Here is a 57,671-nt window from a genome sequence, read left to right as displayed (position 1 = left end):
TGCGACATCATTAAAGGCGTGTTTGGCACTGTGAGACACATTTCCTTTTAAAAATTTTATTAACAGGTCCAGTTGCATAGATAACGAGCTACCAATAAGAGGTTCAAGTTGACCTGCAATATCGGGATTAAAGCCTGCAATTAGCTGCTTTAAGTGCATCAGTATCTTATAGTCACCTTCAATCGGCAGATTGCCACCTGCATCACGCATTAGATTAAGCAACTCGGCGATATTATCAACTTTGATCGTACAATCAGGCTGTATATTACCAATGGCTGCATACTGTTGCCACGCTTGTGAACGCTCATCTTGAGCATCATTAGGCGTCTCATACAGGTCGTATGCGCTGTATTTGACTGGCTCAAAGCGGATATGGTCATCATGAAAATGAATGTCGACATTGAATTTAGGTGTCATCATGGTTAAGCGAAGCACCTTACCTGTCAAATCGGTTAAGCCTGCTTTGGTCGTTTGGTCGCTCAAAATAGCAACATTTATTAGCTTTTCTACTGCAGTTAAAAGTAAAACGGTAATCATAGTGTTTTGCCTAAGTTACTATTTACAATACCTCATGCTCATCACAATACCTCATGCTCAGCTTATGAAGACTCGATTTAGACTGGTGCTTTTTACCCAGAAAAACGTAACTTTAATCAAATATGCTGAGCTAAAGCAACAGTCTATGCTAAGAGTTGAGAGTGAGGTAAATAGTTGGTTATTTTTTAAAGCCACGATGTACAGCTACGATGCCAGCGGTTAGGTTATGATAATCGCAGTTTACAAAGCCGGCATCTTCCATCATGGTTTTTAGTGTTTGCTGATCTGGATGCATACGAATAGACTCAGCCAAATACTGATAGCTTTCGGCATCATTTGCCACCAGTTTGCCCATAAGTGGTAGTGCAGTAAACGAATAAATATCATAGGCCTTTGATAGTGGCTCAAACACAGGCTTTGAGAATTCTAAAATTAATAAACGACCACCTGGCTTTAATACTCGGTACATTGCACGTAAGGCAGCATCTTTATCAGTTACGTTGCGTAGTCCAAAGCTAATGGTCAATAGATCAAAGCTATTGTCTTCAAATGGTGCTAAGGTTTCAGCGTTGGCAAGTACAAAATCGACATTGTTACAACCAGCATTAATTAGGCGCTCACGACCCACATCCAACATGGCTGCATTAATATCTGATAATACTACTTTACCACTGCTGCCGACCTCACGGCTAAAGACTTTGGCCAAGTCGCCAGTACCGCCAGCAATATCTAATACATGTTGTCCAGTGCGCACACCAGATAAACTGATGGCATAACGTTTCCATAAGCGGTGAATACCAAACGACATTAGATCATTCATAATGTCATACTTTTTGGCAACTGAGGTAAAGACATCAGCAACTTTGGCTTGTTTTTCTGCTTTTTTCACTTTTTTAAAGCCAAAGTGGGTTTCCTCTAAGCCATCTGTATCTGGTGTGTGCGGATTGTGAATATCATCTTTTGGGTTAAAGCGGGGCAGAGTGTTTGCTGTTATTGAGCTGACAGTGTGAGTATTTGTAGCGCTTTGAGACGATTGCGCACTGCTTTGAAAAGGCAGAGTCGCTTGTTGACCTTGTGGTGTGCCCACAGGTAGTTCAGAGACATTGCTAAACTGGTCGTTGAGTACCGTTTTTTTGCCACTAGTAGAGTCTAAATTAAGCTGAGCTGAGTTGCCTTGTAGCGCTTGTTGCACTTTGGCATTGGTTTGTTGCTGCTCATCAAGGGTTTTTTCAACAAGCTGAGTTTGTATATCGCTAGTATTGGCTTGCGGTGTGTGGCTGGCTTGACTGCTATGCTCTGTTTGCTTGGTATCATGCGCTGAAGTAACTGATTGGCTCATAAATAAATCCTTGGTTAACTACTTTAATTTTATCGATATCTTGAATTCAATATGGCTTGTATTAGTCGGCCATTTGGATTTGTTATTCTATTTTTGGTGTACATCAGCGATAATTTGTAGCTCACGCTCACAAAATGGATCAATAAAGCTGGCGACACTTTTTAGCGGCTTCATAGCAGCAAATCCTGCGTCAATAAAGTCATATAAAGGTTGTAAGTTATGTTTGTAAGCCTGTCTTTTGGCCAATTTAAATGCTTTTTGCAAAATAAAAGAGTTTAAATATTTGTCACTACGGTAACAAACTTGCTTTAAGTCTTCAATTTGTTGACGACGGGCGCTCTCATCATTAACTGCTAGGTATGCAGCATGCATATTATCAGCAGTCACTGGCAAATCATTGGCAACTAACCACTCGGCTAATTTGAGGTCGAGCTTGGTTGAGGTGATAGCGGTTTCAACGCCTAGCGTTCCTGTTTCTAGTGCTGCTGAAGGGGCAAGCTTTTCAAGTTTGCGTGCTTTGGGTACAATTCTTTCAAGCTGGCTGACAATTTGATTAAGCGTATCGCCACCGTATAGATGATTTAAAAAGTATTCTGCCATTGGCTTGTTTTTGGGTTCTGAAAACAAGGTGGCATGGGTTTGACGAATACGGTCTTTTTGCCAAGCTTGGACTTGTTGTAGCTTTTGTGCCAACTCTGGATTGTTATGATGAGGTAGTTGCCAAAATTGTTGTAGCTCAACACCAAGCTTAGATAATGCGGACATAGGTAAACTCCTAGATTTTTTTAAGTGATACTAATTCTGAATAATAACCTACGCTTGTTAAGTCGATTATAGTAGTGCGTGTATTTTTTTACCTGTATTTATAGTGGTACGTGCATTCGCAGGCATATCTTATATTAAAATTTAGTATTACAAAATATGGTATTACAAAATATGGTATTAAAGGTAAAAATGGAAAGTTAGAATGAGATGGGGTCGTATAGTCTTTATCTGTGGAATAAGATTAGACTGCATTTTTGTCTTGCTAAGCGTCTATTTTTCCCCTTAATCTATGACTACTTACCCCTATATGACTACTTACCCCTGAGTGTATAACTGCTAATTATATTACTATAAGTTAACGTCAGAAGATATCAAATCTATAACTTGAGTCTTTTCACGCAATCATACAAGTAAAATACAAAACAATCAAAATACAATCGTAATAAAAACTTGATAACTTAAACAGTGAACATCAAACCATAACAACTAAAACCAAAGCATAAAAGTAAGGATGAATATAATGTCAAAAAAAGATGACAATGCCAATTTTCATAACAATGAGTTATTTATCGAAGCAGATCCGTTAAGCACCTTTCATATGGATGAAGATCAACTACGGTTTGAATTGGTTAAAGCCCAGTATGCATTACGTGAAACTCGACAACAAGGACAAGCCACTGGCCTATTGGTCTTAGTCAATGGTATGGAGTTGTCTGGTAAAGGAGCAGCAGTTACCCAACTTCGTCAATGGGTAGATCCAAGGCTGCTCAACATTGAAGCTTGTACTGGCACACAGCCAAGTGAGTATGAGCCCATTTGGCAAACTCATGTTGGCAAACTGCCACGACATGGCAATATCACTGCTTACTTTGGCAACTGGTATGCTGACTTAATCCAAGAAACGTTGCAACGGATGCAGCAGGGTAAGAAAAATAAAGATAAGAACAAAGATCTACAAGAACCACCAGAATGGGAGATATACCTGCGTACTCAGTTGAATATCTTGACAGAGTTTGAAGCAGATTTGGCCAATAATCATACTAAGTTATTAAAATGTTGGTTTCATATCGATGAAGACACCTTGAAGTTGCGTCTAAAAGACGACAAACAAGATCCATATTGGCTCTATAATATGGATTGGCATGACAAAAAAATGGTAAAAAAGTTTAATGAAATTGCCAAAGTTATTCTAAGTCAGCAACAAAACTGGGTTATTATAGATGGTAGTGAAGCTGATGATAAAAAAGCTAAAAAGAAAGCCTATAAAGATCAAGGTTATAATCAGCAAGCCAGTGTTGAGTTTTGCCATGAGGTATTACATGCGGCACAAGCGGCGTTAATAAGTAGTCAGCAACATGACAGCAACCATCCACTAATGGCTAATGTGTCACGCAATATGAATGCTGCCTTTTCATGGGCAGATGTACCAGATAAATTAACGGACATAGATGACCCTGATTTGACCAAGTCTGACTATCATAAGTCATTGGCCAAAAAGCAGGCTAGATTAGCCGAGCTACTGCGAGCTAGGGGTGCTGGTTGTGTTGGTGAGCATCATCATGTTATTTTTGCTTTTGAGGGAATGGATGCTGCTGGTAAAGGTGGTGCTATTAAGCGTTTAGTGTCGCCACTAGATCCTCGAGAATATCAAATTTATAATATTTCAGCACCGAGTCAAATAGAGCTACAATACCCTTATTTGTGGCGCTTTTGGAAGCGGATGCCAGAGCTTACGCCTAGCAGAAAAGAAGAGCGATTAAGCCGTATAGCAATCTTCGACAGGACTTGGTATGGACGGGTATTGGTTGAGCGTATTGAAGGCTTTGCCAGTGATGATGCTTGGCAACGTGCTTATGATGAGATCAATCGTATGGAGCGCGATTTGGCGGACAAAGGCACTATTATTATCAAATATTGGTTAGCAATTGATAAGCAGGAACAGCTTGAGCGTTTTGAAGATAGGAAAGAGACACCGCACAAGCAATTTAAATTAACTGAAGATGACTGGCGTAATCGTGACAAATGGCAAGATTATGTACAAGCTGCCGCTGATATGTTAGCACGCACCAATACCAAGTATGCGCCTTGGCATGTGGTAGCGACCAATGATAAGCGCACCGCTCGTTTGGCAGTATTAGATCATGCGATTGCGCAATTAGAAAAAGTTATCAGCTGTTAGCGATTATATAAATTAATATATAAATCAAAAACAGGTAAGCAATTCAAATAAGCACTTGGTCAAAAACAACAGTTTCAAGTTTTGACAGAGAAGGGTATAATGTATATATATAAGCAATTAAAAAAACATATCCTCAGTTCGTACCATGATAATAGTTAAGTGGTTTAATTAGTAATAGCAAGTGTTTATCCATTGAAGCCCCGACTATTCGGGGTTTTACATTTTAACATCCGATTGGCTCAGAAAATATCATGCTTCCAAAGTCAACTACACCAAGCAATACTTATTTTAAAGGTTCAAGCAGAGCGAATTTGTTTTTTGGTTTGTTTCTTGCCGTCATAACCGCATACTTTGTTTGGTGGGGCTTAGATTATACCAATCACCAACAAACTTCTTTGTTTATTGTCGCTACCGTATTTGGCATTTTTATGGCCTTTAATATTGGTGGTAACGATGTAGCCAACTCCTTTGGTACTTCTGTCGGTGCTGGCACGTTAACGATTCCACAAGCGCTGGCAGTAGCGGCAATTTTTGAGGTGTCTGGTGCGGTTATTGCTGGTGGTGAGGTAACAGATACTATTCGTAAAGGCATTGTGGATCTTGATGGGTTACCCATTGAACCAAATCAATTTATCTACGTCATGTTATCTGCGCTAATTGCCGCCGCTTTTTGGCTATTATTCGCCACCAAAAAAGGTTTGCCTGTATCGACCACGCACTCCATTATTGGTGGTGTGGTTGGTAGCTCTATTGTGATGGGAATCCAAATTGGTGGTACAGAGCTGGCATTTTCAACCGTCCAATGGGATCAAATCGGTCAAATTGCGCTGTCTTGGGTGTTATCTCCGTTGCTTGGCGGTTTGTTAGCCTATGCCTTGTATAAACAAATTAAAATTAATATTTTATATTACAATGATCGTGCCGAAGAGCGTATCAAGGAGTTAAAAGCTGCTAGAAAGGTGCTAAAAAAACAGCATAAAGAGTGGGTTAATGAGTTAGCCGACTCATTGCAGGTGTCATATACCTCAAAAATGGTCCGTGACCAAGAAATTTATAAAGATGAGGACACAGAGCGTGATGATTTAGAAACTGAATACTACCGCGAACTATATGACATTGAGCGTGAAAGAAGCAGTATTGATACTCTAAAAGCACTGCGCCAGTGGGTACCTTTGATTGCCGCATTTGGTGGGGTAGTCATGACTGCTATGGTGGTGTTTAAAGGACTTAAAAATGTTGATTTTAGTCTAACTACCTTACATGGCTTTTTGCTGATGATTATGGTCGGTGCGCTCATTTGGTTGACTACCTTTATTTATACTAAGAGCATCAAGGGTAAGCAAAAAGAAGATTTAACTCGTGCTACATTTATCTTATTTAGTTGGATGCAGGTATTTACTGCAGCTGGATTTGCCTTTAGTCATGGCGCCAATGATATTGCCAACGCAGTTGGTCCGTTTGCGGCCATTATGGATGTGATTCGGACCAATGCCATTGCCAGTGAAGCCGCTGTACCAACACCTGTGATGGTGACCTTTGGTGTGGCGTTAATTGTCGGCCTGTGGTTTATTGGTAAAGAAGTGATTCAAACTGTGGGCACTAATTTGGCTCAAATGCATCCTGCCTCTGGCTTTTCTGCTGAACTATCAGCAGCTGCAGTAGTAATGGGCGCTTCTATGCTTGGATTACCAGTATCTAGTACCCATGTTTTAGTTGGTGCAGTATTGGGTATTGGTATGGTTAATAAAAATACTAATTGGGGGCTGATGAAACCAATTGGACTGGCTTGGGTGGTTACGCTACCAGCAGCGGCAGTGATGTCAATGCTTAGTTATTTGGCTTTGAGCAATTTGTTTTAATTCATGTGTTTTAAGGCTAATTTTGAGCTCTCAAAGATTGCTTCGGAGCCTGTACTTATCAGCTAAAGCTAGGATATTAAGTTAAAGTTTGGATGCTCCAATATAAAACAAATCAATTTTAAACAGCCCCTAGTAACGATTAACAGGCTTATTTAGGAAAAAAAGAATTCATTGTAGATTGTGAACGCAGGTTTTCATTAGAGGTTATCAAGGCAAAACAAACTATTAAAAAAGGCCATTGTTATTCAATGGCCTTTTTGGTTAGCACTATTTTGGTTAGCACTATTTTGGTTAGCACTTTGTTGATACGCGTCTTGCTAACAGTATTATTGGACATTTTTGCCATGCTGTTTTTGCTGGATGCTTTTAGCAAGTTTGTAGCACTCATTGATATGGTCGTTAGCAATTTTTTTGAAAATCATGTAGCCCATGGTAGCTGCTACTAATTGGCCACCCAAAGGAATGAATTTAGTCACCTGTTTAGCCACAATTTTTCCACCGTAACCTTGGACTGTTTTTTTTACTACGCCACGAGTTGCCATCAATCCTGCAAAGTCAATAGCACGATTTTTTACCTCGCTCCAATGAACTTCTTTAGCATTAATATCAATGGCAGATTCACGATCAGATATTAGGCCAAAGCGCTCGCTAATTTCAGGTAATAGTAGCGTTAGCATCCCAGCATCAAGGGCAACATCAGCAAAAGGTATTGGGATAATGGCTGCCCCAGCTGAGTATTTTGCGCGTTTTTTGACTAATGCTTGGCATTGCTTTTTTACTTTTTCAAGGTCTAACTCTGGATCAATGCTATCTGGTAGCTTTTCTGCAGCAGGAAGGGTAATCATAAAAATATCCTTATGGTTTGAGTTTTTTGTAATTTAAGAGTTACAGATTAAAGCTTATTTAATGCTGTCAATATATGATTTTTTTGGTAAAAAAACCACTATACTTTGTTAACAGTTATTAGGGCGTGTTTTCAATCTGTATTATTATACCTTTTCTGAAAAATAACCTATCATTATCAAATTCGCCAAACCTACTACTTGTAACGTTTGCACTCGTTTTCTTCGATATCTTAATTTTCAGATTTGGTATTACTTTAAATAAGCTAAAAGCTACTCTTGAATAAGCTAAAAGCTACTCTTAAATAAGATAAAAACACTTATAAATAAGTTGAAAATATAGGACTTACGCACGAGTAGATATGATGGCAGCTGGTAATCATTTATGAATCCTCTGAAAGTAGAGCCAAACGCTCTATAAATAATAACCAGTCGCTTTTTAAGCCTTGAAATTGTATTTTTGCATAAGTCCTAAAATAGTTAACTCTTGGTGTTTAGTATCAAAACCTATACTATGCACTGCCTGGATAACGCTTAAACAAAGCAAATAAAAAAACACATTAAAAAGTTAAAAACAAATGTCATAAAATTTTAACCCTAACCCTAACTTTTAGTTCCTATACCATGAGCAAAACTATGATGTTAACGCTATCACCACGTTTTACTGGCAAGCTGCCTGATGACTTACCTCAAGGTTTAACAACTTTGTATCAACAATCGCCAACTCTGACACGGCTATTGCTTGCAAGAGGTGTCACCAGTATAGATGATCTAGATTACTCATTATCTTCTTTGTTAGCGGCTGATGGATTACGTGATATCGATCCTGCGGTGCAGTTGTTAAATGATGCTATTCAACAGCAACAACGTATCTTAATTGTCGGTGACTTTGATTGTGATGGTGCGACTAGTACCGCTTTGATGATGCGAGTGTTAACAAAAATGGGTGCTCAGGTAGATTTTGTGGTGCCAGACCGCTTTAAATATGGCTATGGACTTACGCCAGAGATAGTGCAACTGGGAATTGATGAATATAGCCCTGATCTGATCGTGACGGTAGATAACGGCATCTCTAGTCATGCTGGGGTAGATAAAGCCAATGAACATGGCATCAAGGTAATTATTACAGATCATCATTTGACTACCAAAGCCACACCTGCTGCCGCTGCTGTGGTCAACCCCAATCAGTTGGATTGTCAGTTTGCTAGTAAAGCATTGGTAGGGGTCGGTGTGGCGTTTTATTTGCTTGGACGCTTGTCAAAGTATCGGCGTGAGCAAGGGCTTAAAAGTGTACAAGTAAGCCGTTATTTGGATTTGGTAGCCTTAGGTACGATTGCAGATGTTGGTGTATTAGATCACAATAATCGCACCTTGGTCAGTCATGGCTTGGCTGCCATTCGTCAAGGGCGCTGCTGTGCAGGGATTTTAGCACTGCTAGAGCTAGCAGGACGTGATTATCAAAAAGTAGGCGTGCAAGATTTTGGCTTTGTCCTTGGGCCTAGAATTAATGCAGCTGGACGTATGGATAATATGCGTATTGGTATTGAATGTCTATTAACCGATAATCCCGAAAAAGCGAAGCAGTTGGCTTTTGAGCTTGATAAATTAAACAAAGAGCGGCGTTTTGTAGAAGGTGGAATGCGCGAGCAAGCTGATGCTATTTTGGTGCAGTTGCATGCTCAGCAAGAACAACCTAAAGCTAGCCTTACAGCAGAGGTAGTGAAAGAAGATGAGGTCACGGATACAGTGAGTAAGCAGGCACAATCACGTAGCTTGGTTTTGTACCAAGATGATTGGCATCAAGGCGTCATCGGTATCCTTGCTGGAAGACTCAAAGAAAGTCATTATCGTCCTGCTATTATTTTTGCACCAGCAGATATAAACAAATTGGGAGATGAAGATGCAATTAAAGGATCGGCACGCTCCATCCCAGGAATTCATATTCGAGATGCTATTGAGCATATTGCTCAAAATCAGTCAGAGTTGATTACTCATTTTGGTGGGCATGCCATGGCCGCTGGATTAACAATACAAAAGCGCCATTTTGAAGCGTTTAATCAGGCTTTTGAGGCACTCATGCAGCAGCAAGATGCCAGTATCTTTGAAGAAGAGCGCTTTACCGATGGTCCATTAATGGCGCAAGATTTTAGTCTTCATTTTGTGGATGCACTGATTAACCATCATATCTGGGGGCAAGGCTTTGTGCCACCTCAGTTTGATGGCTTATTTAGCGTACAAAGCTTTAGAGTTTTAAAAGATAAGCATTTAAAGCTGTCGCTGGCTTATCCAGGTGTGATGTACCCCATTGACGCCATTTGGTTTAATTACGATGTAGACAAATGGGATTATCGTGCTAGTGAGGTACATATTTTGTTTGAGCTGGACATCAATGAATGGAATGGCAATCAAAGCATTCAGTTGATGGTGAAAGATTTGGCGGTGACAGTGCTTACTTAACTAAGCGAATAGACGGCAAATGCCAGTCAAAACGTAATGCTAAGATACGAACGCCAAAAATGACGGCTAAAGTAATCAAGTCATTGACGCCCGTTTCAACCCCATAAGATCTCAATAATAAATAAATGCACGAGCCGATGATACTGGCTGTGATATAAATCTCTTTTTGCAGTACTAAAGGGATTTCATTACAAATAATATCACGCACCATACCGCCCACAATTGCGGTACATACCGCCATCAAAATGGCCACCACAGGGGGAGCACCATGATTTAGCGCTACCTCTAACCCAATGACACTAAAAGCAGCTAGACCAATAGCATCAAACAGCTTTAGAGCAGTATCAATCTTATGATACAGATGAAAAAAGATTTGTAAAATTAATGAGGTGATGGTGATTACTAATAAGTAATTTAAATCTAGCATCCAAAATAAAGGATGCCTATCAATGACAATATCTCGAATAGTACCACCACCGATGGCATTGACCATAGAGACTAAGATGCAGCCAGTGACATCAAACCCTTTGTGTTGTGCAAGTAATGTACCAGCAATCGAACAGGCAACCACACCAACCATATCAAATAGGTAGATCAGATTTTCCGTACTCGCAAGGTAGCTTAGCATTTATTTTAAAACCCTTAGACCAGGCTTATTTTCAGGCTTTGACTTTGTTGGCTTATTGCTCTTAGCTCGTTTGTTGGGAGAAGTCTCAGCAGTGTCTTCTGGTACAAAGTTATCATATTCATTGGGGTCGAAAGGCATTGCGATGGCTTGATTTTCTTTGGCAAAAATAGCGATAACCGCCTGCATTGGTATCCACAGCTCTTTGGAAACACCACCAAAACGGGCATTAAAACTGATATAGTTATTGTCTATCGACATATTGCCAGTAGCACGACTAGCGATATTAAGTACGATTTGTCCATTTTGTACATACTCAGTTGGTATGACTAAGTTGTCTTGAGTAGCGTCGACCAACAAATAAGGGGTCAGCGCATTGTCCTCTAACCACTCATAAAAGGCACGAATCATATAGGGACGGGTGGGGGTTAATTGTAAATCTTCCATGCAAACCTCACTGTTAGGATATTACTAGATAGTTGTGATGATGTGTGTTGTTTATGTCTGTTGTTTATGTGTGCTGCTTAAAAGTCAGGCCAAAATTCAGCTAGCCCGTTACTCTATGGTTTGGATAAAGCTGTGACGCTCAAATAAGCGCTGCTGATAGTCTATTAGCGGGCGGCACAAATGGCTTGGTAATTCAATTTGCATCTCATCTAGTCGATAGAGCATTGCCCCCAATAGAACATCACACCAACCAAAGTCATCTGACATAAAATAGCTAGACTGCCCAAACACAGGTGATAGAGTAATCAAGGCATCAGACAGGCGTTGTCTAGCAATCTTAGCTTGGCTAGGATTAATACTGTCTTTGTGAGTTAATAATATACGCCCTAATTTAAGCCAATCATTTTGGATACGCCAAGCTAGCTGTCTTTGTAGCGCTTTTTGTTTTGGCGATTCGGGCAGTAGTTTGTGCCCATGATACCTATCTTCTAGATATTCAAAAATGACATTGAGCTCATACAAACTAAAGTCACGGTGTACTAAGACTGGTAGGGTGTTGTAAGGATTTAATTGCCGTAAATCCTCTGGTCGCTCACTATCTAGCAGAGACAGATAATAATTAATATTTTTTTCAGCCAATAACAACCTGATAACGTGGCTATCGTAGCCATCGTCGGCATACAGGACAAGCTGGCTTTCAGGAATATCTTTAGGATCAATCATAGACGGCAAGACAAAGAAAATAGACTAGCATCCTAACCAAAGTACCCACGTTAATCAATAGTTTAATGTTTAACATCCTTTTTTTAACAAATAAAAAAGGCGATAGATAGACTATCACCTTTTTATTATTTTTATGATTGTTTTGTTATTATCGTCTATTTGCTCTAATTTATTTGACGTCTTTCCAGAATTCTTTGTTCAATAGATATACAGGAATTAATAAAATTAGTAAGAAGATAATGACAAAGAAGCCGTAACGCTGACGATCTTCACGTACAGGTTCAGCCATCCATGCCATAAAGTTAACTAGGTCACCTACACGACTGCGATATTCTTCTTCACCCAGTTCATTTTGTAGGTTAAGTAACACATGTGGCATGGCCGCATTTTGTAGTACTAGGTTATTAGCACCCCAAGGACGACTTGGATCTTCATAGAAGCTTAACAAATAGGTGTAAACCCAGTCATCACTACGTAGGCGGGTCTCTAATGACAAGTCTGGTGGTGCAGCACCAAACCAGTCAGCTTGAACTTCAGGATCTATACCAGCATCAATGTGATCTCCGATTTGATCTGAAGTGACCAGCAAATACTTCTCTACGAGCTCAGGTGGAATCTCTAAGTCCTGAGCTATGCGTGAATGACGTACATACTTAGCGGTGTGACAGCCAGCACAGTAGTTCATAAACATGGTAGCACCACGTTGTAATGAACCCTTGTTGGCAAAATCAATAGGCGCTGTACTACACGCCAAATGCTCTTCAACACCTTCAGCATTGGTGAACGTACCACAACCTGAACCTCCTGCTGCTTGGGCAGAAGTGGTGGCCGCAAGTGTTAAAGCAACACCAAATCCGATTCCGGTCAATGATTTAGTTAACGCACTCATTAGTGACCTCCAGTAACGCGTTCAGGTGGCTGCTTACAAGTCTCAATTGATGTGTAAATTGGCATCAACAAGAAGTATAAGAAGTATAAGATGGTAAATATACGGCCTAAGATAGTGTTAACCGGAGTAGAAGGTGCGACACCTAAATAACCGAGGAATATAAAGCTTACAACAAAGATAGCCAATGCAATCTTAGACAAAATACCTTTATAACGGATTGATTTTACAGGTGAACGATCTAACCAAGGTAATAAAAATAGCATGGCAATAGCACCACCCATAGCGATAACACCACCTAGCTTATCAGGCACCGCACGTAAGATAGCATAGAAGGGGGTGTAGTACCAAACAGGGGCAATATGCTCAGGTGTCTTCAATGAGTTAGCTGCTTCAAAGTTTGGCTTTTCTAGGAAGAAGCCACCACCTTCAGGGAAGAAGAAGACCACAGCAAAGAAGATAATGAAGAAGACCACAATACCTACCATGTCATGCACAGTGTAGTATGGGTGGAATGGAACACCATCTAATGGTACGCCATTTTTGTCTTTTAGTTTCTTGATATCAACGCCATCAGGGTTGTTTGATCCTACATGGTGTAGGGCAACTAAGTGAATAAATACTAAGCCAACCAATACCAAAGGAATGGCAACAACGTGTAGAGCGAAGAAGCGGTTTAGGGTGATACCAGAAATTAGATAGTCACCACGAACCCATTCAGCAAGACCGTCACCAATTACAGGAATGGCCGCAGGTAAGTTCAAAATAACCTGAGCACCCCAAAATGACATGTTACCCCAAGGCAGTAGGTAACCAAAGAAACCTTCGGCCATCAGACACAGGTAGATACCCATACCAATGAGCCAAATTAGCTCACGAGGCTTTTTATATGAGCCGTAGAGCATACCGCGGAACATGTGCAGGTAGACCACCACGAAGAAGGCAGAAGCACCAGTAGAGTGCATATAGCGAATTAGCCAGCCACCTTTGACATCACGCATGATGTATTCAACAGAGGCGAAAGCACCTTCAGCACTTGGGTTAAACATCATGGTTAGCCAAATACCAGTCACTAACTGGTTGACCAATACGATCATGGATAACACACCAAAGAAGTACCAAAAGTTAAAGTTCTTTGGTGCATAGTACTTTGACATATGATATTCATAGGTCTCAGTCGCAGGGAAGCGGGCATCGACCCAACTCATCATTCTTTTACCAAAACTCATGATTATGCCTCCCCGACAGTTAAGATAGGACCATCAATACTATGCTCTGGTACTGGCAAGTTGGTAGGAGCAGGTACGCCCTTATAAACACGACCAGCTAAGTCATATAGCGATCCGTGGCAGGGGCAGAAAAATCCACCGTACCAGTTTGCACCACCTAAGTCAGCAGCACCGACCTCAGGACGATAGTTAGGTGCACATCCTAAATGGGTGCAAACCCCTTCAACGACCAAGATACTTGGTTCGCGTGAACGGGTTTCATTTTTGGCATACTCAGGTTGTATTGATTCTGCTGATTCTGGGTCACTTAACTGGGGTTTTACTTTTTCCAAGTTAGCAACCATCTCATCCGTACGTTTGACCACAAAGATTGGCTTACCACGGTATTTCACGACAATCATCATGCCATCTTCGATAGCACTAATGTCTTGAGTTACAGCAGCACCTGCAGCTTCTGCTTTCGCACTTGGATACCAAGAACGAACAAAAGGTGTTGCCACCGAAGCAACCCCTACTGCGCCAATGGCGGCAGTAGAAGCGATCAGAACTCTACGGCGTTTTATGTTGACGCCTTCGGCATGGCTCATTAAAAACTTCCTCCAGATAAATGTCATGAAACAAGACACGGCACTTAATATACAAGTATCCGCTGTTGTTTCATACTGGTATGTAAAACCCAATGCAATAAGAAGACAATAACATTAAATTCCATTGTGTTATTTGTCATTAATAATATGATGTTGGGTTACATTGGCTTTGCCTAATATTACTAATTGTGTCTATTCTAAGCTATTTTAGTAATAAAATAAATTCGCTTGTGTAAAAATAAAAAAACCCTTGAGTCAACAAGGGTTTTTTCAGATAAAACATGCAAATAAGATGTGTCTCGTTACATAAATTAACGTTTCGAGAATTGTGGACGCTTACGCGCTTTGCGTAGGCCCAATTTCTTACGTTCAACTTGACGTGAATCACGTGTAACAAAACCAGCTTCTTTTAACGCAGGCTTTAAGGTTTCGTCAGATTCGATTAATGCACGAGTGATACCGTGGCGAATTGCACCAGCTTGACCATTAATACCACCACCTTTAACAGTAGCGTAGATATCATAGGTTTCTGCGGCATCTAATAATTCTAGTGGCTGACGAACAACCATGCGTGATGTTTCACGACCAAAGTACTCATCTAGTGGCTTGCCGTTTACAACGATATTACCAGTACCTTTTGATAAAAAGACGCGGGCAGTTGACGTTTTACGACGACCAGTTCCGTAATTGCGTTCCATAACTTACTCCTGATTATGCGATTAAATGTCTAGTTCTTGAGGCTGCTGGGCGGCATGTGGATGCTCAGTACCCGCATACAACTTCAACTTCTTGATGGTAGCATAACCAAGAGGGCCTTTAGGTAACATACCTTTTACGGCTTTTAAAAGTACTTCTTCTGGTTTATGAGCGATCAGCTTGGTAAAGTTTGTTTCTTTAATGCCGCCAGGATAGCCACTGTGACGATAGTATTTTTTGTCTTGGGCTTTCTTACCAGTAACTTTTACTTTGTCTGCATTGATAACAACGATGTAATCGCCAGTGTCAACGTGTGGCGTAAAAGAAGGCTTATGCTTACCGCGCAAACGGTGAGCGATTTGAGTGGCAAGACGACCTAAAGTTTTACCTTCAGCATCGACGATATACCAGTCGTGAGTAACCTCAGCGGGCTTTGCACTTTGTGTTTTCATGATTAAACCTTAAGTTGTCGAGTGAAGCAGTTGTCATGGAAATTATGAGTTTCTACTTCACTGTCGTTGAGAGTGTTGGGGGAAACGGGGCTCTCAAAAAACAGACGCACATTGTATGCATTACGCAGACAAAATGCAACCAGTGAATGTAAATATTGTCATTTTTTATGGCTATCGATTGTTACAAACTACGTGGTTTGGATTTTTTATTAAGGGTGTAGGGCGACAATCACAGTTAATATGAAGCCGTAACCAATACCAAAAATCGAAAGTAAGGGTGTTTTTAGAGCGATATTTGAATCAGGCTGGCAAAAATTTGTCCAATTTTGGTCGATTTTAATACCTTATATGGCTGCATTAAGTCAGATAAAGTCTCTTTCAGTTCTCGTCTGTCTTCTATATATAATAGTGTGTTTGAGTCAACCAGTTGTTGCTGAATCAATATGTTTAATAAAGACACCCACAGCATTGAGTCATAAGGAGGGTCTAAAAATATTAGATGATAAGGGGGCTGGGTGTGGCTGGTTTGTTCACAGTTAGGTTGGATATTGTTAATAGGGTTGAGTTCGGTTGTGAGTACGTGTTGTGCATCACCGACATATATCCGAAATTGATCAGTCGTAAGTTTTAGCTTGTGTGCCGTTTGGGCAATTTGCTGTGCTTGTTGAGCTAGTAGCTCGATAAAAGTAACCTGCTGTGCGCCGCGTGAGAGTGCTTCAAAGCCAAGTACGCCACTGCCTGCACATAAATCTAATACATGGGCTTCGTGCAGATCAAACTGTAACCAGTTAAATAAGGTCTCTCTGAGCCTGTCAGGACTTGGACGTAAGCCTTCAGCATCAATAAAAGATACCCATTGGCGTTTGAATTGGCCACCTATAATGCGTACTTGGCTGATGGCAGCTTTGGCTTTGGTCGGAGCTCTTTTTTGTTTGGTCGGTTTTTGTCTATGCTTGGCACTCATGTTGTCGCTCACGTGGTGGTCTATACAGTCTCTGATATAAATTGAGTTGACGATGCTGAATTAACGATATTAAATTGACTATTCAGCAAATTGACTATTCAGCAAATTGACTATTCAGCGTCAGGTTTATTATTTGTAGCTTCTTGCGCCTCAGCTTGTTTTTCAAGTGCCTCTTGTGCGTCACGCTCGGCATCTAATTTTGCTTTTTCAGCGGCCTTTTTGGTTTTTATTTCAGCAAGCTCCTCTGGAGTTGGAGGTAAAATCGGGTTGTTTGGACGCTGTAATATCCAATAATCAAATAGCGCACGTCCGATAGGAGCCGCTGTGGTACTTCCGCCACCACCATTTTCGACCAAGATAGCAATAGCAATTTGTGGGTCATCTACTGGCGCAAAGCCAGTAAACCAAGCATGGTCCCAATGACGCTTATCCAAAGCTGCTTTATTATAGCTTTTGCCTTGTGGGATGGACTTAACTTGCGCAGTACCCGTTTTACCCGCCATACGATAGCGTGGAGTATAGATACGGCGGGCGGTACCTCGTTTGACTGTTTGCTCCATCGCATTGTGCATTTTTAACCAGTCGGCCTCGGTACCATTAAACTCAATTTCGCCAGTGGGCTTATCAATCGGATGTACTTCAGCAGCACCCTCAGAACGTTTGAGCATGTGCGGTGTAATTTCTTTACCCAAACTTGCAGTCATGGCGGTGGCATTGGCAACTTGTAATGGGGTTGCCAAAAAATAACCCTGACCAATACTGACAGAAATGGTTTCACCTGGCAGCCAGTCTTTGTTATAAGTGTCTTTTTTCCATTGCGGGGAGGGCATAATACCTGATTTTTCGTTGGGCAAATCAATGCCGGTATCTTTACCAAAACCAAACTTCACCATCCAGTCATGCAGGCGCTGAATACCAAGCTGATATGATAGCTTGTAGTAATAGGTATCCACTGACATCACAATGGATTTGGTCAAATCAACCGTACCATGCCCTCCTTTTTTCCAATCACGAAAGCGGTGGCTATCACCTGGCAGGCTGAAGTAACCAGGATCATATATAGTATCATTCCACCCCATAATGCCATAATGAATGCCAGCTAAGCCCTCAAATGGCTTAATGGTAGAGGCGGGGGGATACATACCTTGTAGCGCACGATTATATAAAGGCTGGTCTGGATCATCACGTAAAGCGCCATAATCTTTAAAAGAAATACCTGAGATAAAAGGGTTTGGATCAAAACTTGGGTTGCTAACAAAAGCTAACACATCACCATTAGTAGGATCTATGGCGACAATAGCACCGCGGCGGCCATTGAGTTGATCTTGTGCTACTTTTTGTAGTCCATAATCTAAGCTAAGATAAATATCATTCCCTGGAACTGGTGGGGTGCTTTCTAGTTTGCGTAATATCTCTCCATGAACATTTGTTTCTACTGCCTGATACCCTGGTTTACCCAATAATAAGTCTTCATAGTATTTTTCAATACCAATTTTGCCAATTAAATCAGTACCTGCATAGCGCTCTTTATCGATTTGCTTGGTCTCCTTATCATTAATGCGTCCTACATAACCAATAACGTGAGCGAACAGCTCGTCATAAGGATAGCTGCGAGTGAGTTTGCTTTGTATGCTTACACCCTTAAAAAAAGGTTTGCGCTCACTAAACTGCGCCATCTGTTCATCTGTAATATCAATTTTTATGGTTACTGGGTCGTTTTTATTTTTATCAATACGCGCTAAGATATCGATGATCTCTTCATCTGATAAGTTAAAAATAGGTGCTAATAGAGCCAGCGTTCGTTTAGGGTCTTTGACTTCATCAGGGCTTAGCATGGCAGTAAATACTGGCTTGTTATCTGCTAGCAAAACTCCGTTTCTATCATAGATATACCCGCGTGAGGGTGGGTCTGAAATTAGCTTAACTCGATTATTCTCAGCTTGGGTAATATACTTTTCATGCGAATAGACCTGCAAGTACCAGTAGCGCACCATAAGCATAGCCAAGCCTAGAAGGATAAACAGACCAGCAAATAAGATGCGGTGGATAAATACACGGTTTTCTTCGCGAGTGTCGCTAGAGATTGGTTGTTTCATGAAAGCGGTTTCATTAAATCGATTAATTACAAGGCGTGAAAAGGTAGTTTGCAGGTGCAAAGAAATATTGACAGTTACCGTTGATGAAGATCATTTGGCGAGTCACGGCTTGCAAATTATAGCACAACCACAGAAGCTTGCGACCAGTCATAAAAATGAAAACTCGTTGCTTAAGATCTGTTGAACTTTTACCATATGTGCTTGATAGCAGCCTAGGCTTAAAGAAAAACTTTATTTTTTTGTACCTATTTCTACACGAACTTTACACAAAAAAAATAGACTAGATGTTTACTACGAATTAACAGACACTAATATAAATTTTGGATTATGGGTTGCAGTCGTTATAGTGAACAGGCTATCATCAATAACATAAAAGGATTTAGTCACGCTAAATCAACCCCTTATCGGATTAAAATTAACCCCTTATCGGATTAATAGGTTAGGCTATACATTAATAGGTATTAGGTTATACATTAATAGGTATTAGGCTACACTTTGTAGATAAATCGGGTTAAAATTTGGCTTTCTAAAATGATAAAAACATGGAAATAGGTTGCGACAATCAGCCTAAGTATAAGTGATACACCCAACATGCTATCTTCAATCTGGCAATACTTAACAGAACATCCTGAATTTTTTGCGATGATGACCATCCCTTTTGTAACCGCATTTGTTACTTGGGCACATGTGTGGATGGCGCTAAAAATGTTATTTTACCCCATCAAATTTTGGGGCATCAAGATTCCAAATCTACCCTATGACTGGCAAGGATTAGGCTGGCAGGGTATCGTGCCACGCAAAGCGGGCAAAATTTCCGGAGTCATTGTTGATCAAACTCTCTCTAAGCTGGGTTCACTTGATGAATTCTTTAAGGCGATGGAGCCTGAAGAAATGGCTGACTTTATCACTCAAACGGTGGATGAAAATCTTGAGCAGTTGATTGATGAAATTATGAATGAGCGCTCAGCATCGTTGTGGAGCAATCTACCCTATGCAGTTAAGCGCCGTATCTATGCCTATGCACATCAGCAGTTGCCAGAGATTATGCGTGAGCTGGTCGTTGACTTGACCCATAATGTTGAAAACTTGGTCGATATGCGCGAGATGATTGTGCGGACTATGGAGAATGATCGCCGTTTGATGGTCAATATGTTTTTAAAGGTAGGTCAAAAAGAGATCAACTTTATCTGGCATATTAGTGCGTTGATCGGATTTATCTTTGGTATTATCCAAATGTTTATCTATTTATTGGTGCCACAGCATTGGACAGTGCCATTTTTTGCCGCCATCTGGGGATTTTTAACCAACTGGATTGCCATTTGGATGGTATTTAATCCAGTAGACCCGCATCCCATTAGGTATTTGCGTCTATTTAAGCGTGTCAAAGGCTTCCCCTTTATTGTGCCTGTATTACCACGTATTGATACCTATAATTGGCAAGGTGGCTTTATGAAACGTCAGCCTGAAGTCTCTGAGGTATTTGCTGGCATTGTGGTCGAAGAGCTAGTCACTCTTGAGAATATTATGAATGAGATGATGTATGGAAAAAAGGCAGCTGAAACACGAGTATTGATGAAGCGTCATCTCTATGCTTTATTAGAGTCACCTGTGGTAAGTACCACCTTGAGAGTTGGCTTAGGTCGCCGTGAATTTGGTCAATTAAAAAATACTATAATTGATAAGTCTATTGATGCCACTATGGTACCAATTCGAGATCCTGAGCTGAATGAAAGTCGCGCCAGTAAGATTTATGGGCTATTTTGTGAGCGTATTAAGGCGTTAACCTCACATGAGTTTCAAAACTTATTGCGTCCAGCCTTCAGAGAAGATGAGACTACCCTGATTATTTTAGGCGGGGTTACCGGCTTTTTGGCAGGTTGGCTACATCTTATCTTGGTATTCTTTCCAGTGAGTGGATAACTGATTAGTTAATAATTTTGCTGCGATCTTTGACACAGTGAATGGTGGTAGTTTAAGACCTCTCTTCTGATAGATTGAGTTAACATATGTGCTGACTATTGGTGTATTGAACATGCTATAATGCCGCCTTAGTGAATATACTAAATGATGCAGTAGGTGTCACAGATAGCATTGTCACTAAAAATGGAAAAGCCACTCGCCAAAAATGAGTGGCTTTGTTCGTCATAATACAAGGTTAATCTAAACATATTTTTAATCTGGATTTAACCGATTGCTGTTTGACTGTATTTTTATTGATCAACACCTCATCACATTAAGTCAAAACCAAGCGAATGTCATTTTAAGCATGTGTTATTTATTCGTTTAAACAAGTTTTATTTATTCGTTTAAGCAAATGTTATTTATTAGTGATTTGTCTATTAAATATTAAGTATTGAAAATTAAACACTGAATACGAGTTTACGCTAAATGATAGTTTGATTATGCTAAATTAGACTTTTAATAAGCAATAGCGACGTAGTTTTAGGGCGAGCAAATATGGTAATCACAGAGCTAGGATATTTTGCATTAGTTGCATCATTGATATTGGCTTTATTGCAAGTTGTACTACCAAGCTTTGGTATTACACGCGAACAACCGCATCTGCAACGTTTGGCGCCAAGTTTGGCTTGGGCACAATTCGTTGCCGTCTTTGTGTCATTCCTGACCTTAATGGCTGGCTTCTACTATAATGACTTCAGCTTGGTCTATGTGGCCCAACATTCAAATTCATTACTGCCTTGGTACTATAAATTATCTGCAACTTGGGGTGGTCATGAAGGCTCATTGCTATTATGGGTGACTATCCTAGCGGCTTGGTCTGCCTTGGTGGCATGGTTTAGCCGTGGATTGCCGTTAAATATGAGAGCACGTGTCTTGGTTATCCTAGCGGCAGTGCAGTTTATGATGCTCGCCATGTTAATTTTCACCTCATCACCTTTTGATCGCACCTTACCCAATATTCCAGTTGATGGCGCAGATCTTAACCCCTTATTGCAAGACCCTGGACTTATCTTCCATCCGCCGATGCTATATATGGGCTATGTCGGCATGTCGGTACCTTTTGCCTTTTGTATGGCTGCGTTATGGGCAGGGCGACTTGATGCGGTTTGGACACGTTGGTCACGTCCCTGGGCGCTGGCGGCGTGGGGCTTTTTAACGCTTGGTATCGCCCTTGGTGCTTGGTGGGCATATTATGAGCTTGGATGGGGTGGCTGGTGGTTCTGGGACCCAGTAGAAAATGCGTCATTAATGCCATGGCTTGCTTGTACCGCTTTGATTCACTCATTGGCAGTGACTGAGAAGCGAGGGGTATTCAAGGCTTGGACCATTATGCTGTCCATCTTTGCCTTTGCACTAAGCTTGTTAGGAACTTTCTTGGTACGTTCTGGGGTGATTACCTCGGTGCACTCGTTTGCAGCCGACCCGACTCGTGGACTTGCGATTTTGGTAATTTTAGGTATTGTCATTGGTACTGGATTAATCATGTTTGCGGTACGAGGCTGGCGCTTGACCGTAGAGAGCCATTATGGCTTAAAGTCACGTGAAACCTTATTGGTGATTAATAATATTTTAATTTTAGTTGCAACTTTAGTTGTGCTACTTGGAACTTTGTACCCCATTATTGCTGACTCCTTTAATCTAGGTCAGGTCTCTGTGGGCCCTCCCTACTTTAATGCTTTATTTGTACCATTAACCTGGCTGCTATTATTGGCATTAGGCATGGGGTCAAACTTGCGCTGGAAACAAGATAAGCGTCCGCTATTGGGCGTGGTCAGCACCATATTTGTAAGTAGTGCGTTATTGGCAGCTATTGTCACTTACGTCTTTACCCAAAGCTTAAATTTACAGATAGTTGTAACAGCAGCCTTATGTCTGTGGGTGCTTGGCTGGATGCTATATGATATTAAAGACAAAACCCGTAATGCATCTTCTTTAGGCGCAGGCTTACGCCGTCTAAAAGCCCACTATTGGGGCATGCACATTGCGCACTTGGGTATCTTAATTTTGGCCATAGGTATTGGTGTTACCAGTGCATTGAGCGTCGAGCGTGACGTGGCAATGCAAGAAGGTGATACGGTAGAAGTTAGTGGTTATGACTTTAATTTAGTTGAATTTGATGAAGTGCGTGGCAAAAACTATGATGCTGTGCAGGCTGAGATTCAAGTTACTAAACAGGGTAAATACGTCACTACTTTATATCCACAAAAACGCAATTATGTGGTAAGTAGTATGCCAATGACTGAAGCAGGTATTACCTCTGGCGCCATGCGTGACCTGTATGTGGCGTTAGGTGAGCCGATTGATGACAAAAATCCTGAAGGAAGTTGGGCGGTTCGTATTTATGTTAAGCCTATGATTGCTTGGCTATGGACAGGTGCTTTATTGATGGCATTAGGCGCCCTAGTTAGTATGTTAGATCGCCGTTATCGTTTGAAAAAGAATTAATGTGTTTGTGAGAGTGTCGATCTTTACCAATCAAATTAAGCCAAATGCTATGATTTGTTCAAATGCTATGGTTTGTTGTAGGTAATTGCCGCCCTAGATTGTTTATTGAGGAAAAAAAGATGTCAGACCCAATTATGAATAAATCACAATTTAAAGTCTGGTTTTTAATTCCACTGATTGTGTTTGCTGGCATGATAATTATGTTCTTTACCAGACTGGGCAAACCAACGGATGTGGTTATTGATAACGCCTTAAATAGACCGGTGCCCACGTTTGAGTTGCCACTATTATCAGATACGTCAAAAAACCTGACTAATGCAGATCTTCCAAATCAGCCGTATTTAATGAATGTCTGGGGCTCTTGGTGTCCAACCTGTATTGTGGAGCATCCATTTTTGATGGAGCTGCACAATCGTGGTGTGCCTATGGTCGGTGTGAACTACAAAGATGAACTGGATAATGCTCACAACTATTTGGCAGATGGCGGTAACCCATTTTTATTTAGCTTTCGTGATTACTCAGGCAGCTTTGCCATTGACTTAGGTCTAACTGGCGCACCTGAGAGCTTTATTGTCGATTCTGGTGGTAATATTCGTCAGCATATCATTGGTGAAATCAGTGAAGAAAACTGGCAAGCGCGCATTGAGCCTTGTATGTCGTTATTAAATGAGCTGGGCAACCAACAGGTAGATTTAAGTAGCACTGAAACGAGCAATCGTATTGCTGAGGTTTGTAAATGATGACCCAAATTTATGCTATTTTAAAAACGATCAAAACCAGTGTGATTTATGTGACTGCTAGTTTGTTACTGTGCTTGTCATTGTTAGGTCTTAGCTTACCAGCGCAAGCGGCCATTGAGGTTTACGAATTTGAAAACCCACGTCAAGAAGCGCAATATAAGGGGTTGATTGAGGAGTTTCGGTGTCCAAAATGTCAAAATCAAAATCTAGCAGGCTCAGACTCACAAATTGCACAAGACTTAAAACGTAAAACCTATGAAATGGTGATTGCGGGTCAATCTGATGCTCAGATTCGTGAGTATATGTATGAGCGTTACGGTGATTTTATAAGCTATAAGCCTCCAGTACGTCCTTCAACTTGGATCTTATGGTATTTCCCACCTGTATTTTTATTATTGGTAGTGGCGGGTTGGCTATGGCGTACCAAAAGCAGACAACGCATGGCAGTTATCACCCCAGATCAGTTTTTAAATGAAACAGATCAAGCCAAGCAGTCTAAGCCAAAGGTTGCTGAGATAGGTGCGAACTTATCAGATGAAGAAGCCGCTAAGTTAAAAGCGTTGTTAAAAGAACATGGTGGCACAGAAGACGTTGATGCTAAGGTCTCTAAAAGCTTACTAAAAAAAGATGACTAAAGAGCAGGGCGGTTGATTGCTTGTCGCTGTTTAAAAATTGGTTTATATCTCAACTTGTAAGGAGTTAATTCATGCCAACGTTAGTGATTTTTGTCGCGCTGGCAATAATTTTAGCAATTTTATTAGCAGTGATTGTTTTACTGCCATGGTTGCGAGCAGATAAGTCTGCGCAAAACAATCAACTCATCGCGCTAAATGTTGAGGTATTTAAAGAGCGACTAGCAGAGCTGACTGCTGATTATAGCAGTGGTAAAATGAGTGAAATTGAGTTCAATACTCAAAAAACTGAGCTTGAACGACAACTGTTACTCGCTAGTGAAGACAAAAATAAAGTGGTGCTAAATGAGAGTGAGCAAAATAATGACCTCTCAAAGGTCGCTGTATCGAAAGCTCAGCGTGAGTTGCAAGTAACCCGTAGTGGCAAAGCACGATTGACAATTTTGGTGTGTGTGCCAGTACTGATTGTACTGGGCTATTTTTTGTCAGCAGATCGCAGTAGTACCGTACAGTTTTGGCAAGCACAGGATAAGGTTGGGCAAGTAGCAGATGATTTGCTTACTGGTAAAATTGATGCACCGCCTGAGTGGGCGGCTGAAGATACCGCAGGATTAATGGCAGCAATTCAAGCCAACGTCCATCACCATGCACACGATGCCCAGCGTTGGATGCGCTTGGCAGATATCTATCTTGCGTTTGAAGCGATAGATCCAGCATTAGAAGCACAAGCTCGTGCGTATCGCTTGACACCAGAAGATGAAGATGTGGCAGTTGGTTATGCTCAAACTCGTTTTTTTGCCAGTGGCGGTGTATTAGATAGCAGTAGCCGCCGTGCGCTGCAAACTGCTTTACAGCAGAACCCTGAGCATCAAGGCGCACAAATGCTAATGGCAATGGGTGAGGCACGTGCTGGTAATTATGACTTGGCCCAAGCCTGGATAGTACGATTAAAAGAGAGTATCTCGCAACGAGATGGAGATCACTCAGCGGCTTTAAATAGCTTAGATGAGCTAAGTGCAAACATTAGACAGCAAGCTGCTGATGCTGCTCAGTCAACACAAGTATCAAATCAAGCAGACGGAGAGTCATCAGTGGTGACTAGCGAGCCTGCGATTAGTACCAGAACTATAATGGTTCGTATTAGTATAGATGATAAGTTGGCAGCAGAGGTAGGCAACAAGGATACTTTGTTTGTTAGTATTCAAGAGCAAGCTGGTGGTGCACCATTGGCAGTGAAGCGTTTACAAGCTGCCGACCTTGTCAATACAGAGCAAGGACTACAAGTTTCGCTCAATGATGATGATGCGATGATGCCCACCCATACCTTATCTTCAGCAATGAATGACCAAAAGTCCTTGGTGGCAAAAGCTCGTATTAGCAAATCAGGTGAGGCGATGTCAGCGTCTGGAGATTTAATTGCAGTTGATACCACGGTTGATTATTTAGATACGGATCAGCCAGTAATTGAGTTAAATATGGTCATTAGCCAAAAACTGCCATAATAGGATATATTAGCTTTTTCCTGTCTTGAGATGTTAGAGTCTATTGAATACTTACCACATGTGCTTAATAGCACTCTAGGTTTAAAGAAAAATTTTATTTTCATGCACCTATTTTTACACGAAAAAACAGGCGAAATTTTTCTTACGAAGATGACGGTTCAACAGATCCTATTGCCAAGCTTTTTTTGACTAATAAGTTTTCGATATAGTGGTATTTATTATTAAAATAGCTTGAGCTTTTTTTCAGCACAATGTAAGGTAATTAGGTTTAAAAAAAGTCAGAAGCCGGCTTTTATATAACAATAGCTAAGATGGATTTGAGCTTAGCAAGTGTCAAAGCCATGGATTGCTGTAAGTGCTTTGCCACTGTAATCATCTGCTAGTGTATTAACATGGCAGGTTTGTGGTTGAACTATAAATAATGATTACTAGGGTTAGAAAATACGGGTGCTTAAATTCAAAGATGATAATTGCTCATCTATACTTTGCTCATCTATACTTTGCTCATCTATACAACACAAGAGGATAACGATTATGATGCGTATTATTTTGCTAGGACCACCAGGGGCTGGTAAAGGCACACAAGCACAATTTATCTCTAAAGAGTTTGATATTCCACAGATTTCTACTGGTGATATGCTACGTGCTGCCATCAAAGAAGGTACTGAGCTGGGTAAAAAAGCAGAGGGTATCATGAAGTCAGGTGGTCTGGTATCAGATGATTTGATCATTAATCTAGTAAAAGAGCGCATCGCTAAGTCAGATTGCGCCAATGGCTGTATCTTTGATGGCTTTCCACGCACTATACCGCAAGCTGAAGCTTTGGTAGAAGCTGGTGTACACATTGATCATGTGGTTGAAATTCGTGTTCCAGATGATGAGATTGTGTCACGCCTATCTGGTCGCCGTCAGCACCCTGGCTCTGGCCGTGTGTATCACCTAAAATACAATCCGCCAAAGCAAGAAGGCGTTGATGATGTCACTGGTGAACCACTTATCCAGCGTGAGGATGACAAAGAAGAGACCATCCGTGATCGCCTAGCGACCTATCATGCGCAAACTTCTGCTTTGGTTGGTTTTTACCAAACTAAAGAAAAAGAAGACGCAGATGCAGCAAAATATCATCAGTTCGATGGTACGCTAAATATTGATGTGGTTAAAGAAAACATCTTAACTGCATTAAAAGGCTAATAACTGCTTTAAGCTTGTATAAATTTAGCAATAAAAAAACCGCATTCTAAACAGAGTGCGGTTTTTTTGACTGTTTTTAATATAACTGTTTGTAAGCTAAGTGTCTGGTATTTAAGTGTCTAATATTTACTAAGCGCTTATTTACTAAGCGCTTATTTACTAAGTGCTTATTTACTAAGTGCTTAGCAAAAGCGCTTGGCAGACGAACATATTAAATCAAACAGTCTGTTTAGCGGTTAGCTTAAGCCTCGCCTTCTTGCTGCTGCTGGCTTTGTGCATAAGCTTGATCAAAGTTAACTGGCGCTAATAGTAGCTGTGGGAAGCTACCGCGAGTTACGATGTCACTGATTACTTCACGAGCATAAGGGAATAAGATATTTGGGCAATAGGCGCCTAAAATCTGACCCATTTGATCTTCAGGAATATCTTTCACTAAGAAGATACCCGCTTGATGTACTTCAGCGATAAATGCTGGCGCACCTGCGTTTTGTGCATTGACAGTGACGGTTAAAACCACTTGATAGTGATCGTCATCTAGTTTTTCAGCATTGGTTGCAAGATTAATATCTAGCTCTGGTTGCCATTCTTTGGTAAATACTGAAGCACCTGGTACTTCAAGTGACATGTCTTTAACATAAATGCGCTCAAGGGCAAGTTGTGGTTGTGCTTGTTCAGCCATTAGGATTATCCTTAATTGAAATTATTGATGATGGTGAGTGAGTTGTTTGAAATATTTATAGAGTCATCAGCTCGATAAATCTTTTGTCGTTAAGTGGGTGTTGCTAAAATGATTATTGTATTGCTATAAATTGAGCAAAACACTAAGATTAAAAAAAGATTAGGTGTTTAGCATCTCATCAAGCTTACCACTTTGATTTAAGGCATTAAGCTCGTCAAAGCCACCGACAAAGGTATCACCAATAAATATCTGTGGTACAGTGCGATAATTATTGGTTTTTTTCATTAATGCCAGACGCTCATCTGAGCTAATATCGTGCATACCAATTTCGTTATACTCGATGCCTTTGTTTTTTAATAACTGTTTGGCATTTAGGCAATAGGGGCAAATGGGTGTGGTATAAACGGTAACAGGTGCTGTCATGAATGATCCTTATTGTTATCGGTCTGTGAGTGACTTAATAAGTCAATGGTTGAGCAACTGTCAGCAGCAGTGTGTTGCGCTGTATGCTTTAAATCATTGATTGTTAAGTCTTTAATTGTTAATTATTAAGTTGCTAACTGTTAAGTTATGAATTATCAAGGTTGTTAGAGGGGTAATAAGTCAGTCAAGGATTTGTAGATTTATAGTTTAGTCAGAACTTAACTAGATTAGGGTTTAACCAGATTGCAGTTTAATTCTATTAAAGTCTAATCAGGTCAAAGTCTAACTAAGTCAAAGTCTAATCAGGTCACAGCTTAGCGAGATTTAGCCTTACCTGTGACAGTTTTACCTTTTTTGGTAACACCACCAACCAAAGGCATACCCGCTGCTTGCCAACCACCAATACCACCATCTAAACGGAATACATTGGGCTTGCCGATAAGCTGTACAGCAGCCCCCGCTTGAATACCCATGTCACAAACGATGACCACAGGTACATCAATGGCACGAATTTCTTCAAGATGATCTTTTAACTGAGTAAAAGGGATGTTACGGCTGCCTTGAATGTAGCCGGTTTCAAATTTCTTTTTGGCTCGGATATCAATGATTTGGGCGTTTTGTGAGTTAACCAAAATTCCTAAGGCGTTAGGTGCTATCTTTTTACCACTGCGTTTGTTTTCTAAGGTAAAAAACAAAATAATCAATAGTAATAAAATACCAAACAACACGGGATGGTTGCCCATAAACTCAAGCCAACGATCTAGTGACAAAACACTTCTCCAGTAAAAAATTTAGATTGTAATTATTATAACGTGATACAGCAAGGATTGCATTAACCTCACACCAATTAACGCCATTTGCCCACATTTATACTATTTATACTATGTATACTTATTATACTATGTATACTTATTATACTAATATACTATGTGAGCGATGGTCGTCTATTTAGTTTTTGTTCGATGCATCAGTATGCTTGCTTGATACTTAATATGTGGGGGTGTCGGCTTCAGCTTGCAAGGTGACCAGGCTTTCAACTCGTCTTTGTTGTACACTACCATCTGCAACCGCCTGCCATAAGGCACATCCTTTGCTGTTATGGGTGTGTTTGCAGTCTCTAAACTTACAATGACCTGCTAGCGGTGCCAGCTCTATGAATCCAGATAAGATGTCATCTGGTGTTAAGTGCCAAATGCCATATTCACGTATGCCTGGCGTGTCAACAATACCACCTTGGGTCAGATCGTCAGGCACAAATGGCAATAGGCGACTGGTGGTGGTCGTATGCTGCCCAAGCTTAGAGTTGGTCGAAATAACATTAACGCTCTGAGCAGAGTTTGGCAGCAAGGCGTTGACCAGCGTGCTTTTGCCCACGCCAGATTGACCAGCGAAGATAACCAATTTGTTTTTAATTTTTTGCTGCAAATCACCCAATCCAAGCTTGGAGACTTGTGCCAGCTTGGTTAGCGCTTCTGGATCAATTTGCTTGGCGCTAAGCTGACTGTCTTTTAGTGCCTTGTCTTTTTGTTGGCTAACACTGAGCTGACTGATAGCTTCTGCATCGTCTGTCTCTTGGTGCAACAAGCTTTCAGGGCAGGGCGCAGCAGTTAATACAGTGTCATAGCCCAAAGCTTGATATTCGGCAAGCAAATCTTGGGTAAAGGCGTACGCTTCGATACTCAGCAGGTCAGCTTTATTTAACACCAATAACGGCTGCACATCGGCATGGTGGCAGACCACCAAATAACGATCTATTAATCCAGGTGCAGCCGCTGGCAGTGGTGCAAATACGATGGCTAAGATATCGACATTAGCGGCGACAGGCTTTAGCTTGTGATAGCGATCAGGGCGTGAAATAAGTGAGCTACGCGGCTGCACTGATTCAATACGGCCAAAGCCAGTATTGGGATCTGCCACCCAGCGTACATGGTCACCCGTGGCCAGCATAGGTAAGTTGGTACGCACATGACAGCGCCAGATATCGCCCAGTTTAATTTGTTGCCAAAACGGCTCAGGCTCACCTTCTGCGACTTGCGGTGGCTCGGGAATAATGTCAGGAAGGGAGGTTACTTGCACTTCAAGTTGTTTGCCATAATGGGCCATGACCACCCCATCCATCAAGCTACCGTCAATCGAGTCTTGCTGCTCGGCTTGCTGCTTATCAATGCGTCGTAGTTGTTGTTTGGTGAGTTTACGTTGTCGTATCAGCGCCATAAAGATTGGTTACCTATCAGTTTGCTTGTTGGTTTAATTGCTTGAGTAATTGGTTGTTTAGTTATCAATTTATCTATCTATTTATTCATTCATACATGCATCTTGCTTATCTATTTATGCTGTTAGAGTTGATCAGCGATAATGGCTATAAAAGTCTGATAATAAGTACAAGAGCTTGATAATAGTTATAAGAGTTTAACGCTATAATCAGTTTAAAACTTAAAATTAAGTGTATAGCATATCGCTTTTATGTTGCTTAAACAATGAAGTAGCTAAATCACAAACTTTAAACTGCTGAAATTTGATACTATACTCCAGTTATTGCAGTTATTGCAGTTATTGCAGTTATTGCAGTTATTAATAGGTTTATTATTATTGTTAGCTTTTTAACTGTTTAGATTCTTAACTTCTGATGTGTTATCTAGGAAAAAAAATGAGTGATCATCCCAACAAAATTAAAATCAAAAACCAAGGTAAAAAAGGGCTTATCTGGATAGACCTAGAAATGACCGGTCTTGACACCATGAATGACGATATTATCGAAATTGCGACTATTGTCACCGATGAAGATTTAAACGTGCTGGCTGAAGGTCCAGTGTTTGCCATTAAAGTGTCGGATCAAAAACTCAATGGCATGGATGACTGGAACACCAAGCAACATGGTCAATCAGGGCTTATCGATAGAGTACGTCGCAGTAGCGTTACCTTAGAGCAGGCCGAAAAAGAAACCCTTGAGTTTTTGCGTAAATGGGTTGATGAGGGCAAATCCCCCATGTGTGGTAATTCAATTTGCCAAGACCGTCGCTTTTTAGCCAGACAAATGCCAGAGCTGGAGCGTTTTTTCCATTATCGCAACTTAGATGTGTCCTCTATCAAAGAGCTGTGCTACCGCTGGCGTCCAGATATTTTAAAAGGGGTGGAGAAGTCAGGCACGCATTTGGCAATGGATGATATCCGTGATTCTATCCGTGAGTTAAAGCATTATCGTCAGCATTTCTTTAAGTTGTTGGATTAATTCACTGACCGCCTAATCTACCAGAATAGGCCAGTTTTAACTTGATTGGTTAGTGTACAAAATTAACCAGTTGTAAGCGCTCATTTGGCCATTGACCAGATTGGGCGCTTTTATTTGTTTGTGTGTTTTTCTGCTTATTTTTTTGAGTGTGCGCCTGATTTTGTAAGTTCAGCTGCTCGAATGAATCAACAGTGGTAAAGGCTATAACCGCCTCTACCCGCTGGCGAGCGCTGTCACGATTATTCACTCGCCAATCACCTAGCACGTAGCGGTAGCGATTGTGATACTGACTATTATTTGAGTTGTCTGAGCTGTTGGAGCACGTTTTTTTTCTGCTAAATTTAGAGAGTAGCTTTGTTTTTTTGTTGGTATGAAGAGGAGAGTGATCGTCACTCACCTGATGAATATCTGGTCGGTGCGTATGACCATGCAAGAGATGATCGACATGCTGTAAGGCTTTGTTAACCGCCATGTCATTGACGTCCATAATCGCCATCGGTTTATGCGCTTTGTCCTCTGTACTGTGATGACGTACTTTATTAGCAAAGTTTAAGCGCTTGGTTAATGGCTGTTTTAAAAAGAGCCATTGAACAGCACGATTGCGGGTCACTCGCCGAAAGCGTTGATAGGAGAGGTCATCGGTACACAGCGCATCACCATGCTCAAAGCGAAAGCGGGTGTCACCTAAAGTAAGGATAAAAGGCTCGTGGATTAATCGTCCACCAAAGCAGTCACAAAAATCTTGACCGATTAAAAAATCACGATTGCCATGCATCACCAATGTCTGACAGCCTGCGTGTTTTAATTGAGTTAATTTGTCAATAATAGGGGTGAGCCAATGGGTTGATTTGTCGGTATCAGATAAAGACAAATAGGCATCATCGCCGACCCAAGCATCAAACCAGTCGCCTAGAATATACAGCTCAATCAGGTTAGGCAATGCCAATAGGTCATCGAGCAAGGCCAAAAAAGCCTGCACTAAGGCAGGCTCATCAGCAGACAAATGCAAATCACTAATCAGCACCCGACGAATATCATGGGGTCGGGTGGTGAGTAAGTGATTGTAGTCTGTGATCAATGTTGCTATGACTGAATCTGCATTTGTCATGAATTATACGCTCGATATAAGCTCAAAATAACAGGTATTTACTTATTCGCTGATAACTTTTGCAGAGTTGATAATAACGGGCTCTTTTGGTACATCAGCATGCATGCCATAACGGCCTGTTGGTACGCCTTCAATCTTTTTGACCACATCCATACCGCTGGTTACTTTACCAAATACAGTGTAGCCCCAGCCTTGCATGTTTTTGCCAGAATGGTTTAAAAAGTCGTTGTCCTTAACGTTAATGAAGAACTGGCTAGTCGCTGAATGTGGATCTTGCGTACGTGCCATAGCAATGGTACCTTCGTCATTTTTTAGACCATTGTCTGCTTCGTTTTGGATAGGCGCATTGGTATCTTTCTCTTTCATGTTTGCATCCATACCGCCACCTTGGATCATGAAGTTTGGAATCACACGGTGGAAGATGGTGCCGTCATAATGACCCGCTTTAACGTATGATACGAAGTTGTCAACGGTTTTTGGCGCTTTTTCAGCGTTTAATTCGATGGTGATGTCACCCATAGAGGTGTTAAGTTGTACTACTGGCATATCGCTCATTTGTGTATCCTTAGTTTTGGTTGTACTGGTATTGGTAGTCACATTGGTACTACTATTTTGGGTTGTTGTTGCGTTAGAACATCCCATTAAAAATAATGGCAATATTAAACTGCCATAACCGAAAGCTTTTAGTGCTGTCACAGTAAATCCTTATTTGCTTAAGTTGCTTAAGTTGCTTAATCTATTTTTTGGTTTATATAGTCGTTAACTTGTTTAATAGCTTGTTTGGCTCAATATAGTATAGGCACAGATATAACACTGTTAAATTATGCGCTAGTCTAACCTCTTTTTTTTAGGTTGTCATCCTTCAAGCTGTTACAGGGTTTGGTTATCTTATTAAGGTTTGGTTATCTTATTAAGGTTTGGTTATCTTATTAAATAGGAAAACCCATGTCGCTATATATTATAGTAACATGGGCTATTATTAAAACTAGGGATATGTGTTAAAACTAGGGATATGCATGAGCATATCGTCTACATTTTTAATAAACGGTTAAGCGGTGACTAAGATAGAACCGTTATTGGGCCATGATTATCGCAATGGTCGCCATGTGGATAATGTAAATGACCGTCCACGATATAGCAAATGTGATCACCATGAGGTACAGCTTCATGACCACAGCCTGGACCATGAACGTGATCAGCATCGTGTCCAGAGCACTGATGTTCAGGGGTACAAGCGTCAGGGTTTTTATCAGTGACCTCTAAACGATGTTCGTCAACATGTTCACCATGTGGGTAATGTAAATGGCCATCATGTACATAGCAAATGTGGTCGCCATGTTGGATAGCGGTATGCCCACAGTTTTTGCCGTGTTGATGATCATGATTTTGATGTTGAGGATGATTGCATGTGCTCATAATGACTCCTTAATGTTAGAACATTTTGATATAAAAGATAAATTTAGTGGTTACAGCAAACCGTATTAACTAAATTAGTGACTGGCGTATTTCCAAAAAGTAAGCCAGCTGTTACAAATGCTTAGCATGAGTGACCAGGTTGTCAATGAGATGACGGACATGCTCATCTTGCAAGCTATAATAGATATGCTGTGCCTCTCGGCGCTTATTGATCAGTCCTGCCTCATGCAATTGCTTTAAACGGTTAGATAAGGTAGACATCTTATCACCAGTAATCTTTGCAATTTCACTCACGCAGACTTCTTCAGCGTCTTTCAATAGGAGAACCATCTGTAAACGTTGCGAGTCTGCCAGCGCCTTTAACATGAGGGTGACTTGTTTGTGTTGAGCATCACTGAGCTCAACGGTCGTAAGCTTAGGAGGATGATGGTCATCGCTATGGCAAGTCGGTATTTGGTCAATATTCATAGGAATACGATATCTATCATAAATATGAGAATATGAGTAATTTTGTTGGGCTTTATTATTTCATGGATTAATGAAATAGTAAAGCTTATAATAGAAAAAAATTAAAATATAAAGATTAATGAGCTTTGAAACCGAAGCTACAAAATAAATTATCTAAATAGATGAGCGATTGCGCTTAGGTTTGTTAGAATAGGGCATTTATTATTTTGATAAGTATTTAACTACCTTTTTATAATAGTTATTGATTTTATAATAGTTATTGATTTTGTAATAGTTATTGGTGTGTTATCAGAGTTTTTAATAATCAGGAGTAGGGTTTTATGAGCAACACAGTAAATAAAGACGCTTTAGACAAAGACAATCACGAAAAAAATGATTTTATTCGTCATATTATTCGTGAAGATTTAGCACAAGATAAGTATGAGCAAATCGTGACCCGTTTTCCGCCAGAGCCAAACGGTTACTTGCATTTGGGTCATGTAAAGTCGATTTGCCTAAACTTTGGTATTGCCAAAGAGTTTGACGGTATTTGTAACTTACGTTTTGATGACACCAACCCTACCGCTGAAAAACAAGACTATATTGATAATATTAAAAATGATGTTGAATGGCTTGGATTTAAGTGGGCGGATAAGCCGTATTATGCGTCAGGTTACTTTGATCAGTTGTACAAATGGGCAATCCAACTGATTGAGCAAGGCGATGCCTATGTTGATTTACAGACGCCAGAGCAAATCCGTGAGACCCGTGGTTCGTTCAATGAGCCAGGTACGCCATCACCACAGCGTGACGCCAGTGTTGAGGACAACTTACAACGCTTTGATGACATGAAAAATGGCAAATACGAAGAAGGTGAGGCGGTATTGCGTGCCAAAATCGATATGGCCAGTCCAAATATGAACATGCGTGATCCAGTGATTTATCGCGTGATGAAGCAGTCGCATCACCAAACCGGCGATAAGTGGTGCATCTATCCGATGTATGACTATGCGCATCCGCTATCTGATGCGATTGAAGGTATTACGCACTCATTATGTACGCTTGAGTTTGAAGATCACCGTCCGTTTTATGATTGGGCAGTGGAGAAGGTAGGTTTTGATTTACCACCACATCAGTACGAGTTCAGCCGCTTAAATGTGGACTACACCATGACCAGTAAGCGCAAGCTAAAGCAGTTGGTCGATGAAGGTATTGTTACCGGTTGGGATGATCCACGTATGCCAACCATTGCCGGTATGCGTCGTCGTGGCTATACGCCAGAAGGCTTGCGTGACTTCTGTGATCGGGTGGGTGTGACCAAGGCGGATAGTGTGGTAGACCATCGTTTGCTTGAGTTTAGTATTCGTCAATCGCTTGAGAACACCACTGCACGTGGCATGGCGGTATTAAAGCCATTAAAAGTGACCATTACTAACTTTGATGAAGCAGTCAGTGAGTGGGAAAGTCTAAAAGCTGACAGTGTCAACGCCCGCTGGGATGAAGCGAACAAAACGTTGTGGTTAACTCAGCCAAAACACCCAAATATTGATATGGGTGAGCGTGAGATTCCATTTACTGAGATCATTTATATTGACCAAGGGGACTATGAGCTTGAGCCGCCAAAAGGCTATAAGCGTCTGTCGCCTGAGAAGACAGAAATTCGCTTGCGTAACACCTATGTATTGGCAGTGACCGAGCATGTGCTGGATGATGCCGGCAACGTGGTTGAGCTAAAAGCCACCATTGACAAAACCACTTTGGGTAAAAATCCTGAAGATCGTAAGGTTAAAGGCGTTATCCATTGGGTGTCGGCAAGCCAAGGTGTTGCAGCGACAGTACGCTTGTATCAGCACTTATTTAATGTCGAAAATCCAGGCGCTGCTGATGACTTCCACGATGTGTTAAATCCAAACTCATTGACTGAACTTAATGCAGTGGTTGAACCGTCATTGGCCAATGCAGAAGCGGGCAGCCGTTTCCAGTTTGAGCGTGAGGGTTATTTTGTTGCTGATGCTGAAGAACACAGCAGCGATAAGCCGGTATTTAACCAGATTGTTAGCTTGCGTGATAACTATAAGCCTGAGTAAAACGAGTAAATTAATAGGTTAAGTGAATAAAATAGATTGATGATTTAAAATACAGGCGGTGGCTTATGCAGGGTTTGACTCCCTTCCTTTTCTAAAGGAAGGGCTGGGGATGGATTTTTAATAAGTATCGCAAAATCCCCCTAAACCCCCCTTTGAGAAAGGGGGACTTGCCCTCTGTTTTAGTACGTTGCCAGCTATTCATGCTGAGGGTAATAGATTAAGTCTTATCTCAGTTAACTTAACAAACTAAACTCAATAAAAAAGGTGCTCAATTAATTGGGCACCTTTTTTTGTTGGCTAAGGTTAGTAAATAAAAGCGGATATTAAGAAACCAAATGCTCCGTGCCATATTGCTTACGCTTATTGGCAAAGAAACGATCGAGTCTGTCCATTGCATCCTCTAAATCCAATAAGTTGGGTAAAAATACCACACGGAAATGATCTGGCTTATCCCAGTTAAAGCCAGAGCCTTGTACCATCAGTACTTTTTCTTCCATCAATAAATCCATCATAAACTGCATGTCATCTTCAATCGGATAAATATCGAGATCTATCTTAGGGAAGCAATAAAAAGCCCCTTGCGGCAGAGTACAAGAAATACCTGGAATGGCATTTAAACGCTCAACTGCAAGCATCCGCTGCTTATACAAGCGACCTGTTTCAGCGGTCAGATCTTGCATACTTTGGTAGCCACCCATGGCCGTCTGAATGGCGTGCTGGGCAGGCACGTTGGCACATAAACGCATCGAGGCGAGCATGTCTAAGCCTTCAATAAAGTCGCTGGCGTGTTCTTTATTGCCTGATATCATTAACCAACCAGCACGGAAACCAGCGATACGGTGCGACTTAGATAAGCCATTGTAGGTCAGAATCAACACATCCTGTGCAAGTGTAGACATGGGTGTGTGCTCAGCATCATCGTACAAGATACGGTCATAAATCTCATCAGCCATGATTACTAAATTGTGCTCACGAGCCAAATCTATAATCTGCAATAACAGCTCGTCTGTGTACAATGCACCAGTTGGGTTGTTAGGGTTGATAACCACAATGCCACGTGTTTTGTCAGTAATCTTGGCACGGATATCTTCAATGTCAGGCTGCCAGTTATCCTCTTCGTTACAGCGATAATGCACCGCCGTACCACCTGCAAGGTTAGCCGCTGCCGTCCATAATGGATAATCTGGCATAGGGATTAACACCTCATCTCCATCATTCATCAGCGCCTGCATCGTCATTACAATCAGCTCAGAGACCCCATTACCTAGATACACATCACGTACGTCTACGGCTGATAACAGCCCTTTAGATTGATAGTACTGCAATACCGCTTTACGGGCAGAGAAGATACCTTGTGAATCAGAATAACCAGTCGCATTATGTAGGTTGAGCGCCACATCTTGCAAAATCTCATGAGGGGCATCTAGGTTAAAGGGCGCTGGGTTGCCGACGTTTAGCTTTAAAATGCGCTGTCCCTGCGACTCCATTTGATTGGCTGTTTTTAAGAGCGGTCCACGGATGTCATAGCAGACATTTTGGAGCTTGGTGGACTTTTTTAACGGAGCTTTGTTCGATGTTGGCGTTGGGGTAGTCATGATGCTATTACTCGCACTATAAGAGAAAGTATTTGATGTTTTAGAGTGTGCACTAAATGGCGCTGCGTCTGAAGTTTGGTCAGACGTTTTGGCAGTGGGTGACTGTTGGGTTGGCGTACCATCAGGCTCACCACGCAACAAATAGCCTTCTGAACAGCCTAAGATGGTGGCTAATGTCGGCAATTTTGATGAAACGATACCATTGATGCCACGCTCCCAATTAGAGATGGCACCACGGCTGACTTTAGAGCCAGCCTCTGTCATTGCACTGGCCAGTTGTTCGGCGGTCAGTCCTTTTGCTTTGCGTAGTTTGCTGAGGCGTGCGCCTTGGGCTTTAAATTCTGATGCATCACTCATAACGGCTACCACTCGGTCAGAGGGTTTATTTGGCGATGGAACTATTTTGTGGACGATGTTAAAATATCCTAATGCAAGATATTATTGCATTTCCTAAAACTTTTCAACAGTTATTTTTGCAAGATATACTTGCATTATGAAATATTATCTATCTCAAAACTTACAGCTTAAGCGTTTAAATATTGCAAGTTAAAGTGAAAGTTAGTTTCATTTAAGTTATTTAAGTAACTAAGTAAGGTAATAAGATAATAAAGTAGGTCAAAAAATAAGGAGTTAGTTATGCAAGACTCACAATTAAGCCAACAGCAAATTGCACAGCTCACCGAAGCTGATTGGCGTCAGCGTCTAACCGATGAAGAATATCGAGTACTGCGTGAAAAAGGCACCGAGCGCCCCTTTACCGGCATTCATAACGATATGAGCGAAGAGGGTATCTATCGCTGCAAAGGCTGTGGTGCCAAACTATTTGATTCAGATAATAAGTTTGATGCTGGCTGTGGTTGGCCAAGCTTTGATGCCACCATTGATGATAATGCAGTGGAGGAGCATTTGGATACCTCGTATGGAATGCGCCGTATTGAGGTGACCTGCCGTAATTGTGGTGGGCACTTAGGTCATGTGTTTCCCGATGGGCCACAAGAGACGACAGGGATGCGCTATTGCATCAACTCGGTGGCGATAGATCTGGAAGATAGAAAGCCGAACGCTAAATAGCTGGATTTCAAATAGCTTAAATAGCTTAAATAGCTTAAATAGCTTAAAGTTAAAAATAGCCTAAGCAAACGAAAACATAGCACAATAATAAATAAAATCCAGTGCAATAAATCTAGTAAAATCAATAAAACTAATTAAGTAAAGGGAACTGCGCTTTATGCATACAATTTATGACTTTCACGCCCACGACTTAAATGGCAATCCGGTTGATTTTGCTGACTTTAAAGGTAAGGTGTTATTGATTGTGAATACCGCCAGCAAGTGTGGTTTCACCCCTCAATTTGAGGGGCTTGAAGCTTTGCACAAAAAGTATAACGAGCTGGGCTTGGTAGTGATTGGCTTTCCTTGCAATCAGTTTGGTGCGCAAGAGCCTGGTGATGCGGAGCAAATCGGCGCATTTTGTAAAAAAAATTATGGCGTAAGTTTTTTGATGATGCAAAAAATAGACGTCAATGGCAAAAATGCACACCCAATATATACGTGGCTGAAAAAACAAGAAGGTGGGTTTTTAACTGATGGGATTAAATGGAATTTCACTAAGTTTTTACTCGGTCGTGATGGTCAGGTTATAAAGCGTTATGCGCCTTTGGTAAAGCCAGAAGCGCTAGAGGCGGATATTGAGCAAGCAACAGCAGCTTGGTAATGTCCAACCATGTAACGGTGGGAAACGATAATCATGGTAATGTTTGCGAGGGTAATTTAACTATTAACTCAATGCATCCGTGCAAAAATGGTGATGGTATGCTGTCTTTAGCTGGTTTTGTTAAAGGGTAATAATACCTTTTCTAAAAAATAACCTATCTTTGTCAAACTCGTTGAACCTACTATATGTAGCGTTTGCACTCGTTTTCCTCGATAGCTTAATTTTTAGATTTGGTATAAGATCAGTTTACATAAATGGACGGAATAACTCAGGACTTTGTCTTAGTAATTGCTGTGTTTGCTTTACCTGCATAAAGCCAATAGCAAAAATAATCAATTGTAGGTTGTGAATACAGGTTCTTACACCAGTGGGAAATTCAAAAACGCGCTTAAGCTAACGACATAGATTAATCTAGCATACCCATTTCAGCTAACGTTTGTTGAATCATCTGCTCAGAGATTTGACTTTGTTGTAAGGCAATACGTTCTGTTAATAGTCCCATCTTATTAGCTAATGATCTGCCTGTCGGTGAGCTGTATAACTCAATCAAAGTATTTAGCTCATCAGTGGACAACACTTGTGCATAGGTAGAGGCTAGTTGAGATTCGTAGTCATAGTTGTCCATTTTTTTTGATAGTCTGTCAAAAAACTCATCAGGCATATCAATCATATTACTACGCATAGACTCTATGACGAATTTATTGGCTTGCTTGAAACCTTGTTTGGAGCCATCCATATTAATAAGTTTGCGAGCAAGGGCAACTTTTTGGCTGTCTTGTGCTTGAAAAGCTACGGCAGCATGACCTGCTTGAGTGATGGCTAAGCCAGATATGATAAGCGTGGCTGATAAGAATACATGTTGGCAAGTTTTAGTTAAAAATGACATTTTTTACTCCTTGTTAAGTTCATTTATCAGATAGCAATGAGGTTTTAATTTTAAAGGATCTAAAGTTTATAAAGAATATCGTAGCTTAAACTCAATTTTTGATTAAAATCAGCTTGTATGTAATCTTTATTAGTTATTAGCCTCAAAGCGTTATCACAGGCTTCTTTTTCACCCATCTTATTTTTTAGATGCATAACAGACCAGTAAGCTTCATTATTATCTAGTGATTTTAGCTTTTTAAGCAAGCTTAATCCACTTTCAGATAGTTGATAATTGTCATAATTAAGACTGGCAAACATACTTTTCGTATAATCATATCTTATATAAGCAAAGAAATTTTGAATCTTACCGTACTCTACGAATTTTAAATAACGTTCTTTTGGCAAAAAACCAGCTTGTTTTTTAGTTATGATTATATTAACTAATGACATAATTATCTACTTGTTTTAACAGCACTTCAACTTTGAACCTAAGCAATCCCACAATACGGACTTTCATTAACCAAACCCTACCGCTAGCATCTTCAAGTAAACGCTGAAAAACAATTAAACCAAAAATGACCTGTAAAAAAGATAAAGGTGATGTTTGTGTTTTTTTGCCATCTATCAATATATATACATATTCTCCAAAAGAACCTAAAATAATAACTAAATCAACTTTATTTGATATGTCACACGGCAGTGTTTTACCTCTAAAGAGATCTCTGAATTTTATTGGAAATCGATAGTAATAATCTTCCAACGGTATATCAAGAGCCAAAGGAAAATCGGAAGTCTGAAGGCTATTCAGCGTATCTTTAGTTATTATATAAAGTAAAGCACCAGAGATAATAGTAATAATCAAACCGTATAGATAATGTTGCGTGAATATGAAAATATAGAATAGCAACAACAAAGTTGTTAAAACAGAAAAAATGCTACTGGATTATTAGCTTTATCTTTAGTCTTTTTAAAAAACACTATCAATTCAGGTAAAAACTCGGCAAATAACCACATTTAATCTCCTAGTAATATAGATTATTCGCTATCAGAGTCATTACCAAGAGAGTATAAAAGGTAATTTTAATCATATAAAATCAATAATAGCTGGGCGAAGACAGGTAATAACGCCTAGGTTTCAGCAATTTGTAATGGTAGAATTAAAGCATCTATTTTATTATGTAAAGCCCATCGTATAATGATTAAAACAAAGCAAAACACACCACTATAATATAAATCTACACTATACAGATACGTCATATAAATTGGCAAAGCAATAGATAAAAATGTTGATAAATAAAAATTAGGTGCTACTGGCATGCCACATAAAGGGCAATAATAGTATTCAATTCTTTTAAAATCCAAAGGGTTTATGATATTTGCATCACAGCTCGGGCATTTTCTTTTTATCATATTTATTAACCATGACAGCCAGTAAATATCAAATATATCTACTGGCTGCTTACCAAATATATCAAAAATTAAAAGTGTTTTTATGTCAACTATTTACCCTTGTTCTTTCCCCAAGAAGAGGTACTATATGCAAGTCCAGCACTTCTAATATAATGCTGCCCTAAAGGGCTAGTTACTACTCTACCAGCAAGATTTAATGCAATTGGAACCCAAGCCCCCTCTGTCCTTTCCATTTCTTGATTAGATATAGCTTTAACTTGTAAGTCTTCGCTATCATCAAACGCATAGCTTAAATCAGCAGATGGTTGAACTGCTAGATTTGAGGTAGTTTGAATATTTTCTGAAGCCATTGCTGACACACTTAAGCCCAAACCAAGTGTTGTTGCAGTAGCGATTTTAGTTAATTTTTTTCATTACACTTTCCTTGTGACTTAAGTTGTCAATGAGTGTTGCCCTTATACACTGGCTGGGCAACTGGTTAATTTTAAGATGGATAGTTAGTCCATCTGCCAGCATTCAAATAAATCTGAAATTTATCTAGTCTGTTGTTTATATTTCCAATAGATACAGATTTAGTTGATTCTATAAGCTCTAAGCATATCTGTTAAAACAATACAACTGGGCCATAGATGGTTTCATTACTATCGGTTGACATAATTTCCATAACATCATCGATCTCAACATTTATTATCTTGTTAATTAGTGGCTTTAACTGTTCCTTGTAAATATTGGATTGCTGAAAAATCTTAAACGCATCTTGCTTAGCATTTTGCAAATTAGGTGATTGAAACTCTATCGTAATTACAAAACCATTCGTAGGTTGATTATTCTCATCAACAACATCTAAGTCGGCAGTCACTGTAATCATTGCATAAAATCTAGGCATAACATTAACCTTAAACTTAACAGTAAAAATTATTAGCTTCAATTGGCGTAGCTTTTAAGATATTGTCTATATGCTTAATAAGCTATACTAAATAATATAACGTATGTAGCATAGCCCTTAGCTCTACTTAGATTCGAATCGTACAATAAAGTAAGTAACAATAGCAACACACAGATATAAGATTAAACTTATTACAAGGTGTATGGGTTGATTATAAATTTGATAATTACTGATTAAAAAGCCTATTAAAGAAACTAGAATCAACAGTGCTATCGTCCTAACGTTCTGACTATAACGACGAACGATAGTAGCAATAACTGCAGATAAGATAACAACTAAATACCAAATATAAATATTGTGTACCATAAAAAACTATTTGATATTTGAGTTTAGGAAGCCACTAGCTCCCGCTAAATATAAACTATCACTCTTTGGAGAAATACTCCCTCAAACCCATAAGTGAAAAGACTGCAAAAAAAACAATAAGTGATGTTTGAAAATTTATTAATAATGTAGCTTTATTTATAGATTGATAGCTTAACCAATCGGAAAAAGTCCAAGCCATAAAAGATACAATACTTATGAGTAATGATATCTTTAAAATTGCTTTAAAACCACGTTTATCAGTAGTTACAAACCAACCAGCAATGGCAGCTAGAATATCACCCATAAAATCCTCTTCAATATTAATACCCAAATCTCAACTCTTCCCCTCTCACCATTGATATTAAAGGAATTAATAATCTAGATTAAAAAAAGCGCACTTTCCTAATACTTGAACTATCAATGGCTTACAAAGAGCTGAGAATGGGCTTTTGAAATACGTAGTAAAACAATAGATAAACAAGTAATACTGATTGATTTTAATTGAATGCCTTAAGAATGATCCAGCGATAACATTAAAAAGATAGGTTGATTAAGCTATCTCCTCCATCCTTGCGAGACTCTCCCAAACTTTGTGCAATTGCTTCATAGTCCATAGTAAAGGAGAATGAGCAATGACAAAAGGCGCTGAACTAAAAAACTAGCTGAACAAATGGGCAAACAAAAAAGTTACGGCATTAACTTCATTTAGCCTGCGGCAGGAGTACCTTCATTCAATTGCCTTGTATCTCAACTTGTTGACTGCAACTACTTAAGATACCAGTTAATTAAGATACAAGGGAGTAACCTCTCGTAATATCCGATATAGGATGGTTTGGCGGTAACAACACTCAGCAAGTTTGATACAGTTTGGTATAAAATAGAAATAGAAGAAGGTAGTATGGGTGCAATGAAATGGTATCATAGATTACTAATGATAAGTAAATGAGGAAATTATGCGGATTCGTAAGTTGTTTAAGTTTGAAAATGCGCATATTGTGCGCAATTGTAGTTCGGATAGATGTAAGCGCTCAATTCATGGGCACAGCTATCAGATTGAGTTGATTTTGCAGGCGGATCGCTTAGATCATGGGCAGATGGTTTATGATTTTGGGCTATTAAAGTCATCGATTAAGGATATTATTGATAGTTTTGATCATGCGATTTGCTTTTGGAATAAGGATGATCCGGAATATATCGCTATGTGCAAAAAATTTAGCGCACGTTGGATTAGTTTGCCAGTATCGCCGTCGGCTGAGCAGTTTTCACGGGTGATTTTCTTTTGGGCACAGCAAATTTTGAATCAGACTAAGATGGTAAATGGTGAGGCAGATGTCAGTGTCTATTCGGTGATTGCGCATGAGACAGCAACCGGTTATGCGCAGTGCTTTGCAGAGGATGTTGCCAATGAGCAGATGGGTAAGTTGGCGCTGGAGGATTTTGAGTTTAGTGAGCAGGTGAAGCAAGAGTGGCATGATCCTAAGATGTATGACAAGTTGATTGCTGGTGAGTGTTTTGTTAATCCAGAGGTAGAGCTGCAGGTAAAAGATTAGTCTCAGCTGTATTTGAGATAATACAGGAATCAACCAGATGATCTATAAAATCGCTATAACCGATAGCTACAATCTATAAGAGAGGATGGATATGACTCAAGCACACTCATTTAAGTTTGATAATGCGAGTCAGCGACAAGAGGTGATTTTGACCTCAGAGGCGGATACCCAAGCTTTGGCTGAGCAATTGGCGCAGGCCGATATTCATGGCAGTGTCTGGCTGTCAGGAGATCTGGGGGCGGGTAAGACTACCTTGACCCGTTATTGGCTTAGGGCATTAGGCCATCAAGGTTCGGTAAAAAGCCCCACCTATACTTTAGTTGAGCCGTATCAGTTGCCACAGGCGATGGCGGGCGGTGTGTTGCGTGTGTATCATGCCGATTTGTATCGGTTGCAAGACCCTGAGGAGCTGTCGTTTATTGGCTTTGAGGAGTATTTAGACGATGCACAGGCCTTGGTGATTATCGAGTGGGCGAGTCGGGCGGAAGGGTATTTGCCGGCGCCTATGATGACGATTAGTATTCATATCGAGCAACAGCAGGGAAAGCAAGTCAGACGGGTGGAAATCGTTTGTGAACAAAAAGGTATCTTTGAATTGGCACCTTTGCGCTAAAGCTTTGCGTGCAGTATGCCTTGAATCTGGTACACTGAGCCTATACCTTGCCCATATGATATGAGTAATCAAACCCAAAAACATGTAATAAGTAGATAATGAGCGCCTCTCACTCCGATATGATGTTTAATCCTCACCAAAATCATAGCCCATCACAAAAACGAATTAAAAAACTACCGCCACTTTTGGTGAATCAGTTGGCTGCTGGAGAGGTGGTGACCCGTCCTGCCTCAGTGGTGAAAGAACTGATTGAAAATGCGCTTGATGCTGGTGCAAAAAACATTGAAATTCGTGTCAACCAAGGTGGGATGGGCAGTATTGAAGTCAGGGATGATGGGGAAGGCATCCATGCCGATGATATGGTGATGGCAGTCACTCGCTTTGCTACCAGTAAAGTGGCGGATGTGGCACATCTGCAAGGGATTGCAACTCTAGGGTTTCGTGGTGAAGCCTTGGCAGCCACGGCAGCAGTGTCTCGTCTAACCTTAACCAGTAGCGCCGATCAAAGTGGTATCGGTCGTGAGCTGAATGTGGCTGGCATATTAGAAGATACGCCTGAGTTAGTCCCAGTAGTACATCCGCAGGGCACGACGGTCATTGTCAGAGACTTATACTTTAACGTGCCAGCCAGACGAGGTAATTTAAAATCCATCTCGACAGAGTATGCACATATTGAGGCAGTGATTAAGCAGTTGGCCCTGGTTGCCAGTGATGTGAGCTTTAACTTGTGGCACAATGACAAGCGTCGCTTTCAATTAGAGGCAATTGAGCTGAGCGCATCCTCTGACTTGCAGCAAGCGGTCATGACTTCAGGCACTTCAGAAGAGTGTGATCTTAATCAGTCAAGTTCAGAGCAAGATAGCCAAACCAATACACAGCACTCTTTACTGATGCAAGCGGTTCTAGGTCGTTTAATGCAAGTGCTGCCAGCGACTCATGATCAAGCGCAGCTGCTGCATCCTCAGAATTTACAGCCATTGGTATTAAATCTAGATGGACTGGTAAACCATAAAGGGTGGCAGGCCGCAGCAGCTTCAGTGGGTCAATCGGATAATGCGGAATTAGGGGTTACTGGGTTTTTGATTCCCAGTGATAAGCCACTGGCGACGGCAGCTTATCGGCTTATCTATATCAATGGGCGCTTGGTTAAAGATAGGCGTATCGCTCAGTGTTTGCGTGAATGTGCCAGCCATATACCAGAGCTGCAAAGCTTGGGCTATGTGTTGTTTTTTAATTTACCCAATGCTTGGCTAAATCTGAATGTGCATCCATCGAAGCAGTGCGTCAAAGTTCAAAACTTAGCCAATGTGGTGGCGCATTTGCAAGTCGGGGTCAATGCAGGATTACAGCGCTGGCAAGCCCGTTATCTAGATCTTAAACAGCAGCAGCAAAACTGGCAAGCACAACACCAAACGCAACAACCATCCGCATTAAATAGCGCTCAATCTTATGTGGGCTCAGACGCTAATAGGCAAACTAGCAGGCAAGGTAGCGGTCAGATCAGCGGTCAGTATAGTAGCCAGAGCAGCCAGAGCAGCCAGAGCAGCCAGCTAATGGACTTAGCAGTCAGTCAAAGTGCCAATACCTATGTTGCTGAACCATTGACGCCTTATGATGTCAGCTCTGTTAGCAGTGAGTTAGGTTTATCAAAAACCAATCCGAAGTCAGAACAAATGGTGACAATAGATGCGGATGCACAGTGTTTGTTTGTTAGTGAGATTGAAGTTGCCAGTGAAAGTGAAGAAGCTAATAAAGAGGAATGTGATAGAGAAAAAGACGCTGACGTTCATATTTTAATACAGCTGGCGGATAGGCTATTGGTATTTGATGAGCAATACTTGCTGACGTTAATGATGCAGTTGATAATGCAACAAGGTGAGTTTGAGCATCTTGATATGTCTGATGCTTTTGATAGCTGTGATAGCCTTGATGTGGAGTGTGCGCAGATGATGAACCAATATCAGCAAGCGGATCATTTTGGCAAGCGTCAGCTTTTAAATCAGTGGTTATCTTATTTACAAGCTATACACAACCAGAGCCAGAATCAAAACCAGAACATAGACACAACACTCAAAACCGATGTGTGGTCGGTATTGGCGAGCCATGCGCTGCGTGAGATAACGTTAGATGAGTTGCTGGCGCATATGTTAACAGTCAATCAACGCAGCAAGTAAATAAAATCCTTGAGTCAATAAAACTATTAAGTCACTTAAACCCCAGTTATTAGAAATTAAATCACTAGAAACTAAGTCACGAAAATAAAAACGTTATAGACAATAATAAGAGCATCAATAATGAGCAAAGAGCGGTTTGCACAGCCATATTTATCTAACTTAATTAATAGCAATATCACACATTTGCCAGATAATGCGGTGGTGTCATTAATGGCACCGACAGCCAGCGGCAAAACCGCCTTGGCGTATGAGCTTTATGATACTGGGCGATTTGAGCTTGTCTCTGTTGATTCTGCATTGATTTATCGTGATATGAATATCGGTACGGCCAAGCCAACAGAGCAAGAGCTCGCACGCTATCCGCATCACTTGGTGGATATTATAGATCCCACTGACAGTTATAGCGTGGCAAATTTTGTAGCAGATGTTGGGCGCTTAGTTGAGGAGATTCATGCTCGAGGCAAGATTCCACTTTTGGTCGGTGGCACCATGATGTATTACATGGCATTATTCACAGGCTTATCACCTGTGCCTGATACAGATGTTCAGATACGTGCTGAGGTAGAAGCGTGGCGACAAGCAGACGGTATTGAGACGTTATACGCTTACTTGCAACAGATAGATCCTGTGATTGCTAAGCGCTTGAAGGCTACCGATACCCAAAGAGTGACCCGTGCCGTAGAGGTATATCAACAAACAGCCAAACCTTTGAGCGAATGGCAGCAACTGCCCAAGCAGGCACTGGCAGATAATCCAGATCAGTATTGGCTAGGGCTGGCGGTGATGCCAGATCGTGCGTGGCTGCATGAGCGTATCGCACTACGGCTACAAATGATGTGGGCAGATGGTTTTGTTGATGAAGTAGTAGATCTGGTTCAGCGTTATTCTTTATCGCCTGAGACACCTGCCATGCGCTGCGTTGGATATCGACAAGTCATTGACTATTTGTTGGCAAACAACCATCTTGAGGTAAAAGCAGGTATACTGACAGTAAAAACTGGATCCAAAATACAATTAACACCCGATATGATTGCTGACACGCTTGCTTGTCAAGATATGAAAAATAAGGCATTATATGCCACCAGACAGCTGGCAAAGCGCCAATATACTTGGCTTAGAAACCTAGTGGCTACACATCAACCAAAGGCTGATTGCCAGCATAAATCAGTATTAAATCCAAAACTTATTACCAAAGAGGTTTATCCCTTTTTAACCATGGATGAAGTTGAAGCGTCTTTATTCTCTTTAATTAATCGTTAAATAAGCTTGGAAAGAGAGGCTTTACAAATATTAACTGGTGTTTTGTAACAAAATTATAATTATAACTACCAATATACAACCTTATATTATTTAATACAAATTAACATTAGTTAAGCGCTATTTTTTCATTATTTATTTGTCATCCACTTATAATAAATTAGAATTAAGGAGACATCAGATGTCAAAAGGACAAACATTACAAGATCCATTTTTAAATGCGTTGCGTAAAGATCGCATTCCTGTATCTATTTTTTTAGTAAATGGTATTAAGTTGCAAGGCCAGATTGAGTCATTTGATCAGTATGTGGTGCTGCTAAAAAACACTGTCAGTCAAATGGTTTATAAGCATGCGATTTCAACAGTTGTGCCAGCACGCAATCCACGCAGTAGCTCTGGAGCTGCAAGCGCAAGCAGTGCGACACCTACGTCACCAGGTTTTCAAGGCGGATTTGAACGCAGCGCAACTACGCCTGGATTTGAAGCAGGTGGTTTTGCCAATAAGCGCAGCGGTTTTAGCCGTGGTGGTTTTAGCGATAGAAGTTTTAATCATGAGCGTAGTGGCTTTATTCAAGAGCGTGGCTTTGGTGTAGAGCGTGGTTTTGATACAGGTCGGGGATTTGATACTGAGCGTGCATTTGGTACCCAGCGTCCACAGCGTACTTTTGAAAAGCGTGGCTTTGGTGCCTCATCGCTGCCAACTGAGAGTGATGGCACTACCATTAAGTTTTCTGATGATGAGTCATAACACGTAAGTAGTAAGTATCAATATAATTGGTGAGATAAGTAGTAAGACAAGTAATAAATGTCTTCGACCTAAAGATCTATAAAAAACCTGCCAACTTAACGGCAGGTTTTTTTATGGGGTTAGCTTTGAGTAAGATAAATTACACATCAGTACTGCTCGTATAAGGGCTGAGTATGCTACACTAAAAGCCATTAATTTTTTGATGACAACTGGTGATGATAATATTTTTATGAATGTAAATACCCCGCATCCAACATCAAACCAATATATTAAATATGCCATAGATGCAATACGCACCGAGCAGGCAGCTCTTGATTTACTAATAGAGCAGCTCGATGAGCGTTTTGTACAAGCCTGCGAGCTCATTTTAAACTGTAAAGGTCGCGTTGTAGTCACGGGTATGGGCAAGTCTGGGCATATTGGCCGAAAGATTGCGGCAACTTTTGCATCGACTGGATCGCCAGCTTTTTTTATGCATCCAGGCGAGGCGGGACATGGTGACTTAGGCATGTTGGTCGCTGGCGACGTGCTACTGGCAATCTCAAACTCAGGCGAGTCCGATGAGATCAAAACGCTATTGCCTGTGGTGAAGCAGCTGTCTATCCCACTTATTAGTATTAGCCGTGATAAGCGAGGCATGCTGCCTAAGTCTGCTGATGTTGCATTGACTTTAGGCGCATCAGAAGAGGCATGCCCCTTAGGGTTAGCGCCGACTTCAAGCACCACTGCGACGCTTGCTTTGGGTGATGCTATTGCGGTTGCACTGGTGCATGCACGACATTTTACCTCCGAAGACTTTGCATTATCACACCCTGCTGGTGCCTTAGGGCGTAAGCTGTTAATGCGAGTCAGTGATCTGATGCATCAAGCAGACCCAACTTTGTCATTGCCAATCGTTAGCACAGATACCAGCCTGCATCAGGCGTTATTTGTGATGACCAATGGGCGGCTAGGAATGACTGTTGTGGTTGATGGTGCGCAGCGTGTGGTCGGTATATTTACGGATGGTGATTTACGCCGAGCGTTAGAAAAGCATATAGATTTGCAAACACCAATGGCTGAGATTATGACAGCCAATCCCAAGCAGGTATCAAAAGAGATGCGGGCATCGGATGCATTGAGCTTAATGAATGAAAAGGCAATCAGTCAGCTACTAATTGTTGATGATAAGCAGCGCTTAGAAGGGGTTATTACCATCCACGACTTATTACAAGCTGGGGTTAGCTAAAGCGTGCCTGATTCACTATAATAAGTCGATGCAAAGAAAGTAAAAAATACCTAGAAAATCAAACTAAGCAAGAAGGTTATTATGCAAGATTTAATACAAGCTGCTGCCAACATAAAGCTGTTGGTGCTTGATGTGGATGGTATTTTATCCAATGGTCATATTATTTATGATGCACAAGGCACTGAGCTAAAATGCTTTAATGTCAAAGATGGTATGGGTATCAAATCACTTAAATTTGTGGGTGTTAAAACTGCAATTATTACTGGCCGCTCTAGTGAAATGGTCAATATTCGTGCACATGAAATGGGTGTTGACTATGTGATTCAAGGGCGTGATGATAAACTGACCGCTTTAAACCAGCTGTTATTGGATTTGCCTTATGAGCTATCGCAATGTGCTTATATGGGTGATGACCTGCCAGACTTAAAGGCATTGCAGTCGGTTGGCTTGTCGGCTACTGTACCCAATGCCCATCAAGAGGTGCTCAATCGGGTTATGATGGTCACCACCAAAGCGGGCGGTGAAGGTGCAGTGCGTGAGGTGTGTGATTTAATTCTAAAAGGGCATGGTAAATATGATGAGTATATCAGCCAGTATGTATTAGATTGATCCAGTATGTATAAGATTGATAAAGACAGTTTGCGTCCCTATCAATAGCGAATAGCGTTAGAAAAGAGGTGAAATGAACACACGATTTTTATTTGTCCTATCCTTGCTGGTCACTGTGCTTGCCGTGTGGTTTTATCGCCATCAAGGTCAGCTTGATTCGGTGTTGAATTTTTCAACCAGTAATATTGAGTATGAAGCGACAGACATATTGGCAGTACAAACGGATGAGGATGGTATCGCCGAATACTCATTGACTGCAGAAAGCTTGGTGCATTACTCAGATGAAAACTTGGACAAATTACAGCGTATGCGCTTAAATTGGCGACCCAGCTCAAATCGCAATGTGATGGTGGATGCCGATGAAGCCGCCATGTATCATGAGCAAAACAAAGTGGTTATGACCAATAATGTGCTTTTATCTAGCCGTTTTGATCCGTCGCAAGCACAGCATACGACCAGCATTAAGCCGCCCATTAAATTGGTGGCATCTGAGCTAATCGGGGACTTAGAAACTAAGCGCATTTATAGCAATCAACCGATCGATGTCACGCAAGGCGATAATAGCTTTCAGTCAGACAGTTTTGTGGCTGATTTGACGACTGGGGATTATGAGTTTGCACAAGTTGCGGTCACTTTTTTACCGCCACCACGTAAAGAAGTGCCTTTATTTTAAAAAGTGCCCTTATTCTAATAGGTCTAATAGTCAGTGCCCTTGTTTTAAATAGGCAGTGCCCTTGTTTTAAATTGCGGTCTAGGTCTTACACCCTCTTAATAAATAATCTATCGTAAAAATAAAACATCATCTAAAAATATCACCAAAAATAAAAATACCCTTTTAAAGTATAAATTTAGGAAATAAACTGTGAATCAACACTCAATTCTTTTAGCACAAACCGACATCTCGACTCATGCTGTGCGACTCGGTAAGATAGCGTTAATGGCTGCGACTGTTTTTGCAGCAACTGCTCCGATGCAGCAGGCTTTGGCTTTGCCTTCAGACGCACAGCAACCAATACATCTGTTAGCAGATAGAGCAACTTATAGTGAGCGTACAGGAGTAACTTCTTATTCAGGCAATGTAACCATCACTCAAGGGACTTTAAAGCTGGCAGCTGATAATATCACAGTAAATTTATCCAATGGACACAGTATTCAGTCTGCCGTTGCAACTGGTCGCCCTGCTACTATGCAACAGGTCGTTACTAAAGAAAAAGGGCTGGCTAAAGGTCAAGCTAATAAAATTGATTACAACGCTCAAAGTGGTATTATCACCCTAACTGGTAATGCTAAGTTAACCCAAAATGGTGCCAGTTTCTCAGGTAATGTGATTCGGTATAGTCTAAAGGTGGGTGACGTTGAGGCAACAGCGGGTGGCAGTCAACGTGTTGAGCTTATTTTCCCGCCAAGTGAATCCAATAGTCGTACAGGAATTCGATAGGTTATGAATACACCACAGAGTAACAGCCCAGATAATATACAAGATGCTGATATTGGATCTAAAGTGCAGGCTCAACAAGCATCAATTAAAACGATAGATGGTGTTCAAGAAATAGACGACTTGACGACCAATATGGCAACACAATCACAAAGTGCTGAGCCAAGACTATCAAGTGATGCGTTAACTATGCGCAATTTGGGTAAGCGTTATAGTAAGCGTTGGGTAGTAAAGGATGTCTCTTTTAGTGTGGAGCCAGGTCAGGTAGTTGGTCTATTGGGACCTAATGGCGCGGGCAAGACCACCAGTTTTTATATGGTGGTGGGTTTGGTTAATATGGATAAGGGTGTGGTACGTCTGGGTGGAAAGGATTTATCAAAATATGCCATGCATGAGCGTGCCCGTGCTGGGATTGGTTATTTGCCACAAGAGGCTTCAATTTTCCGTAAACTGTCGGTAGAAGACAATATTATGGCCATCTTGCAAACTCGAAAAGATTTAGATGGAGCGGCACAAAAAAAAGCATTAGAAGATTTGATTAGTGATTTTAATTTGGGTCATGTTAGGCAGTCACTAGGTATGAGTGTGTCGGGTGGTGAACGTCGCCGCTGTGAAATTGCAAGAGCATTGGCAGCCAACCCTAAATTTATCTTACTTGATGAACCCTTTGCTGGGGTAGATCCAATCTCGGTTAGTGATATTAAACAGGTCATTATTAAACTTAGAAATAGAGGTATTGGTGTGTTAATCACTGATCATAACGTGCGAGATACGCTAGAAATATGTGATCATGCCTATATTGTTAGTGAAGGTGAAATTATTGCGCATGGTACGTCTCGTGAAATTTTAACTAATGAGCTGGTACAAGAGGTTTATTTAGGGAAGGATTTCCAGCCATTGTGTTAACTTAACTACCCAGTTGATTTTGACATGATATGAATAGCTGGCTGTGATATGCCAGCTATTTTTTTAAATGGTGTAGGGCGTACCTTCAACTTGTACAATGGTATTTAAATGGCAAAAAATAGCTAAATCTTGTCAGACAGTGTAAATAACTAATTAATATAATGGGATTATTTACGTTATTTTCCAAGTCTGACTGTGATTTATCTTATTATCTTTTTTTTATCACCATCTTTAAATATTACCATTTTCAAAATGAAGACACGCCCTAGATTACTATAAAGCATAATTACGAAAAACATAATTACGAAAAACATAATTACGAGCAATACAAAAGAAAGGCATTTTCTATGGCGAAAGCAAAAACGAGCTTTATTTGTCAAAATTGTGGTGCACACTTTGGCAAATGGGCAGGGCAGTGTTCAGATTGTGGTGAATGGAATAGCTTAGTTGAAGCACCCAATGTAAGTTTACCTCATCATAAGGCATCCAGTAAATCAGCATCACCAGCTTCACATATTGCATCAATGCCTGTGGGTAATGGCTCTGACCGACTCAATTACTCAGGATCACAAAGTGGGGTGGTTACTTTAGGATCTATTAGCGTCACTTTTGATACTCGTTTACCGACTGGTATTAGCGAGTTTGATCGAGTGCTGGGTGGCGGGCTAGTGGCTGGTTCTGTGGTGTTGATTGGTGGCGATCCTGGTATTGGTAAGTCAACCATCTTATTACAGACCGCAGCCAATATGGCACACCCTGAATCTTTATCAGGCAGTGCTTTATATGTCACCGGTGAAGAATCATTATCACAGGTGGCAATGCGTGCTCAGCGTTTGGGGTTATCCAGCGATTATCTAAAAGTGATGACAGAAACCAATGTTGAGACCATTTGTGCTGCACTGACTCAAGAGCAGCCAGCGGTGGCGATTATCGACTCGATTCAGACCATCTATACCGATGCGATTAATTCTGCGCCTGGTGGGGTCAGTCAGATTCGTGAATCAGCTGCGATGCTCACCCGTTATGCTAAGCAGACAGGCACAGCGCTGTTTTTGGTAGGGCATGTGACCAAAGAGGGTACGCTGGCAGGTCCAAGGGTACTTGAGCATATGGTGGATACGGTGCTGTATTTTGAAGGTCAATCTGACTCACGCTTTCGCATGATACGTGCAGTCAAAAACCGCTTTGGTGCGGTCAATGAGCTGGGCATCTTTGGTATGACAGATACCGGGCTTAAAGAAGTGGCCAACCCTTCTGCCATCTTTTTAAGTCGTTATGACAAGCCCATCTCTGGCTCTGTGGTGATGGTCAGCCGTGAGGGTACACGTCCACTGCTGGTCGAAGTTCAGGCATTGGTCGATGACTCCTCTGGTCAGCCAAGACGAATGGCGCTTGGTCTTGATCCGCAACGGCTGGCGATGTTGCTGGCTGTAATGCACCGTCATGGCGGTATTCATACCAGTGGTCAGGATGTGTATGTGAACGTGGTTGGCGGGGTAAAAGTAATGGAGACCGGCTCGGATCTAGCTGTATTGTTGGCCTGTGCCTCTAGTATTAAAGAAAAGCCGTTGCCTTCCTCATTGGCAGTATTTGGGGAGGTAGGATTATCTGGCGAGATTCGCCCTGTGCCCAATGGTCAAGAGCGTCTAAAAGAGGCGATGAAGCATGGTTTTACCCATGCTATTGTGCCCAAAGCCAATGCGCCAAAAAATCAAATGGCACAGTTTGCTGGTATTAATGTCATTACCGCAGATCGCTTAGATGATGCGATTGATCGGGCGTTTGAGATTTAGTATAAAGGTAGGCAAAAATTAATAATACTTATAAAAGTGATGCACAGGGCCTTGGCCTTTACCGACATTGAGAGTGTCGGCTTTACTTAAAGCATCAGTTAAATATTTTTTTGCTTTGTCACAAGCAACGTCTATGCTATTGCCTTGACCCCAAAACGTTGCAATTGCAGCTGATAAGGTACAGCCCGTGCCATGACTATTCTTGGTTGCGATGCGCTTGCTTTCGAACCACAAGTATTTGTCATCAACACGCAGTAAATCTGGAGACTCTTCAAGTGCTAAGTGCCCACCCTTAATAAACGTTGGCACCACTAAGCTTTTAGCTTGATTGATCATCTGCTCTCTGGAAACAGCTTCTGGCTGGCCAAGTAAGTCAGCAGCTTCAGGTAGGTTTGGTGTAATTAAGCCAACCTTTGGGATGAGCACATCACGTAAGGCAACTAGCGCATCTTTTTCAAGTAGCCTATCACCACTTTTAGCCACCATGACAGGATCTAATACCACTTTGCTAGGTTTATACTCATCAAGGGCATCAGCAACACAGATGATAATTTCTGGAGTGCCTAACATTCCAATTTTGACAGAATCCACTTTGACATCACTAAAGACAGAGTCAAGTTGGGCGCGTATCATATCAATAGGCATGGTTTGAATCTTTTGCACACCTTGAGTGTTTTGAGCGACTACAGCAGTGATAACACTCATTGCATAGCTGCCATTGGCGCTGATGGCTTTGATATCTGCTTGAATACCCGCACCGCCGGTACAGTCGGTACCGGCAATAGTTAAAGTATTGCTAATCATGATACATCCTTACTTTAATATCTAGTTTGTTGTTTGCGTAATGCGGTGGCGGCAGAAGCTGGATCCTTTGCACCACAAATGGCGGAAACCACAGCAATACCAGAGCAACCTGTACGAAACACGCTATGGGCGTTATCCAATTGAATACCGCCAATGGCGACAGTGGGCAATTTGCTGGCTGCCACTAGCGCTTGTATTCCTGCAACACCTAACGGCTGTGAGTGATTTTTTTTAGTATTGGTGGCAAATACTGGACCAATACCAAAATAACTTAGCTGCTGTAAATAATTTGTCTGTGCCTGTTGTAGTTGCTGTAAGTTATTAATAGTTAACCCTAAAATTGCATCAGGACCTAAGATAGCGCGCGCTTCATTGACCTTGCCATCAGTTTGTCCAATATGAGCACCATCTACCCCAGCTTTTTTGGCAATTAATACCCGATCGTTAATGACAAGTGGTACACGGCCTGCGATTGCTTCTTTGAGCGAACAAGCCATGTGATACAGCTGCTCATCATCGGCGTACTTGTCACGGAGTTGCACAAAACTGACACCACCATTTATAGCAGCGCAAACAGTTTCGTTTAACCCACGCTGAGTACACATTTTAGAATCTGTGACTAAGTATAAGCTTAAACTTGCGGCTAGCTGATTTGAGTCAGACTGGCCTGAAGTAAGTTGAGCTATTGACTGCATAATCCCTCCAAAAAAAGGTAGAGGGCGCTTGAAATATACAAAAGTGACGAAGGGTTCATCTCAGCCCACAAGTCGCCCCTGTGAATAACATCTAAATATTTCTTTGATTTATTTGCTTTATATCTTGATTTATTTAAAAAATAATTTAGTTATAATAACCTAGCCAAAGGTTTTTACAAGTGTAAACTCATAGTAATACCAAACCCAATAATTAAAGTTGAGCCCAAGCACGAGTGGTTAAAGTGCGAATTCTTTGTGGCTGTTTGAGCAGATTATTCCAAGCCAAACAAGCGGCATCAACAATAGCTTCATAGCTTTCATAACAGCGATTAGATAACTCATTTTGCTTCAGGTACTGCCATACGTTCTCAGAGGGGTTAAGCTCAGGTGAATACGGTGGTAATTTAAGCATAGTGACATTCCCCTGATTCAAGCTTGGTTGATGCCATAATGCACCGTCCATTACCACCACCGCAT

56 protein-coding genes (1 of these 56 running past the window's edge) are annotated in these 57,671 nt (G+C 41.0%); 24 read left to right on the top strand and 32 right to left on the bottom strand.

The window, feature by feature from the left end:
- The 3 genes from H140_RS0106240 to H140_RS0106230 all read right to left on the bottom strand — a co-directional run.
- Positions 1-537: the 5' portion of a ubiquinone biosynthesis accessory factor UbiJ gene (locus tag H140_RS0106240; RefSeq protein WP_019672806.1), read on the bottom strand. The gene continues 186 nt to the left of window position 1, outside the view; only the first 537 of its 723 coding nucleotides appear in the window; it begins with the start codon at positions 535-537; its stop codon lies off the left edge, out of view.
- Between the two features lie 178 nt (positions 538-715).
- Positions 716-1,876, bottom strand: a complete 1,161-nt coding sequence (ubiE, locus tag H140_RS0106235) for a bifunctional demethylmenaquinone methyltransferase/2-methoxy-6-polyprenyl-1,4-benzoquinol methylase UbiE (protein WP_019672805.1) — start codon at positions 1,874-1,876, stop codon at positions 716-718.
- An 87-nt stretch (positions 1,877-1,963) separates the two neighbouring features.
- Complete coding sequence (locus H140_RS0106230) at positions 1,964-2,641, bottom strand: FFLEELY motif protein (protein WP_019672804.1); 678 nt, start codon at positions 2,639-2,641, stop codon at positions 1,964-1,966.
- A gap of 520 nt (positions 2,642-3,161) precedes the next feature.
- Between H140_RS0106230 and H140_RS0106225 the strand changes: the two genes are divergently transcribed.
- Positions 3,162-4,820 carry an ATPase gene (locus H140_RS0106225; RefSeq protein ID WP_019672803.1) on the top strand — a complete coding sequence of 553 codons (1,659 nt, stop codon included), beginning with the start codon at positions 3,162-3,164 and terminating at the stop codon, positions 4,818-4,820.
- 251 nt (positions 4,821-5,071) lie between these two features.
- Positions 5,072-6,679 (top strand): inorganic phosphate transporter, encoded by a 1,608-nt coding sequence (locus tag H140_RS0106220; RefSeq protein ID WP_019672802.1) that lies wholly within the window; start codon positions 5,072-5,074, stop codon positions 6,677-6,679.
- A 326-nt stretch (positions 6,680-7,005) separates the two neighbouring features.
- Here the strand turns inward: H140_RS0106220 and H140_RS0106210 are convergent, their stop codons facing one another.
- Complete coding sequence (locus H140_RS0106210) at positions 7,006-7,524, bottom strand: hypothetical protein (RefSeq protein ID WP_019672800.1); 519 nt, start codon at positions 7,522-7,524, stop codon at positions 7,006-7,008.
- A 636-nt stretch (positions 7,525-8,160) separates the two neighbouring features.
- Here H140_RS0106210 and recJ point away from each other — a divergent pair.
- Positions 8,161-9,978, top strand: coding sequence for a single-stranded-DNA-specific exonuclease RecJ (gene recJ, locus H140_RS0106205; protein WP_026348887.1), 1,818 nt, complete (start codon positions 8,161-8,163; stop codon positions 9,976-9,978).
- Here the strand turns inward: recJ and H140_RS0106200 are convergent.
- The 10 genes from H140_RS0106200 to mrdA all read right to left on the bottom strand — a co-directional run bounded on the left by H140_RS0106200 (position 9,971) and on the right by mrdA (position 18,683).
- A complete protein-coding gene (locus H140_RS0106200) occupies positions 9,971-10,606 on the bottom strand; it encodes a trimeric intracellular cation channel family protein (RefSeq protein ID WP_019672798.1) in 636 nt (211 codons plus the stop codon). The genes recJ and H140_RS0106200 overlap by 8 nt on opposite strands.
- A complete protein-coding gene (locus tag H140_RS0106195) occupies positions 10,607-11,050 on the bottom strand; it encodes a ClpXP protease specificity-enhancing factor (protein WP_019672797.1) in 444 nt (147 codons plus the stop codon).
- A gap of 108 nt (positions 11,051-11,158) precedes the next feature.
- Entirely contained in the window at positions 11,159-11,773 is a 615-nt protein-coding gene (locus H140_RS0106190; protein WP_019672796.1) for a glutathione S-transferase N-terminal domain-containing protein, read from the bottom strand.
- A gap of 169 nt (positions 11,774-11,942) precedes the next feature.
- On the bottom strand, positions 11,943-12,662 hold the full coding sequence (locus H140_RS0106185) for a cytochrome c1 (protein ID WP_019672795.1): 720 nt from the start codon (positions 12,660-12,662) through the stop codon (positions 11,943-11,945).
- Complete coding sequence (locus tag H140_RS0106180) at positions 12,662-13,867, bottom strand: cytochrome b (RefSeq protein ID WP_026348886.1); 1,206 nt, start codon at positions 13,865-13,867, stop codon at positions 12,662-12,664. Before H140_RS0106180 ends, H140_RS0106185 begins: the two co-directional genes overlap by 1 nt.
- 23 nt (positions 13,868-13,890) lie before the next feature.
- The gene (gene petA / locus H140_RS0106175) at positions 13,891-14,475 is read right to left on the bottom strand and encodes a ubiquinol-cytochrome c reductase iron-sulfur subunit (protein ID WP_019672793.1); all 585 of its coding nucleotides are present in this window, start codon (positions 14,473-14,475) and stop codon (positions 13,891-13,893) included.
- Between the two features lie 311 nt (positions 14,476-14,786).
- Positions 14,787-15,173 carry a 30S ribosomal protein S9 gene (gene rpsI, locus H140_RS0106170; RefSeq protein WP_019672792.1) on the bottom strand — a complete coding sequence of 129 codons (387 nt, stop codon included), beginning with the start codon at positions 15,171-15,173 and terminating at the stop codon, positions 14,787-14,789.
- 21 nt (positions 15,174-15,194) lie between these two features.
- Positions 15,195-15,623, bottom strand: a complete 429-nt coding sequence (rplM, locus tag H140_RS0106165; protein WP_019672791.1) for a 50S ribosomal protein L13 — start codon at positions 15,621-15,623, stop codon at positions 15,195-15,197.
- Between the two features lie 283 nt (positions 15,624-15,906).
- Positions 15,907-16,587 (bottom strand): 16S rRNA (guanine(966)-N(2))-methyltransferase RsmD, encoded by a 681-nt coding sequence (gene rsmD, locus H140_RS0106160; RefSeq protein WP_019672790.1) that lies wholly within the window; start codon positions 16,585-16,587, stop codon positions 15,907-15,909.
- Between the two features lie 110 nt (positions 16,588-16,697).
- Positions 16,698-18,683, bottom strand: coding sequence for a penicillin-binding protein 2 (mrdA, locus tag H140_RS0106155; protein WP_019672789.1), 1,986 nt, complete (start codon positions 18,681-18,683; stop codon positions 16,698-16,700).
- Between the two features lie 591 nt (positions 18,684-19,274).
- Between mrdA and H140_RS0106145 the strand changes: the two genes are divergently transcribed.
- The 6 genes from H140_RS0106145 (at position 19,275) to adk (ending at position 27,155) form a co-directional block, all read left to right on the top strand.
- Entirely contained in the window at positions 19,275-20,603 is a 1,329-nt protein-coding gene (locus H140_RS0106145) for a DUF445 domain-containing protein (RefSeq protein ID WP_019672787.1), read from the top strand.
- A 537-nt stretch (positions 20,604-21,140) separates the two neighbouring features.
- Entirely contained in the window at positions 21,141-23,090 is a 1,950-nt protein-coding gene (locus H140_RS0106140) for a heme lyase CcmF/NrfE family subunit (protein WP_019672786.1), read from the top strand.
- 119 nt (positions 23,091-23,209) lie between these two features.
- Entirely contained in the window at positions 23,210-23,830 is a 621-nt protein-coding gene (locus H140_RS0106135; RefSeq protein WP_019672785.1) for a DsbE family thiol:disulfide interchange protein, read from the top strand.
- Complete coding sequence (locus H140_RS15140) at positions 23,827-24,465, top strand: cytochrome c-type biogenesis protein (RefSeq protein WP_019672784.1); 639 nt, start codon at positions 23,827-23,829, stop codon at positions 24,463-24,465. Before H140_RS0106135 ends, H140_RS15140 begins: the two co-directional genes overlap by 4 nt.
- Positions 24,466-24,536: 71 nt before the next feature.
- Complete coding sequence (ccmI, locus tag H140_RS0106125) at positions 24,537-25,964, top strand: c-type cytochrome biogenesis protein CcmI (protein WP_019672783.1); 1,428 nt, start codon at positions 24,537-24,539, stop codon at positions 25,962-25,964.
- Positions 25,965-26,501: 537 nt separating this feature from the next.
- The gene (adk, locus tag H140_RS0106115; RefSeq protein ID WP_208596153.1) at positions 26,502-27,155 is read left to right on the top strand and encodes an adenylate kinase; all 654 of its coding nucleotides are present in this window, start codon (positions 26,502-26,504) and stop codon (positions 27,153-27,155) included.
- A 241-nt stretch (positions 27,156-27,396) separates the two neighbouring features.
- On the opposite strand, the gene secB is transcribed toward adk, so the two are convergent.
- From secB to rsgA, 4 genes are all read right to left on the bottom strand, one after another.
- Entirely contained in the window at positions 27,397-27,834 is a 438-nt protein-coding gene (gene secB, locus H140_RS0106110; RefSeq protein WP_019672780.1) for a protein-export chaperone SecB, read from the bottom strand.
- A 159-nt stretch (positions 27,835-27,993) separates the two neighbouring features.
- Entirely contained in the window at positions 27,994-28,257 is a 264-nt protein-coding gene (grxC, locus tag H140_RS0106105; RefSeq protein WP_019672779.1) for a glutaredoxin 3, read from the bottom strand.
- Between the two features lie 314 nt (positions 28,258-28,571).
- Positions 28,572-29,000 (bottom strand): rhodanese-like domain-containing protein, encoded by a 429-nt coding sequence (locus H140_RS0106100; RefSeq protein WP_033426885.1) that lies wholly within the window; start codon positions 28,998-29,000, stop codon positions 28,572-28,574.
- A gap of 244 nt (positions 29,001-29,244) precedes the next feature.
- A complete protein-coding gene (rsgA, locus tag H140_RS0106095) occupies positions 29,245-30,471 on the bottom strand; it encodes a ribosome small subunit-dependent GTPase A (protein ID WP_019672777.1) in 1,227 nt (408 codons plus the stop codon).
- Between the two features lie 433 nt (positions 30,472-30,904).
- On the opposite strand from rsgA, the gene orn reads away from it, so the two are divergent.
- Positions 30,905-31,486, top strand: a complete 582-nt coding sequence (gene orn / locus H140_RS0106090) for an oligoribonuclease (RefSeq protein ID WP_019672776.1) — start codon at positions 30,905-30,907, stop codon at positions 31,484-31,486.
- A 49-nt stretch (positions 31,487-31,535) separates the two neighbouring features.
- Here orn and H140_RS15135 read toward each other — a convergent pair whose 3' ends face one another.
- From H140_RS15135 to H140_RS14100, 4 genes are all read right to left on the bottom strand, one after another.
- Complete coding sequence (locus H140_RS15135; protein WP_019672775.1) at positions 31,536-32,594, bottom strand: UDP-2,3-diacylglucosamine diphosphatase; 1,059 nt, start codon at positions 32,592-32,594, stop codon at positions 31,536-31,538.
- 42 nt (positions 32,595-32,636) lie between these two features.
- The gene (locus H140_RS0106080; protein ID WP_026348884.1) at positions 32,637-33,149 is read right to left on the bottom strand and encodes a peptidylprolyl isomerase; all 513 of its coding nucleotides are present in this window, start codon (positions 33,147-33,149) and stop codon (positions 32,637-32,639) included.
- Positions 33,150-33,653: 504 nt separating this feature from the next.
- A complete protein-coding gene (locus H140_RS0106075) occupies positions 33,654-34,010 on the bottom strand; it encodes a hypothetical protein (protein WP_019672773.1) in 357 nt (118 codons plus the stop codon).
- A 111-nt stretch (positions 34,011-34,121) separates the two neighbouring features.
- On the bottom strand, positions 34,122-34,478 hold the full coding sequence (locus H140_RS14100; protein ID WP_019672772.1) for an ArsR/SmtB family transcription factor: 357 nt from the start codon (positions 34,476-34,478) through the stop codon (positions 34,122-34,124).
- Positions 34,479-34,798: 320 nt separating this feature from the next.
- Here H140_RS14100 and H140_RS0106065 point away from each other — a divergent pair, with 320 nt between their 5' ends.
- On the top strand, positions 34,799-36,544 hold the full coding sequence (locus H140_RS0106065; protein WP_019672771.1) for a glutamine--tRNA ligase/YqeY domain fusion protein: 1,746 nt from the start codon (positions 34,799-34,801) through the stop codon (positions 36,542-36,544).
- Positions 36,545-36,867: 323 nt separating this feature from the next.
- Here the strand turns inward: H140_RS0106065 and H140_RS0106060 are convergent, their stop codons facing one another.
- Complete coding sequence (locus H140_RS0106060; RefSeq protein WP_019672770.1) at positions 36,868-38,496, bottom strand: aminotransferase class I/II-fold pyridoxal phosphate-dependent enzyme; 1,629 nt, start codon at positions 38,494-38,496, stop codon at positions 36,868-36,870.
- Between the two features lie 279 nt (positions 38,497-38,775).
- Between H140_RS0106060 and msrB the strand changes: the two genes are divergently transcribed.
- Both msrB and H140_RS0106050 read left to right on the top strand, forming a co-directional pair.
- Positions 38,776-39,210, top strand: a complete 435-nt coding sequence (gene msrB, locus H140_RS0106055; RefSeq protein WP_019672769.1) for a peptide-methionine (R)-S-oxide reductase MsrB — start codon at positions 38,776-38,778, stop codon at positions 39,208-39,210.
- Between the two features lie 157 nt (positions 39,211-39,367).
- Complete coding sequence (locus H140_RS0106050) at positions 39,368-39,853, top strand: glutathione peroxidase (RefSeq protein WP_019672768.1); 486 nt, start codon at positions 39,368-39,370, stop codon at positions 39,851-39,853.
- Positions 39,854-40,259: 406 nt separating this feature from the next.
- Here H140_RS0106050 and H140_RS0106045 read toward each other — a convergent pair whose 3' ends face one another.
- The 6 genes from H140_RS0106045 to H140_RS0106010 form a co-directional block, all read right to left on the bottom strand.
- Positions 40,260-40,739, bottom strand: a complete 480-nt coding sequence (locus tag H140_RS0106045) for a DUF2059 domain-containing protein (RefSeq protein WP_019672767.1) — start codon at positions 40,737-40,739, stop codon at positions 40,260-40,262.
- A gap of 59 nt (positions 40,740-40,798) precedes the next feature.
- Positions 40,799-41,170, bottom strand: coding sequence for a hypothetical protein (locus H140_RS0106040; RefSeq protein WP_019672766.1), 372 nt, complete (start codon positions 41,168-41,170; stop codon positions 40,799-40,801).
- Complete coding sequence (locus H140_RS0106035) at positions 41,157-41,582, bottom strand: hypothetical protein (RefSeq protein WP_156819100.1); 426 nt, start codon at positions 41,580-41,582, stop codon at positions 41,157-41,159. Before H140_RS0106035 ends, H140_RS0106040 begins: the two co-directional genes overlap by 14 nt.
- A 637-nt stretch (positions 41,583-42,219) precedes the next feature.
- Entirely contained in the window at positions 42,220-42,480 is a 261-nt protein-coding gene (locus tag H140_RS0106020; protein ID WP_019672762.1) for a hypothetical protein, read from the bottom strand.
- A gap of 254 nt (positions 42,481-42,734) precedes the next feature.
- Positions 42,735-43,016 carry a hypothetical protein gene (locus H140_RS0106015; RefSeq protein WP_019672761.1) on the bottom strand — a complete coding sequence of 94 codons (282 nt, stop codon included), beginning with the start codon at positions 43,014-43,016 and terminating at the stop codon, positions 42,735-42,737.
- Between the two features lie 424 nt (positions 43,017-43,440).
- Complete coding sequence (locus H140_RS0106010; RefSeq protein WP_156819099.1) at positions 43,441-43,713, bottom strand: hypothetical protein; 273 nt, start codon at positions 43,711-43,713, stop codon at positions 43,441-43,443.
- Positions 43,714-44,335: 622 nt separating this feature from the next.
- On the opposite strand from H140_RS0106010, the gene H140_RS0106005 reads away from it, so the two are divergent.
- The 11 genes from H140_RS0106005 to radA all read left to right on the top strand — a co-directional run bounded on the left by H140_RS0106005 (position 44,336) and on the right by radA (position 55,695).
- Complete coding sequence (locus H140_RS0106005) at positions 44,336-44,932, top strand: 6-pyruvoyl trahydropterin synthase family protein (protein WP_019672759.1); 597 nt, start codon at positions 44,336-44,338, stop codon at positions 44,930-44,932.
- An 85-nt stretch (positions 44,933-45,017) separates the two neighbouring features.
- Complete coding sequence (gene tsaE / locus H140_RS14095) at positions 45,018-45,545, top strand: tRNA (adenosine(37)-N6)-threonylcarbamoyltransferase complex ATPase subunit type 1 TsaE (protein ID WP_019672758.1); 528 nt, start codon at positions 45,018-45,020, stop codon at positions 45,543-45,545.
- Between the two features lie 98 nt (positions 45,546-45,643).
- The gene (gene mutL / locus H140_RS14090) at positions 45,644-47,719 is read left to right on the top strand and encodes a DNA mismatch repair endonuclease MutL (protein WP_019672757.1); all 2,076 of its coding nucleotides are present in this window, start codon (positions 45,644-45,646) and stop codon (positions 47,717-47,719) included.
- 120 nt (positions 47,720-47,839) lie between these two features.
- Positions 47,840-48,979 carry a tRNA (adenosine(37)-N6)-dimethylallyltransferase MiaA gene (miaA, locus tag H140_RS0105990; protein WP_019672756.1) on the top strand — a complete coding sequence of 380 codons (1,140 nt, stop codon included), beginning with the start codon at positions 47,840-47,842 and terminating at the stop codon, positions 48,977-48,979.
- A gap of 178 nt (positions 48,980-49,157) precedes the next feature.
- The gene (hfq, locus tag H140_RS0105985) at positions 49,158-49,724 is read left to right on the top strand and encodes an RNA chaperone Hfq (protein ID WP_019672755.1); all 567 of its coding nucleotides are present in this window, start codon (positions 49,158-49,160) and stop codon (positions 49,722-49,724) included.
- A 229-nt stretch (positions 49,725-49,953) separates the two neighbouring features.
- Positions 49,954-50,952: a KpsF/GutQ family sugar-phosphate isomerase gene (locus tag H140_RS0105980; RefSeq protein ID WP_026348881.1), complete on the top strand. Its 999-nt coding sequence runs from the start codon at positions 49,954-49,956 to the stop codon at positions 50,950-50,952.
- An 81-nt stretch (positions 50,953-51,033) separates the two neighbouring features.
- Positions 51,034-51,561, top strand: a complete 528-nt coding sequence (locus tag H140_RS0105975; protein ID WP_019672753.1) for a KdsC family phosphatase — start codon at positions 51,034-51,036, stop codon at positions 51,559-51,561.
- Positions 51,562-51,634: 73 nt separating this feature from the next.
- Positions 51,635-52,234 (top strand): LPS export ABC transporter periplasmic protein LptC, encoded by a 600-nt coding sequence (gene lptC / locus H140_RS0105970; RefSeq protein WP_019672752.1) that lies wholly within the window; start codon positions 51,635-51,637, stop codon positions 52,232-52,234.
- A gap of 264 nt (positions 52,235-52,498) precedes the next feature.
- On the top strand, positions 52,499-52,999 hold the full coding sequence (lptA, locus tag H140_RS0105965; RefSeq protein ID WP_019672751.1) for a lipopolysaccharide transport periplasmic protein LptA: 501 nt from the start codon (positions 52,499-52,501) through the stop codon (positions 52,997-52,999).
- Between the two features lie 132 nt (positions 53,000-53,131).
- Positions 53,132-53,902: an LPS export ABC transporter ATP-binding protein gene (gene lptB / locus H140_RS0105960; RefSeq protein WP_083932694.1), complete on the top strand. Its 771-nt coding sequence runs from the start codon at positions 53,132-53,134 to the stop codon at positions 53,900-53,902.
- Positions 53,903-54,249: 347 nt separating this feature from the next.
- The gene (gene radA, locus H140_RS0105955; protein ID WP_019672749.1) at positions 54,250-55,695 is read left to right on the top strand and encodes a DNA repair protein RadA; all 1,446 of its coding nucleotides are present in this window, start codon (positions 54,250-54,252) and stop codon (positions 55,693-55,695) included.
- Between the two features lie 18 nt (positions 55,696-55,713).
- Here the strand turns inward: radA and thiD are convergent, their stop codons facing one another.
- The 3 genes from thiD to H140_RS0105940 form a co-directional block, all read right to left on the bottom strand.
- Entirely contained in the window at positions 55,714-56,499 is a 786-nt protein-coding gene (gene thiD / locus H140_RS0105950; protein ID WP_019672748.1) for a bifunctional hydroxymethylpyrimidine kinase/phosphomethylpyrimidine kinase, read from the bottom strand.
- Positions 56,500-56,513: 14 nt separating this feature from the next.
- Entirely contained in the window at positions 56,514-57,194 is a 681-nt protein-coding gene (gene thiE, locus H140_RS0105945) for a thiamine phosphate synthase (RefSeq protein WP_019672747.1), read from the bottom strand.
- 211 nt (positions 57,195-57,405) lie between these two features.
- On the bottom strand, positions 57,406-57,671 hold a 266-nt coding region (locus tag H140_RS0105940), incomplete at its 5' end, for a transposase (RefSeq protein WP_019672746.1).

The sequence above is a fragment of the Psychrobacter lutiphocae DSM 21542 genome (assembly GCF_000382145.1).
Classification (GTDB): domain Bacteria; phylum Pseudomonadota; class Gammaproteobacteria; order Pseudomonadales; family Moraxellaceae; genus Psychrobacter; species Psychrobacter lutiphocae.
Note: the sequence above shows the minus strand (reverse complement) of the source record. Positions and strands in the feature narration are given on the sequence as shown.

Bases quoted from the DNA above. Each gene is read 5' to 3' on its own strand.
- ubiE (WP_019672805.1), bottom strand. From the start codon at position 1,876: ATGAGCCAATCAGTTACTTCAGCGCATGATACCAAGCAAACAGAGCAT.
- H140_RS0106230 (WP_019672804.1), bottom strand. From the start codon at position 2,641: ATGTCCGCATTATCTAAGCTTGGTGTTGAGCTACAACAATTTTGGCAA.
- H140_RS0106225 (WP_019672803.1), top strand. From the start codon at position 3,162: ATGTCAAAAAAAGATGACAATGCCAATTTTCATAACAATGAGTTATTT.
- H140_RS0106220 (WP_019672802.1), top strand. From the start codon at position 5,072: ATGCTTCCAAAGTCAACTACACCAAGCAATACTTATTTTAAAGGTTCA.
- H140_RS0106210 (WP_019672800.1), bottom strand. From the start codon at position 7,524: ATGATTACCCTTCCTGCTGCAGAAAAGCTACCAGATAGCATTGATCCA.
- recJ (WP_026348887.1), top strand. From the start codon at position 8,161: ATGTTAACGCTATCACCACGTTTTACTGGCAAGCTGCCTGATGACTTA.
- H140_RS0106200 (WP_019672798.1), bottom strand. From the start codon at position 10,606: ATGCTAAGCTACCTTGCGAGTACGGAAAATCTGATCTACCTATTTGAT.
- H140_RS0106195 (WP_019672797.1), bottom strand. From the start codon at position 11,050: ATGGAAGATTTACAATTAACCCCCACCCGTCCCTATATGATTCGTGCC.
- H140_RS0106190 (WP_019672796.1), bottom strand. From the start codon at position 11,773: ATGATTGATCCTAAAGATATTCCTGAAAGCCAGCTTGTCCTGTATGCC.
- H140_RS0106185 (WP_019672795.1), bottom strand. From the start codon at position 12,662: ATGAGTGCGTTAACTAAATCATTGACCGGAATCGGATTTGGTGTTGCT.
- H140_RS0106180 (WP_026348886.1), bottom strand. From the start codon at position 13,867: ATGAGTTGGGTCGATGCCCGCTTCCCTGCGACTGAGACCTATGAATAT.
- petA (WP_019672793.1), bottom strand. From the start codon at position 14,475: ATGAGCCATGCCGAAGGCGTCAACATAAAACGCCGTAGAGTTCTGATC.
- rpsI (WP_019672792.1), bottom strand. From the start codon at position 15,173: ATGGAACGCAATTACGGAACTGGTCGTCGTAAAACGTCAACTGCCCGC.
- rplM (WP_019672791.1), bottom strand. From the start codon at position 15,623: ATGAAAACACAAAGTGCAAAGCCCGCTGAGGTTACTCACGACTGGTAT.
- rsmD (WP_019672790.1), bottom strand. From the start codon at position 16,587: ATGAGTGCCAAGCATAGACAAAAACCGACCAAACAAAAAAGAGCTCCG.
- mrdA (WP_019672789.1), bottom strand. From the start codon at position 18,683: ATGAAACAACCAATCTCTAGCGACACTCGCGAAGAAAACCGTGTATTT.
- H140_RS0106145 (WP_019672787.1), top strand. From the start codon at position 19,275: ATGCTATCTTCAATCTGGCAATACTTAACAGAACATCCTGAATTTTTT.
- H140_RS0106140 (WP_019672786.1), top strand. From the start codon at position 21,141: ATGGTAATCACAGAGCTAGGATATTTTGCATTAGTTGCATCATTGATA.
- H140_RS0106135 (WP_019672785.1), top strand. From the start codon at position 23,210: ATGTCAGACCCAATTATGAATAAATCACAATTTAAAGTCTGGTTTTTA.
- H140_RS15140 (WP_019672784.1), top strand. From the start codon at position 23,827: ATGATGACCCAAATTTATGCTATTTTAAAAACGATCAAAACCAGTGTG.
- ccmI (WP_019672783.1), top strand. From the start codon at position 24,537: ATGCCAACGTTAGTGATTTTTGTCGCGCTGGCAATAATTTTAGCAATT.
- adk (WP_208596153.1), top strand. From the start codon at position 26,502: ATGCGTATTATTTTGCTAGGACCACCAGGGGCTGGTAAAGGCACACAA.
- secB (WP_019672780.1), bottom strand. From the start codon at position 27,834: ATGGCTGAACAAGCACAACCACAACTTGCCCTTGAGCGCATTTATGTT.
- grxC (WP_019672779.1), bottom strand. From the start codon at position 28,257: ATGACAGCACCTGTTACCGTTTATACCACACCCATTTGCCCCTATTGC.
- H140_RS0106100 (WP_033426885.1), bottom strand. From the start codon at position 29,000: ATGGGCAACCATCCCGTGTTGTTTGGTATTTTATTACTATTGATTATT.
- rsgA (WP_019672777.1), bottom strand. From the start codon at position 30,471: ATGGCGCTGATACGACAACGTAAACTCACCAAACAACAACTACGACGC.
- orn (WP_019672776.1), top strand. From the start codon at position 30,905: ATGAGTGATCATCCCAACAAAATTAAAATCAAAAACCAAGGTAAAAAA.
- H140_RS15135 (WP_019672775.1), bottom strand. From the start codon at position 32,594: ATGACAAATGCAGATTCAGTCATAGCAACATTGATCACAGACTACAAT.
- H140_RS0106080 (WP_026348884.1), bottom strand. From the start codon at position 33,149: ATGAGCGATATGCCAGTAGTACAACTTAACACCTCTATGGGTGACATC.
- H140_RS0106075 (WP_019672773.1), bottom strand. From the start codon at position 34,010: ATGAGCACATGCAATCATCCTCAACATCAAAATCATGATCATCAACAC.
- H140_RS14100 (WP_019672772.1), bottom strand. From the start codon at position 34,478: ATGAATATTGACCAAATACCGACTTGCCATAGCGATGACCATCATCCT.
- H140_RS0106065 (WP_019672771.1), top strand. From the start codon at position 34,799: ATGAGCAACACAGTAAATAAAGACGCTTTAGACAAAGACAATCACGAA.
- H140_RS0106060 (WP_019672770.1), bottom strand. From the start codon at position 38,496: ATGAGTGATGCATCAGAATTTAAAGCCCAAGGCGCACGCCTCAGCAAA.
- msrB (WP_019672769.1), top strand. From the start codon at position 38,776: ATGCAAGACTCACAATTAAGCCAACAGCAAATTGCACAGCTCACCGAA.
- H140_RS0106050 (WP_019672768.1), top strand. From the start codon at position 39,368: ATGCATACAATTTATGACTTTCACGCCCACGACTTAAATGGCAATCCG.
- H140_RS0106045 (WP_019672767.1), bottom strand. From the start codon at position 40,739: ATGTCATTTTTAACTAAAACTTGCCAACATGTATTCTTATCAGCCACG.
- H140_RS0106040 (WP_019672766.1), bottom strand. From the start codon at position 41,170: ATGTCATTAGTTAATATAATCATAACTAAAAAACAAGCTGGTTTTTTG.
- H140_RS0106020 (WP_019672762.1), bottom strand. From the start codon at position 42,480: ATGGCTTCAGAAAATATTCAAACTACCTCAAATCTAGCAGTTCAACCA.
- H140_RS0106015 (WP_019672761.1), bottom strand. From the start codon at position 43,016: ATGCCTAGATTTTATGCAATGATTACAGTGACTGCCGACTTAGATGTT.
- H140_RS0106005 (WP_019672759.1), top strand. From the start codon at position 44,336: ATGCGGATTCGTAAGTTGTTTAAGTTTGAAAATGCGCATATTGTGCGC.
- tsaE (WP_019672758.1), top strand. From the start codon at position 45,018: ATGGATATGACTCAAGCACACTCATTTAAGTTTGATAATGCGAGTCAG.
- mutL (WP_019672757.1), top strand. From the start codon at position 45,644: ATGAGCGCCTCTCACTCCGATATGATGTTTAATCCTCACCAAAATCAT.
- miaA (WP_019672756.1), top strand. From the start codon at position 47,840: ATGAGCAAAGAGCGGTTTGCACAGCCATATTTATCTAACTTAATTAAT.
- hfq (WP_019672755.1), top strand. From the start codon at position 49,158: ATGTCAAAAGGACAAACATTACAAGATCCATTTTTAAATGCGTTGCGT.
- H140_RS0105980 (WP_026348881.1), top strand. From the start codon at position 49,954: ATGAATGTAAATACCCCGCATCCAACATCAAACCAATATATTAAATAT.
- H140_RS0105975 (WP_019672753.1), top strand. From the start codon at position 51,034: ATGCAAGATTTAATACAAGCTGCTGCCAACATAAAGCTGTTGGTGCTT.
- lptC (WP_019672752.1), top strand. From the start codon at position 51,635: ATGAACACACGATTTTTATTTGTCCTATCCTTGCTGGTCACTGTGCTT.
- lptA (WP_019672751.1), top strand. From the start codon at position 52,499: ATGGCTGCGACTGTTTTTGCAGCAACTGCTCCGATGCAGCAGGCTTTG.
- lptB (WP_083932694.1), top strand. From the start codon at position 53,132: ATGGCAACACAATCACAAAGTGCTGAGCCAAGACTATCAAGTGATGCG.
- radA (WP_019672749.1), top strand. From the start codon at position 54,250: ATGGCGAAAGCAAAAACGAGCTTTATTTGTCAAAATTGTGGTGCACAC.
- thiD (WP_019672748.1), bottom strand. From the start codon at position 56,499: ATGATTAGCAATACTTTAACTATTGCCGGTACCGACTGTACCGGCGGT.
- thiE (WP_019672747.1), bottom strand. From the start codon at position 57,194: ATGCAGTCAATAGCTCAACTTACTTCAGGCCAGTCTGACTCAAATCAG.